The 55,931-nt window shown below is 66.0% G+C and carries 55 protein-coding genes (1 of these 55 running past the window's edge); 24 read left to right on the top strand and 31 right to left on the bottom strand.

The window, feature by feature from the left end; all coding sequences use genetic code 11:
• The 5 genes from JSE7799_RS17165 to JSE7799_RS17145 all read left to right on the top strand — a co-directional run.
• Positions 1–910 carry the 3' portion of an amidase gene (locus JSE7799_RS17165; protein WP_055664691.1) on the top strand. The gene continues 416 nt to the left of window position 1, outside the view, so the window shows 910 of its 1,326 coding nt (coding positions 417–1,326); its start codon lies beyond the left edge, outside the window; its stop codon occupies positions 908–910.
• A gap of 123 nt (positions 911–1,033) precedes the next feature.
• On the top strand, positions 1,034–2,218 hold the full coding sequence (locus JSE7799_RS17160) for an aminotransferase class I/II-fold pyridoxal phosphate-dependent enzyme (protein ID WP_055664690.1): 1,185 nt from the start codon (positions 1,034–1,036) through the stop codon (positions 2,216–2,218).
• A gap of 11 nt (positions 2,219–2,229) precedes the next feature.
• The gene (locus tag JSE7799_RS17155; protein ID WP_055664689.1) at positions 2,230–4,971 is read left to right on the top strand and encodes a DNA translocase FtsK; all 2,742 of its coding nucleotides are present in this window, start codon (positions 2,230–2,232) and stop codon (positions 4,969–4,971) included.
• Positions 4,972–5,097: 126 nt separating this feature from the next.
• The gene (locus tag JSE7799_RS17150; RefSeq protein ID WP_055664688.1) at positions 5,098–5,697 is read left to right on the top strand and encodes a LolA family protein; all 600 of its coding nucleotides are present in this window, start codon (positions 5,098–5,100) and stop codon (positions 5,695–5,697) included.
• Positions 5,698–5,792: 95 nt separating this feature from the next.
• A complete protein-coding gene (locus JSE7799_RS17145) occupies positions 5,793–6,464 on the top strand; it encodes an FkbM family methyltransferase (RefSeq protein WP_055664687.1) in 672 nt (223 codons plus the stop codon).
• A gap of 57 nt (positions 6,465–6,521) precedes the next feature.
• Here the strand turns inward: JSE7799_RS17145 and JSE7799_RS17140 are convergent, their stop codons facing one another.
• On the bottom strand, positions 6,522–8,549 hold the full coding sequence (locus tag JSE7799_RS17140) for an NADPH-dependent 2,4-dienoyl-CoA reductase (protein ID WP_055664686.1): 2,028 nt from the start codon (positions 8,547–8,549) through the stop codon (positions 6,522–6,524).
• A gap of 207 nt (positions 8,550–8,756) precedes the next feature.
• Here JSE7799_RS17140 and ggt point away from each other — a divergent pair, with 207 nt between their 5' ends.
• Positions 8,757–10,496 carry a gamma-glutamyltransferase gene (ggt, locus tag JSE7799_RS17135; protein WP_055664685.1) on the top strand — a complete coding sequence of 580 codons (1,740 nt, stop codon included), beginning with the start codon at positions 8,757–8,759 and terminating at the stop codon, positions 10,494–10,496.
• Between the two features lie 94 nt (positions 10,497–10,590).
• On the opposite strand, the gene JSE7799_RS17130 is transcribed toward ggt, so the two are convergent.
• The 4 genes from JSE7799_RS17130 to katG form a co-directional block, all read right to left on the bottom strand.
• Positions 10,591–11,328, bottom strand: a complete 738-nt coding sequence (locus JSE7799_RS17130) for a Crp/Fnr family transcriptional regulator (RefSeq protein ID WP_222101802.1) — start codon at positions 11,326–11,328, stop codon at positions 10,591–10,593.
• A gap of 202 nt (positions 11,329–11,530) precedes the next feature.
• Positions 11,531–13,726, bottom strand: coding sequence for a TRAP transporter permease (locus tag JSE7799_RS17125; protein WP_055664745.1), 2,196 nt, complete (start codon positions 13,724–13,726; stop codon positions 11,531–11,533).
• Positions 13,727–13,924: 198 nt separating this feature from the next.
• Entirely contained in the window at positions 13,925–14,911 is a 987-nt protein-coding gene (locus tag JSE7799_RS17120; protein ID WP_055664684.1) for a TAXI family TRAP transporter solute-binding subunit, read from the bottom strand.
• Positions 14,912–15,329: 418 nt separating this feature from the next.
• Positions 15,330–17,540: a catalase/peroxidase HPI gene (gene katG / locus JSE7799_RS17115; RefSeq protein WP_055664683.1), complete on the bottom strand. Its 2,211-nt coding sequence runs from the start codon at positions 17,538–17,540 to the stop codon at positions 15,330–15,332.
• Positions 17,541–17,639: 99 nt separating this feature from the next.
• On the opposite strand from katG, the gene JSE7799_RS17110 reads away from it, so the two are divergent.
• The 6 genes from JSE7799_RS17110 (at position 17,640) to JSE7799_RS17085 (ending at position 23,070) form a co-directional block, all read left to right on the top strand.
• The gene (locus JSE7799_RS17110; RefSeq protein ID WP_055664682.1) at positions 17,640–18,581 is read left to right on the top strand and encodes a hydrogen peroxide-inducible genes activator; all 942 of its coding nucleotides are present in this window, start codon (positions 17,640–17,642) and stop codon (positions 18,579–18,581) included.
• 41 nt (positions 18,582–18,622) lie between these two features.
• A complete protein-coding gene (locus tag JSE7799_RS17105; protein WP_055664681.1) occupies positions 18,623–19,486 on the top strand; it encodes a dihydrodipicolinate synthase family protein in 864 nt (287 codons plus the stop codon).
• A complete protein-coding gene (locus JSE7799_RS17100; RefSeq protein WP_055664680.1) occupies positions 19,479–20,141 on the top strand; it encodes a GntR family transcriptional regulator in 663 nt (220 codons plus the stop codon). The genes JSE7799_RS17105 and JSE7799_RS17100 overlap by 8 nt, the downstream gene beginning before the upstream one ends.
• Before the next feature lie 91 nt (positions 20,142–20,232).
• On the top strand, positions 20,233–21,225 hold the full coding sequence (dctP, locus tag JSE7799_RS17095; protein ID WP_055664679.1) for a TRAP transporter substrate-binding protein DctP: 993 nt from the start codon (positions 20,233–20,235) through the stop codon (positions 21,223–21,225).
• Positions 21,226–21,268: 43 nt separating this feature from the next.
• Complete coding sequence (locus tag JSE7799_RS17090; RefSeq protein ID WP_245624926.1) at positions 21,269–21,778, top strand: TRAP transporter small permease; 510 nt, start codon at positions 21,269–21,271, stop codon at positions 21,776–21,778.
• Positions 21,775–23,070 (top strand): TRAP transporter large permease, encoded by a 1,296-nt coding sequence (locus tag JSE7799_RS17085; RefSeq protein ID WP_055664744.1) that lies wholly within the window; start codon positions 21,775–21,777, stop codon positions 23,068–23,070. Before JSE7799_RS17090 ends, JSE7799_RS17085 begins: the two co-directional genes overlap by 4 nt.
• On the opposite strand, the gene JSE7799_RS17080 is transcribed toward JSE7799_RS17085, so the two are convergent.
• Positions 23,058–23,666: a nicotinate-nucleotide adenylyltransferase gene (locus JSE7799_RS17080; RefSeq protein ID WP_055664677.1), complete on the bottom strand. Its 609-nt coding sequence runs from the start codon at positions 23,664–23,666 to the stop codon at positions 23,058–23,060. The two genes, JSE7799_RS17085 and JSE7799_RS17080, sit on opposite strands and share 13 nt — an antisense overlap.
• Before the next feature lie 113 nt (positions 23,667–23,779).
• Here JSE7799_RS17080 and ettA point away from each other — a divergent pair, with 113 nt between their 5' ends.
• The gene (gene ettA / locus JSE7799_RS17075; protein ID WP_055664676.1) at positions 23,780–25,435 is read left to right on the top strand and encodes an energy-dependent translational throttle protein EttA; all 1,656 of its coding nucleotides are present in this window, start codon (positions 23,780–23,782) and stop codon (positions 25,433–25,435) included.
• On the opposite strand, the gene JSE7799_RS17070 is transcribed toward ettA, so the two are convergent.
• The 5 genes from JSE7799_RS17070 to fliF are packed head-to-tail and all read right to left on the bottom strand — an operon-like array spanning position 25,425 to position 29,653.
• Positions 25,425–26,321, bottom strand: a complete 897-nt coding sequence (locus tag JSE7799_RS17070; RefSeq protein ID WP_055664675.1) for a hypothetical protein — start codon at positions 26,319–26,321, stop codon at positions 25,425–25,427. The genes ettA and JSE7799_RS17070 overlap by 11 nt on opposite strands.
• Positions 26,322–26,333: 12 nt before the next feature.
• Positions 26,334–27,050, bottom strand: coding sequence for a flagellar type III secretion system pore protein FliP (gene fliP, locus JSE7799_RS17065; protein WP_370736665.1), 717 nt, complete (start codon positions 27,048–27,050; stop codon positions 26,334–26,336).
• Positions 27,047–27,322 carry a FliM/FliN family flagellar motor switch protein gene (locus tag JSE7799_RS17060; RefSeq protein WP_055664674.1) on the bottom strand — a complete coding sequence of 92 codons (276 nt, stop codon included), beginning with the start codon at positions 27,320–27,322 and terminating at the stop codon, positions 27,047–27,049. The genes fliP and JSE7799_RS17060 overlap by 4 nt, the downstream gene beginning before the upstream one ends.
• Entirely contained in the window at positions 27,315–28,004 is a 690-nt protein-coding gene (locus tag JSE7799_RS17055) for a FliH/SctL family protein (RefSeq protein ID WP_055664673.1), read from the bottom strand. The genes JSE7799_RS17060 and JSE7799_RS17055 overlap by 8 nt, the downstream gene beginning before the upstream one ends.
• Entirely contained in the window at positions 28,001–29,653 is a 1,653-nt protein-coding gene (gene fliF / locus JSE7799_RS17050) for a flagellar basal-body MS-ring/collar protein FliF (protein WP_055664672.1), read from the bottom strand. Before fliF ends, JSE7799_RS17055 begins: the two co-directional genes overlap by 4 nt.
• A gap of 123 nt (positions 29,654–29,776) precedes the next feature.
• Here fliF and JSE7799_RS17045 point away from each other — a divergent pair, with 123 nt between their 5' ends.
• The 9 genes from JSE7799_RS17045 to JSE7799_RS17005 are packed head-to-tail and all read left to right on the top strand — an operon-like array spanning position 29,777 to position 38,187.
• A complete protein-coding gene (locus JSE7799_RS17045) occupies positions 29,777–30,283 on the top strand; it encodes a flagellar basal body-associated FliL family protein (RefSeq protein ID WP_055664671.1) in 507 nt (168 codons plus the stop codon).
• A gap of 55 nt (positions 30,284–30,338) precedes the next feature.
• Entirely contained in the window at positions 30,339–30,674 is a 336-nt protein-coding gene (locus JSE7799_RS17040) for a hypothetical protein (protein ID WP_144431777.1), read from the top strand.
• The gene (locus tag JSE7799_RS17035) at positions 30,671–31,246 is read left to right on the top strand and encodes a MotE family protein (RefSeq protein ID WP_055664669.1); all 576 of its coding nucleotides are present in this window, start codon (positions 30,671–30,673) and stop codon (positions 31,244–31,246) included. Before JSE7799_RS17040 ends, JSE7799_RS17035 begins: the two co-directional genes overlap by 4 nt.
• A 4-nt stretch (positions 31,247–31,250) precedes the next feature.
• Positions 31,251–32,114, top strand: a complete 864-nt coding sequence (gene motA, locus JSE7799_RS17030) for a flagellar motor stator protein MotA (RefSeq protein WP_055664668.1) — start codon at positions 31,251–31,253, stop codon at positions 32,112–32,114.
• A 2-nt stretch (positions 32,115–32,116) separates the two neighbouring features.
• Complete coding sequence (locus JSE7799_RS17025) at positions 32,117–33,904, top strand: hypothetical protein (RefSeq protein ID WP_222101801.1); 1,788 nt, start codon at positions 32,117–32,119, stop codon at positions 33,902–33,904.
• Between the two features lie 59 nt (positions 33,905–33,963).
• Positions 33,964–36,024, top strand: a complete 2,061-nt coding sequence (locus JSE7799_RS17020) for a flagellar biosynthesis protein FlhA (protein ID WP_055664666.1) — start codon at positions 33,964–33,966, stop codon at positions 36,022–36,024.
• The gene (locus JSE7799_RS17015) at positions 36,021–36,773 is read left to right on the top strand and encodes a flagellar biosynthetic protein FliR (RefSeq protein WP_055664665.1); all 753 of its coding nucleotides are present in this window, start codon (positions 36,021–36,023) and stop codon (positions 36,771–36,773) included. Before JSE7799_RS17020 ends, JSE7799_RS17015 begins: the two co-directional genes overlap by 4 nt.
• Positions 36,770–37,840 (top strand): EscU/YscU/HrcU family type III secretion system export apparatus switch protein, encoded by a 1,071-nt coding sequence (locus JSE7799_RS17010; protein ID WP_055664664.1) that lies wholly within the window; start codon positions 36,770–36,772, stop codon positions 37,838–37,840. Before JSE7799_RS17015 ends, JSE7799_RS17010 begins: the two co-directional genes overlap by 4 nt.
• Positions 37,837–38,187: a hypothetical protein gene (locus JSE7799_RS17005; RefSeq protein ID WP_055664663.1), complete on the top strand. Its 351-nt coding sequence runs from the start codon at positions 37,837–37,839 to the stop codon at positions 38,185–38,187. Before JSE7799_RS17010 ends, JSE7799_RS17005 begins: the two co-directional genes overlap by 4 nt.
• On the opposite strand, the gene JSE7799_RS17000 is transcribed toward JSE7799_RS17005, so the two are convergent.
• The 9 genes from JSE7799_RS17000 to JSE7799_RS16960 are packed head-to-tail and all read right to left on the bottom strand — an operon-like array spanning position 38,184 to position 42,642.
• Positions 38,184–38,648: a hypothetical protein gene (locus JSE7799_RS17000; protein WP_055664662.1), complete on the bottom strand. Its 465-nt coding sequence runs from the start codon at positions 38,646–38,648 to the stop codon at positions 38,184–38,186. The genes JSE7799_RS17005 and JSE7799_RS17000 overlap by 4 nt on opposite strands.
• Position 38,649: 1 nt before the next feature.
• On the bottom strand, positions 38,650–39,381 hold the full coding sequence (gene flgH, locus JSE7799_RS16995; protein WP_055664661.1) for a flagellar basal body L-ring protein FlgH: 732 nt from the start codon (positions 39,379–39,381) through the stop codon (positions 38,650–38,652).
• Between the two features lie 11 nt (positions 39,382–39,392).
• Positions 39,393–39,812 carry a flagellar basal body P-ring formation chaperone FlgA gene (flgA, locus tag JSE7799_RS16990; protein WP_055664660.1) on the bottom strand — a complete coding sequence of 140 codons (420 nt, stop codon included), beginning with the start codon at positions 39,810–39,812 and terminating at the stop codon, positions 39,393–39,395.
• Complete coding sequence (gene flgG / locus JSE7799_RS16985) at positions 39,809–40,594, bottom strand: flagellar basal-body rod protein FlgG (RefSeq protein ID WP_055664659.1); 786 nt, start codon at positions 40,592–40,594, stop codon at positions 39,809–39,811. Before flgG ends, flgA begins: the two co-directional genes overlap by 4 nt.
• A 13-nt stretch (positions 40,595–40,607) precedes the next feature.
• Positions 40,608–41,321 carry a flagellar hook-basal body complex protein gene (locus JSE7799_RS16980; protein ID WP_055664658.1) on the bottom strand — a complete coding sequence of 238 codons (714 nt, stop codon included), beginning with the start codon at positions 41,319–41,321 and terminating at the stop codon, positions 40,608–40,610.
• Positions 41,322–41,324: 3 nt separating this feature from the next.
• Positions 41,325–41,591: a flagellar biosynthetic protein FliQ gene (locus JSE7799_RS16975; protein ID WP_055664657.1), complete on the bottom strand. Its 267-nt coding sequence runs from the start codon at positions 41,589–41,591 to the stop codon at positions 41,325–41,327.
• Between the two features lie 5 nt (positions 41,592–41,596).
• Entirely contained in the window at positions 41,597–41,854 is a 258-nt protein-coding gene (gene fliE / locus JSE7799_RS16970; protein ID WP_055664656.1) for a flagellar hook-basal body complex protein FliE, read from the bottom strand.
• A gap of 33 nt (positions 41,855–41,887) precedes the next feature.
• Positions 41,888–42,280, bottom strand: a complete 393-nt coding sequence (gene flgC / locus JSE7799_RS16965; RefSeq protein WP_055664655.1) for a flagellar basal body rod protein FlgC — start codon at positions 42,278–42,280, stop codon at positions 41,888–41,890.
• Positions 42,281–42,282: 2 nt separating this feature from the next.
• Positions 42,283–42,642, bottom strand: coding sequence for a flagellar basal body protein (locus JSE7799_RS16960; RefSeq protein WP_245624929.1), 360 nt, complete (start codon positions 42,640–42,642; stop codon positions 42,283–42,285).
• A gap of 92 nt (positions 42,643–42,734) precedes the next feature.
• Here JSE7799_RS16960 and JSE7799_RS16955 point away from each other — a divergent pair, with 92 nt between their 5' ends.
• Entirely contained in the window at positions 42,735–44,072 is a 1,338-nt protein-coding gene (locus JSE7799_RS16955; protein WP_055664653.1) for a FliI/YscN family ATPase, read from the top strand.
• 16 nt (positions 44,073–44,088) lie between these two features.
• On the opposite strand, the gene JSE7799_RS16950 is transcribed toward JSE7799_RS16955, so the two are convergent.
• The 5 genes from JSE7799_RS16950 to JSE7799_RS16930 form a co-directional block, all read right to left on the bottom strand.
• Entirely contained in the window at positions 44,089–44,874 is a 786-nt protein-coding gene (locus JSE7799_RS16950) for a DUF1217 domain-containing protein (RefSeq protein ID WP_055664652.1), read from the bottom strand.
• Positions 44,871–45,275: a flagellar biosynthesis repressor FlbT gene (locus tag JSE7799_RS16945; RefSeq protein WP_055664651.1), complete on the bottom strand. Its 405-nt coding sequence runs from the start codon at positions 45,273–45,275 to the stop codon at positions 44,871–44,873. The genes JSE7799_RS16950 and JSE7799_RS16945 overlap by 4 nt, the downstream gene beginning before the upstream one ends.
• 1 nt (position 45,276) lies before the next feature.
• Positions 45,277–45,648, bottom strand: coding sequence for a flagellar biosynthesis regulator FlaF (gene flaF, locus JSE7799_RS16940; protein WP_083480661.1), 372 nt, complete (start codon positions 45,646–45,648; stop codon positions 45,277–45,279).
• Between the two features lie 125 nt (positions 45,649–45,773).
• Positions 45,774–46,613 carry a flagellin N-terminal helical domain-containing protein gene (locus JSE7799_RS16935; protein ID WP_055664650.1) on the bottom strand — a complete coding sequence of 280 codons (840 nt, stop codon included), beginning with the start codon at positions 46,611–46,613 and terminating at the stop codon, positions 45,774–45,776.
• Positions 46,614–46,843: 230 nt separating this feature from the next.
• Complete coding sequence (locus JSE7799_RS16930; RefSeq protein WP_055664649.1) at positions 46,844–47,308, bottom strand: Lrp/AsnC ligand binding domain-containing protein; 465 nt, start codon at positions 47,306–47,308, stop codon at positions 46,844–46,846.
• 135 nt (positions 47,309–47,443) lie between these two features.
• Here JSE7799_RS16930 and JSE7799_RS16925 point away from each other — a divergent pair, with 135 nt between their 5' ends.
• Entirely contained in the window at positions 47,444–50,386 is a 2,943-nt protein-coding gene (locus tag JSE7799_RS16925) for an L-glutamate gamma-semialdehyde dehydrogenase (RefSeq protein WP_055664648.1), read from the top strand.
• Positions 50,387–50,392: 6 nt separating this feature from the next.
• On the opposite strand, the gene JSE7799_RS16920 is transcribed toward JSE7799_RS16925, so the two are convergent.
• The 6 genes from JSE7799_RS16920 to JSE7799_RS16895 form a co-directional block, all read right to left on the bottom strand.
• Positions 50,393–51,388, bottom strand: a complete 996-nt coding sequence (locus JSE7799_RS16920) for an ABC transporter ATP-binding protein (RefSeq protein WP_055664647.1) — start codon at positions 51,386–51,388, stop codon at positions 50,393–50,395.
• Positions 51,385–52,389: an ABC transporter ATP-binding protein gene (locus tag JSE7799_RS16915; protein WP_055664646.1), complete on the bottom strand. Its 1,005-nt coding sequence runs from the start codon at positions 52,387–52,389 to the stop codon at positions 51,385–51,387. The genes JSE7799_RS16920 and JSE7799_RS16915 overlap by 4 nt, the downstream gene beginning before the upstream one ends.
• Positions 52,390–52,391: 2 nt before the next feature.
• Entirely contained in the window at positions 52,392–53,381 is a 990-nt protein-coding gene (locus JSE7799_RS16910; RefSeq protein WP_055664645.1) for an ABC transporter permease, read from the bottom strand.
• A complete protein-coding gene (locus JSE7799_RS16905; protein WP_055664644.1) occupies positions 53,378–53,833 on the bottom strand; it encodes a GFA family protein in 456 nt (151 codons plus the stop codon). Before JSE7799_RS16905 ends, JSE7799_RS16910 begins: the two co-directional genes overlap by 4 nt.
• On the bottom strand, positions 53,830–54,807 hold the full coding sequence (locus tag JSE7799_RS16900) for an ABC transporter permease (RefSeq protein ID WP_055664643.1): 978 nt from the start codon (positions 54,805–54,807) through the stop codon (positions 53,830–53,832). Before JSE7799_RS16900 ends, JSE7799_RS16905 begins: the two co-directional genes overlap by 4 nt.
• Before the next feature lie 537 nt (positions 54,808–55,344).
• Positions 55,345–55,931 (bottom strand): transposase (locus tag JSE7799_RS16895; protein WP_144431776.1); only part of this gene is annotated, 587 nt, incomplete at its 5' end.

Below are 55,931 nucleotides of genomic sequence, written 5' to 3'. Positions count from 1 at the left end.
CGCCACGCCGCCGAACCGGCACGACCGCGCCCTCGTCCCCGGCGGCTCCTCCTCCGGGGCGGCGGCCTCGCTGGCCTTCGGGCTGGCCCCGCTGGCGATCGGCTCCGACACGGGCGGATCGGTGCGCACCCCGGCGGCGTGGAACAACCTCGTGGGGCTCAAGACGTCGTGGGGCCGCGTGTCGATGCGCGGCTGCGTGCCCCTGGCCGAGAGCATGGACACGGTCGGCCCGCTCTGCCGCAACGTCGAGGACGCCGCGCTGGGCCTCGCGCTGCTGGAGGGGGGGCGTCCGACCGACCTCACCGGCGCCACGCTGAAGGGCCGCCGCTTCCTCGTGCTGGCCGATTACACCGAAAGCAGCCGCGACGCCCCGCGCGCCGCCTTCGAGGACGCCGTCGCGCGCCTCGAGGAGGCCGGTGCGGTCATCGCGCGTGGCGAGGTGCCGGCGGTCAAGACGGCGATGGACCTGACGCCCTGTCTGTTCTCGCCCGAGGCCTATGCGATCTGGCGCGACCGGATCGAGGCCGCGCCGGATCTGATGTTCGACCGCATCCTGCAACGCTTCCGCACCGGGCGGGACATGGACGCGGCCGACGTGCTGGCCGCTTACCGCACCCGCGCGGCCGCCGAGCGGGAATATCTGCGCGACACCGCCGGCTACGACGCGATCCTGCTGCCCACGGTCGCCAGCACCGCTCCCGACCGGCAGCGTCTGATCGAGGACGACGAGTATTACGTCACCGAGAACCTGCTGGCGCTGCGCAATACGCGGGTGGGCAACGTGCTGGGCCTGTGCGGGCTGACGCTGCCGACGGAGACGGCGATGTGCGGGCTGATGGCCCTGGCTCCGCCCATGGCCGAGGAACGGCTCCTGCGCCTCGGCGCGGCGATGGAGACGGCGCTGGCCTGATCCCGCACCCGGCCCGAAAGCCACACCCCGGCGGCCGCGCCGGATTTTCGTTGGACCCTTCAACCCCGGCCCTGCTATCGTAGCGAAAACGGGGCCGACAGAGCACCCGCACGAGGCATGAGCATGAATTCCCCAAAGCGGTTCTCCGAACTGCCCGAATACGCATTTCCGCGCCTGCGGACCCTGATCGGCGACCGCGCGCCGGGCAGCGACACCCCGATTCAGATGACCATCGGCGATCCGCGCCATCTTCCGCCCGCCTTCGTGGGCGAGGTGATCGCGCGCCATCAGGCCGCCTTCATGTCCTATCCGCCCAATGACGGCGCGCCGGAGCTTCTCTCCGCCTGCGCCGGATGGCTGAAGCGGCGCTACGACTACGACGCCGATCCCGACCGGCACATCCTTGCGCTCAACGGCACGCGGGAGGGGCTGTACAACACTTCGATGGCGCTTTGCCCGGAGACCAAGAACGGCAAGCGCCCCGTCATCCTGACGCCGAACCCGTTCTATCAGGTCTATGCCGTCGCCTCGCTCAGCGTGGGGGCAGAGCCGGTCTACGTGAACGCCACCGCCGAAACGGGACATCTGCCGGATTTCGGCGCGCTGGACGCGGAATTGCTCGACCGGACGGCGATTGTCTACATCTGCTCCCCCGCCAATCCGCAGGGGTCGGTGGCCTCGCTGGACTACTGGTCGGACCTGCTGCGCCTGGCCGAGCGGCACGATTTCAAGATCTTCGCCGACGAGTGCTACGCCGAAATCTATCGCGGCAGCCCGCCCACCGGCATCCTCGAGGCCGTGCGCGCCACGGGTGCCGATCCGGACCGCGTCGTGGCGTTTCACTCCCTGTCGAAGCGGTCGAACCTCGCCGGATTGCGGTCGGGTTTCGCGGTTTCGGGTCCGGGCAATATCGCGCGGATGAAGCAGCTTCGCGCCTATGCCGGCGCGCCCCTCCCCCTGCCCCTGCAGATGGCCGCCGCCGCCGTCTGGGATGACGAGGATCACGTCCGGGTCAACCGCGCCCTCTACGCCGAGAAATTCGCGGCCGCCGCGCGAATCCTCGGCCCCGAGCACATCCCCGAGGCAGGATTCTTCCTGTGGCTGCCCACGCCCGACGGGATAGACGGCGAAGCGGCGACGCTGAAGCTGTGGACCGAGACGGGCGTCAAGGTCCTGCCCGGTGCCTATCTGGCGCGTGACACGAAAGCCGGAAATCCCGGTGCCCAACATATCCGCGCCGCCCTCGTGGGGCCTCTCGACGAGACGATCGAGGGGCTGACCCGCCTGCGCGACGGATTGCAAACGTAAGAGGAGCCCCGATGGCCTATCAGGTGCGGCAACGCGATCCCCTTCTCGACAGCAACCTGCAGATCAGCCTCGCCCGCCGCGGACGTGAGGGGCTGGGCGTGCTGATGGTGATCCTGGGTCTGCTCATGGCGGCGATGCTCCTGAGCTACAGCCCCGAGGATCCGAACTGGCTGGCGGCGACCGACCGCGCGCCGCGCAACTGGCTGGGCATGTTCGGCGCGTCGTTGGCCGCGCCGCTCTATCTCGTGCTGGGTTACGGTGCGCTGGGCTTCGCGGCGGGGCTGATCGCGTGGGGCGTGCGGTTCGCGGGGCACCTGGGCTCGGAGAGGGCGCTGCCGCGCATCCTCTTCGTGCCGGCCTGGATGCTCCTGGTGTCGCTCTATGCCGCCTCGCTCGTGCCCGGACCGGATTGGACCCACGATTTCGGGCTGGGCGGGCTGTTCGGCGATACGGCGCTCGGGGCGCTTCTGTCGGTGCTGCCGATCACGGCGAGCATCGGGCTCAAGATCCTGTCCATCCTGATCGCGGTGGCTGCCCTCGTCTGCGGCGGCTGGGTGCTCGGCTTCACGCGCGAGGATGCGGTGAATGCGGGTGTCTATTTCCTCGAAGGGTTGGGCCATGCCATGCACGGCGTCCGCCTTCTGACCGGAACGGCCGCGCGGGGGACCGTTCGCGGCACCGCCGCCGGCGCGAGCGCGTGGCGCGAACGGCGGGCGGCACGGGCCGCGGCGCGCGAGGCGGCGCTTTACGGAGACGACGACAGAAGCGACGAGGCGCCGCGCCGCTCGTTCCTGTCCTGGCTGCCCAATCTCGGCGGTGCCGGTGCCGCCGCTGACGGCGACGACAGGGACGATTTCGACCATGACGACGAGGCGCCGGCCGGGGACCGCATCCAGGCCCGCATCGCCAACGCCGTGCGCACCCGCATGCGCCGCGCCGATGACGCAGAGGCCCCGGACGCCACGGCGCCGGAGGCACGCACGGAGCCTGTCCTGACCGCCGCCGCGCGGACGGAGGCGCCGCGCCCCGCGCAAGCCCAGATCGAAGCCTTCGACCTCGACGCCGATCCGCTGATCGAGACCGAGGAGGCCGAGGCACCGGCCGAACAGGCGCGCCCCGAAGCCGCCGGCGCGCCAGCCCCTCGCAGGGTCGTGCAGGCCCCCGTCCGTCCCGCGACCCCGTCGGCCCAGGCCCGCGCCGAGGCGCAATCCGGTGCGCGCGGCCGCGACGACGAGACCGGCTACGAGATGCCGCCGATCAACCTTCTCGCCGATCCGGGAACCGTCGAGCGCCACCACCTCTCCGAGGAGGCGCTGGAGGAGAATGCGCGCACGCTCGAGGCGGTTCTCGACGATTACGGCGTCAAGGGCGAGATCGTCTCCGTACGCCCCGGCCCCGTCGTGACCATGTACGAGCTGGAGCCCGCGCCCGGCCTCAAGGCGTCGCGGGTGATCGGGCTGGCCGATGACATCGCGCGGTCGATGTCGGCGCTCTCGGCCCGCGTCTCGACCGTGCCGGGCCGCTCCGTCATCGGGATCGAACTGCCCAACGAGCGGCGCGAGAAGGTCGTCCTTCGCGAGATCCTGTCGGCCGGCGATTTCGGCGACGACAGCCATGCCCTCCCGCTCGCGCTGGGCAAGGATATCAGCGGCGCGCCGATCATCGCCAACCTTGCCAAGATGCCGCACCTGCTGATCGCGGGGACGACCGGCTCGGGCAAGTCGGTGGCGATCAACACGATGATCCTCAGCCTCCTCTACAAGCTTCGCCCCGACGAATGCCGGATGATCATGATCGACCCGAAGATGCTGGAACTCAGCGTCTATGACGGCATTCCGCATCTTCTGTCGCCCGTCGTCACCGATCCGAAGAAGGCGGTCGTGGCCCTGAAATGGGTCGTGGGCGAGATGGAGGACCGCTACCGCAAGATGTCGAAGATGGGCGTACGCAACATCGACGGCTACAATGCCCGCGTCGCCGAGACGCTGGCGCGCGGAGAGATGTTCTCCCGCACGGTCCAGACCGGCTTCGACGACGAAACCGGCGAACCCGTCTTCGAGACCGAGGAGACGCTGCCGGAAAAGATGCCCTATATCGTCGTCATCGTCGACGAGATGGCCGACCTGATGATGGTCGCGGGCAAGGAGATCGAGGCCTGCATCCAGCGTCTCGCGCAGATGGCGCGCGCCTCGGGCATCCACCTCGTGATGGCCACGCAGCGCCCGTCGGTCGACGTCATCACCGGCACGATCAAGGCCAACTTCCCCACGCGGATCAGCTTCCACGTCACCTCCAAGATCGACAGCCGGACGATCCTGGGCGAGATGGGCGCCGAGCAGCTTCTGGGCATGGGCGACATGCTCTACATGGCCGGCGGCTCCCGGATCACGCGCGTCCACGGCCCGTTCTGCTCCGACGAGGAGGTCGAGGAGATCGTCAACCACCTCAAGAGCTTCGGCCCGCCGGATTACGCGTCGAGCGTTCTCGACGGTCCCGACGGCGAGGCGGCCGGCGATATCGACGCGGTCTTGGGCCTCGGCGGCAATACCGGCGGCGAGGACGCGCTCTACGATCAGGCGGTGGCCATCGTCGCCAACGACCGCAAATGCTCCACCTCCTACATCCAGCGCAAGCTCGGCATCGGCTACAACAAGGCCGCCCGTCTCGTGGAGCAGATGGAGGAGAACGGCGTCGTCACCGCCGCGAACCATGTCGGCAAGCGCGATATCCTGCTGCCCGATCCGAACGGCTGATCGGGCGGCGCAGCGCCTGACGGGCGCGTGACATCGCATAACCCGGGAAATCCGGGCGAGAGGGGCCTATATGCCCCTCGAACCGGTCGCCGCACGCGGCCCTCCCGAACGGAAAGACTCAAGGACATGCGCCTCGCCACCCTCGCCGCCCTCGCCCTCGCCGTCACCACCCTGCCCGCCACGGCGCAGATTTCGGTGGGCCAGATCTCGAACTATCTCAACTCCTTCCGCACCTCGCAGGCGGAGTTCACGCAGATCAATTCCGACGGCTCGATCTCGACAGGAGACCTCGCCATCCGGCGGCCGGGCCGCGCGCGGTTCGATTACGACGCGCCCAATAACGGCCTCGTCATCGCCGGCGGCAGTCAGGTCGCTGTCTTCGATCCCGTCTCCAACACTCCGCCGGAGCAATATCCCCTGAGTCAGACGCCGCTCAGCCTGATCCTCGCCGACAACGTCAACCTCGGGCGGTCCGGCATGGTCGTCGCGCATGGCGGCGACAACACGCAGACGGCGATCACGCTTCAGGATCCGGCGAACCCGCAATACGGCAATATCGAACTGATCTTCACGCCCGACCCGGTGACGCTGCGCCAATGGGTGATCACCGACGATACCGGGGCGCAGACGACCGTGGTGCTGGGCGACATGCGCACGGATGTCGGCCTCGGCGCGGGCCTGTTCAACATTCCGCAGGAAATGCGCGCGCGCGGCCTGAGCGAGTGATCGGGGCCGGGCGCGCCCCGGCTCACCGCAGGAACGCGTCCGGCCGCGCGGCAAGCGGGCCGGGCGCCGCCTGACCGAGGCCGGAGGGAGAGGACGTGCCCGACTTCACCATCCACGGCGTCCACCTGACCGTGCCGGACCGGATCCTGCGGCCACGGATCGCGGCGCGGCTTGCCGCCGGCGCCTACGAGCAGTTCGAGGCGGCGGCGGCGGCGCGCTGCATCACGTCCGGCGCGCGTGTGTTGGAGCTTGGGGCCGGCATCGGCTTCGTCTCCTGCATCTGCGCACGCGGCGCGGGGGCGGAGAACCTCGTCTCGGTCGAGGCCAACCCGCACATGCGCGACGTGATCCGCGCCAACCTTGACGCGAACGGCCATCAGGCGGCGACGCTGCTGCACGGGGCGGTCGGGGCGGCGGGTGCGGCCGAGACGGTCACATTCCGCTGCGCGCCCGCCTTCTGGGCCTCCGCCATCGCCGACGGATCGGGACGCGGCGAGGAGGTTGCGGTGCCGGTGCTGCGGCTTGCGGACCTGTTCGCGGCCTACCGCCCGAACGTCGTCGTGATGGACATCGAGGGCGGCGAGGCGGCGCTGTTCGACGCGCCGTGGCCCGATCACGTGGAGGCCGTGCTGATGGAGTTGCACCCCGAGGCCTATCCCGCGGCCATGATCGGGCGCATCTTCGACTGCCTGCTGCGCAGCGGCCTCGTCTACGCGCCCGACCTGTCGCGCAGTGCGGTGGTGGGGTTCCGGCGGGTCCGGGAATGACCCGGCACGCCAATTACCCATGGGTAATTGCCGCAAGACAATGATTCTCCTGAAGTTTTACAAGGCGGCAGCCAGCCGCGTCCCTTGGTCGATGGCCCGCTTCGCGTCCAGTTCGGCGGCCACATCCGCGCCGCCGATCACGTGCACGGCCACCCCCCGCGCCTCCAGCGCATCAGCCAGACGGCGCTCCGGCTCCTGCCCGGCGCAAAGCACGATCGTATCGGCGGGGATCACCTCCGGATTCTCCCGCGCCTCGCCATAGCTGACCAGCAGCCCGTCATCGGTGACGCGCTCGTAGTTCACGCCGCCCACCATCTTCACGTTCTTCATGCGCAGCGTTGCGCGATGGATCCAGCCGGTGGTCTTGCCGAGACGTCGGCCCGGCGCTTCGGCCTTGCGCTGCAAAAGCGTGACCTGCCGCGCGGGCGCTTCGGGACGCGGACCTTCGGGGGCCAGACCGCCGCGCTGCGCCTCGGGATCGGTGACGCCCCAGTCGCGCAACCATTCGGGCAGGTTGACAGTCGCGGAATGGCCGTCATGGACCAGATGGTCGGACACGTCGAATCCGATTCCCCCCGCGCCCACCACGACGACCCGTGCGCCGACCTTTGCCGTGCCGCGCAGGACGTCGATATAGCTGACGACCTTCGGGTCGTCCTGCCCCGGAATGTGCGGATCGCGCGGGCTGACGCCGGTGGCGACGATCACCGCGTCATAGGCCGACAGGTCGTCGGCCGTAACCTCGGCGTTCAGCCGGACCGTCACGTCCCGGACCTCCAGCATGGTCTCGAACCAATCCACGAAGCCGCGGAATTCCTCCTTGCCGGGGATGACCTTGGCGAGGTTCAACTGCCCGCCCACCTGCGCGGCCCGGTCGAACAGCGTTACGCGGTGCCCCCGCTCCGCCGCGGTCAGCGCCGCCGAAAGACCCGCCGGCCCCGCGCCGATCACGGCGACGGATTTCGGCGCATCGGTCTGCGCGACCACGATCTCCGTCTCGTGGCAGGCGCGCGGATTGACGAGGCATGTGCTGATCTTGCCGGCGAATGTGTGGTCGAGACAGGCCTGGTTGCAGGCGATGCAGGGCGCGATCTCGCGCGCACGCCCCGCCGCCGCCTTCGCCACGAAATGCGGATCGGCAAGAAACGGGCGCGCCATCGACACGAGATCGGCGCAGCCGTCGGCCAGGACCGCTTCGGCCACATCGGGCATGTTGATCCGGTTCGACGTCACCAGCGGGATCGAGACCTTCCCCATCAGCTTCTTCGTGACCCAGGAGAAGGCCGCGCGGGGCACCGAGGTGGCGATGGTCGGAATCCGCGCCTCGTGCCAGCCGATGCCGGTATTGATGATGGTGGCGCCCGCCGCCTCGACGGCTTGGGCAAGATCCACGACCTCCTCGTGCGTGGATCCGTTCGGGATCAGGTCGATCATCGACAGGCGGTAGATGAGGATGAAATCCGGGCCCACAGCCTCGCGGCAGCGGCGCACGATCTCGACCGGCAGGCGCATCCGGTTGGCATAGGACCCGCCCCATTCGTCGTCGCGGTGGTTGGTATGGGTGACGAGGAACTGGTTGAGGAGGTAGCCCTCCGACCCCATGATCTCGACGCCGTCATATCCGGCTTCGCGCGCGCGGCGGGCGGCGGTGACGAAGTCGGCGATCTGCTTTTCGATCCCCTCGGCATCGAGCGCCTTGGGCGGAAACGGCGAGATCGGCGATTTGACGGCCGACGGCGCCACGCATTCCGGCCCGTAGGCATAGCGCCCGGCATGGAGGATTTGCATCGCGATCAGCGCGCCTTCGGCATGGACCCGTTCGGTGACGATCCGGTGGTTGGCGATGTCCTGATCGGTGAAGAGGCCCGCCGCGCCGGGGAACACGCCGCCCTCGCGGTTCGGGGCCATGCCGCCCGTGACCATCAGCGCCACACCCCCCCGCGCGCGTTCGGCATAGAACTCCGCCACGCGGTTCCAGTCCTTCGTCTCTTCAAGATTGGTGTGCATCGATCCCATGATGACGCGATTCTTCAGCGCCACATGTCCCAGGTCGAGCGGGGCGAGGAGGTGGGGGTAGTCGGACATGGCGTGCGTCTCCGGTCGGTGTCGGCGCAAAGGTCGGGCATCGGCGGCCCGCGCACAAGGCGGGCGTGCCGTTCCGTCACGTCCCCCGCAACCCCGGATCGTGCGGTGCGGTGTGCCGCCGAGACGGCGGGGCGTGACGATCCGGGGTTGCTTCGGCCAGCAAACGGCGCATCCTTCCCCCACGGCACCATGATGAGGAGAACGACGATGCGGACGGCTCTAGCCCTGATGATGCTCACCAGTCCCGCTTTCGCGCAGCAGGCCGCGGATGCCGTCGCGCCCGAAGCGGCAACCGGCCTCTCCCCCGAGGTTGCCGCCCCCGTGGAGGCGCAGGACTGGATGGTCGCCGCCGCCAACCCATTGGCCGCGGAGGCCGGTGCCGAGGTGCTGCGCGCTGGCGGATCCGCCGCCGATGCGATGGTCGCAGTGCAGACGGTTCTGGGCCTCGTCGAGCCGCAATCGAGCGGGTTGGGCGGGGGGGCATTCCTCGTCTGGTACGATGCGGAGACGGGTGAGCTTACGACGCTCGACGGGCGGGAGACGGCACCCGCGGCGGCGACGCCCACGCTGTTCCTGACCGAGGACGGCGAGACGATGGGCTTCTTCGACGCCGTGGTCGGCGGTCTGTCGGTGGGCACGCCGGGCACCCCCATGCTGATGGAGGAGGCGCATCGCCGCTGGGGCCGGGCGAACTGGCCGGACCTCTTCGACGCGGCGATCGGGCATGCCGAGGACGGATTCGCCGTTTCGCCGCGCCTTGCCACGCTCGTCGCCGAGGATGCGGAGCGGCTGTCCTCCGATGCGGCCACGGCGGATTACTTCCTGCCTGACGGAGAGCCGATCGCGGAGGGGTCGACCCTGCGCAACCCGGCCTATGCCGAGACGCTGCGCGCCTTGGCGGAGAGGGGCACCGACGCCTTCTACGAGGGCGAGATCGCCGAGGGTATCGTGGCCGCCGTGCGTGGTGCGGCGCAGCCCGGCCTTCTGTCGCTGGGCGATCTTGCCGCCTATGAGGTGATCGAGCGGCCGGCCGTCTGCGCGCCCTATCGCGGCCACGACGTCTGCGGCATGGGGCCGCCCTCGTCGGGCGGGCTGACCGTGGGCCAGATCCTCGCCATGATCGAGCCCTACGAGATCGGCGAAATGGGTCCCGACTCGCCCGAGGCGTGGCGGCTGATCGGCGACGCCTCGCGCCTCGCCTTCGCGGATCGGGGCCGCTACATGGCCGACAGCGACTTCGTGCCGGTGCCGAACCTGCTCGATGCGCAGTACCTGGACCTGCGCGCGGACCTTCTGGCGGGCGACGATGCGCTGCCCGAGGTTTCGGCCGGCTCACCCCCTTGGGAACATGCGATGCTGGACCTGCCGGACTGGGGCGACGGCTGGACGCCGTCGATGCCGTCCACCTCCCACATCTCGATCGTGGATGCCGAGGGGAATGCCCTGTCGATGACGACGACTATCGAGAACGGCTTCGGCAGCCGCGTTCTCGCGCCCGGTGGCTTCCTGCTGAACAACGAACTGACGGATTTCAGCTTTTCCACGCATGAAGACGACCGTCCCGTCGCCAACCGGGTCGAACCGCGCAAGCGGCCCCGCTCCTCGATGGCGCCGACGATCGTGATGCGCGACGACGCGCCGGTGATGGTGGTCGGATCGCCCGGAGGCAGCCGGATCATCGGCTACGTGGCCAAGACCATCATCGCACATCTGGATTGGGGCATGGACGTGCAGCAGGCGGTCGCGCTGCCGCATCTGGTCAACCGGTTCGGGACCTATGACCTTGAGGCCGGAACCGCGGCGGAGGCGCTGGCAGAGCCGCTGACGGAGATGGGCTACGAGGTGAACCTGCGCGACCTCACCTCGGGGCTGCATGCCATCGCGGTCGGCGAAACCCTGACGGGCGGGGCCGACCCCCGGCGCGAGGGCGTGGCGATCGGCGAGTGAGCTTGGGGCGGCGTGCCTGCGCCGCCCGACAATCCGGCGTCGCGGCTGCTGCAGGTTGAGCGGCCGCGTCGTCTGGGCGCCGACCGGTCGGCGATCAGGTGTCGGGAAACCAGCTTGTGTCCATGTCGGCGTAGCGATCGCAGAAATCGGTGAGCCGTTCGAGCTTGGACGCATCGCGCAGGGTGATGTGACCTTCCGAGCGGACGATCTCGCCCTCATCCTCCATCTGGATCATCGTGCGGCTGACATAGACGTTGGTGATCCCAAGGTAGTCGGCGATCTGTTGCTGCGTCAGCGGCAGCCGGAACCGGTCGGTCACCGCCGGATCGGTCATGCGCAGCCGGGCGCGGAAGTCGAGCAGCATGTGCGCGATCCGTTCCCGTGCGCTCATCCGGCCCATGGCGCGCAGGAGATCGATGAACACCACCTGATCGCGCAACGCGATCGATAGCATCAACGCCGACAGGCGGGGGGATTCGCGCAGGATCACGCTGAGCGCGGATTTCGGGAACGGGCAGAGCGTCACGTCATCGACGCAACGAAGCGTCGTCGTCGCGTTGCGAAAGGCGATGTCGGGAAACCCGATTACGTCTCCGGGATGATGAACCGTTACGATCTGGCGTCGCCCGTCGGGCATGTTGGTGAAACTGAACGCCCAGCCCGCCTTCAGAACGAAGAGATCTCCGTTCCGGTCGCCCGCGCGATGCACGTCCGAGCCGCGCGGGCAAGGACGTTCCTCCTCCTCGAGCGTGGCGAGCCGCTCGAGATCCCGCTCGGACAGGGGCGCGTAGCGCGACAGCTTTTCGACGAGACAGCTTTTGGTTTCGGCCATGATCATTCCCCTTGCAGGCCGGACCGTTCGCAGACCGGAGCCAAGCCCTCCATACCATCTTTAGCCGAAAACCGAAGGCATTGATCCTCCCGAGGTTGAGCGGATTGTATCGGCTCCCTCGAACGCGCCGAACGGAAGCCGGCACTGCGCAACGATGTCGGAGTCCACCGGCCCCGGTCAGACCGGGACCGGGTGCGCCACCTCAACTCTCGGCGGTGCGGGTGGCGGTCATTCGTCCCAGCAGGAACAGCACGAGCGCGCCGCCGATGCCGATCGCGTCCGAGATCAGCCCGCCCTCGATCATGAACAGCGCCACCACGATCAGCGCCCCCCGGATCACCGGGTTCGCACGTCCGCCGACCCACCAGCCCTGCACGCCCGAAGACAGGAGGAACACACCGAAGGTCGCCGTGAGGCCCGCGCGGATCACCTCGAACCAGGTGCCGTCCATCAGGATGGCGGAGTTGTAGAAGAACATGAACGGCACGATGAAGGCCGAGATGCCGATCTTGAACGAAGCCATGGAGGTCGCCATCGGGTTCGCGCCGGAAATGCCCGCCGCCGCATAACTCGCCAGCGCCACGGGCGGCGTGATCGCCGAGACGACGGCGAAGTAGAACACGAAGAAGTGCGCCGTCAGGATCGGGATGCCCAGTTGCACAAGGCCCGGCGCCACGACCGAGGCGGCGACGGCATAGGCGGCCGTGGTCGGCATCCCCATGCCCAGCAGGATCGCGATGCACATGGCGAAGAACAGCGCCAGAAGCTGGTTCGCCTCGGCGATGTTGAGCAGAACCGAGGAGAACCGCGCACCCACTCCGGTCAGGGAGATCACGCCGACGATGATGCCCGCACAGGCGCAGACGGCGATGATCTGGATCGACATCGTTCCGGCCAATTCGAACGCCCGCGAAATCGACTTCGGCCCCATCCGGTAGGGGGTGAGCCAACTGACCACCGCGGCGGCGGCCGTCGCGAGCGTGCCCGCCCGGATTACCGAATAGCCCATGAACAGAGCCACGATGAGGATGAGGATCGGCAGGAACAGGAATACGCGGCGGATCATGTCGCGGAACTTGGGCAGCTCGTCCTCGCGCATGCCGCGCATGCCGAGTTTCGCGGCCTCGAAATCGACCATGAAGTAGATCGACACGAAATAGAGGATCGACGGGATGATCGCCGCGATGGCGATGTCGGTATAGGGGATGCCGGTGATCTCGGCCATGATGAAGGCGCCCGCGCCCATGATCGGCGGCATGATCTGTCCGCCGGTGGAGGCGGCGGCCTCGACCGCGCCGGAGGTCGTCGACCTGTAGCCGACCTTCTTCATCAGCGGGATGGTCAGCGACCCTGTCGCCACGACGTTGCCCGCCGAGGTGCCGTTGATCATGCCCATCAGGCCGCTCGCGAAGATCGCCACCTTGGCCGGTCCGCCGCGCGCGCGCCCGGCGGCGGCGAAGGCGAAGTTGACGAAGTAGTCGCCGACCTTCGATGCCTGCAGGAAGGCCGCGAAGATGATGAAGAGGATGATGTAGGTGGAGCTGACGGCGACGGTCGGGCCGAGGATGCCGGCATCGGTATAGACCTGGCTGAAGAACCGCTCCCACGCGATATCCGGCGCGTTCAGGAAACCGGGCAGCATGTCACCCACGAAGACGTAGATCAGAAACACACCCGCGATGATGATGAGCGCGAGGCCCGCCACGCGGCGCGTCAGTTCCATGATCAGCGCGGTGCCGGCAACGGCGGCCAGTGAGATGCCGATCGGGGCGAACGGCGTGCCGGTCGAGTTCCGCATCAGCGTGCTGTAGATGGTGATGAGGTAGATCGCGACCGCGATGCCGCAGACCGACAGGACCACGTCCACCGGGGCGATGGTGCCGCGCATGCGCGGCCGCGCCCATCCCAGCAGGATCCCGCCCGCCGTCGCCACAAGGAGCGGGACGCCGTAATGCCAGATCTCGGCGGTGCGGATCGCCTCGTCGATGCCGTTCCACATCACCCCGCTCGCGATTTCGCCCGCGAAGCCCAGGGCCGTCCAGCAGGCATAGAGCGCCGGAAGGAGGAACACCCAGGACACAAGGTCGAGCGGATGGCGGCCGCCGCCGTCCTCGTCGGGAAAGGCGCGTGCGGAATAGAGCGTGAAGCCGAGGATCAGCGCGCCCGCGATATGCACGATGCGGAAGTTCCAGGTCTCCATCGGGAAGACCGGCAGGAACGGGATCGATACGCCCGTCCAGGACGAGATCGACCAGCCGTTGAGCGCGGCGAGGTGAAACAGCGCGTAGAACCCCGACATGCCCGCGATGATCAACCATGTCGTCCCGTCGAAGAGACGCCGGTTTCCTTCGACCGGTTCATCGTCGACGCCTTGGGCGACGAGGGGGCCGTCGGTCATGCCGTCGCTGCGATCGTCCCGGCGGCGGGCTTCGAGATCGTCGGCATCGGGCTTGGGGTCTTCGGGCGCCATGGCGGTGTCCTCTGGTGACGGCCGCTCCGTCGCGACGGGGGCCGGTGTCTGAACGTCCCTCAGGCGTCGTTGCGCCCCGAATGCGTCCGGGGCCGCGAAATGGCGGCCCCGGCGCGGATCATTCGATCAGTTTCCGTGGATCTGATCTTCGGGAATGTCGGCTCCGGCATTCTCGATGAACCACTGCGCGGCGCCCGGGTGCCAGGGCAGGACGCCGTTGTTCTTGTCCCAGTTCTCCGGAACCGTCGAGGTGGCGGCGCGGTGGATGTTCACCATCCGCTCGTGGTCGGACATCACCGTGTCGACCACCGCGTTCACGAAGGAGGCGGGCAGGTCGCAATTGGCGATGGCGAAGTTCCACATCGACACGGACCGCGCCGGCTCCTCCAGCGTGGTGTAGGTCGAGGCCGGGATCTCGAACTCGGACACGGGGAAGGCTTCGGTGATCTTCTGCTGCTCTTCCTCGGTGAACTCGATGATGTTCACGTCTGTCTGCACCTCGAGCTGGCTGACCGCGGGGACCGGCACGCCGGCGGCGAACGCGATCACGTCGAGCAGGCCGTCCTGAAGCTGGCCACCCAGATCGGACCAGCCGCCGTTGCGGCGCTCATACTCGACGCCAAGCTCGTCCATCATCCGCGGGAAGTAGGTGTCGGAGGTGGAGCCGGCGGGGCCGAAGCCGATCCGCGCGCCTTCGGGGATGTCGGAGATCGACTCGATGCCCGACGAGGCCAGCGCGGTCACGCTGAACGGCGTCTGGTACATCGGGAACATCGCACAGGCATTGGTCATTTCGAGACCCGGCGCGATCGGATTCTCGCCCGCGATCGACTCGCGCGCCGGACCCATCGTCGTCATGCCGAAGGCGGCGTCACCGGTATGGACCAGTGCCATGTTCTGCATCGGGCCGCCGGTGACTTCGCCGCCGCCGGTCAGGCCCAGCTCGTCGGCCACGAGATTGGCCCAGCCGGAGCCGTAGGAAAAATAGGTGCCGCCCTGGCTGGCCGTGCCGACGGTAAAGCTCTCGGGCCAGCCTTCGCGGTCGAGATGCGCCTCGGCGAAGGCTGCGGTCGATGCGAGTGCGGTCGCGGCGAAGATCGCTGCTGTCTTCATTGGTTCAATCCTCCACTGATGTCGCCGCGGCCCTTGCCGGACCGTCGACGTCGCCCGCGAAGCAGCCCCCGAGGCGGGAACGTGACGATCGCGGATCGGACCGGGCATAGCAGGCGGACCCGATGGATGCCAGAAGATCCGAATCGGGCGCATGGGCCCGGTTGCTGCAGATCCTTGATATCACTGCGGTACCGCTAACACGATACGGGCCGCAGGACGGCGCGCCCTCTTCGTGCCTCGGGATGCGGCCGGGGGGGGGGAGGAGCCGTGTTCACCGCGAAGTGGCGGACATCAGATCGCTCCTGCGTCGTGCAGCAGCGCCATTGGGCATTACAGAAAAGGCCGCGCCTTATCAGGACGCGGCCTTTCATGCATAACGAGATGCTACCGGGCGGGGTGCGTCCCCCCGCCCGCCGGATCAGCGCAGATCGAAGCGGTCGAGCTCCATCACCTTGACCCATGCCGCCACGAAGTCGCGCACGAACTTCTCGCCCGCATCGGCCTGGGCATAGACCTCCGACTGGGCCCGAAGCTGCGAGTTCGAGCCGAAGACGAGATCGCACCGCGTGCCGGTCCAGCGCGGCGTGCCGCTCTTGCGGTCGCGGCCCTCGAAGAGGGTGCCGTCCTCGTCCGTCGCCTTCCACTCGGTCGCCATGTCGAGCAGGTTGACGAAGAAGTCGTTCGTCAGAACGCCCGGACGATCGGTCAGCACACCGTGCTTCGTGCCCGCGTAATTCGCGCCGAGCGCCCGCAATCCGCCGATCAGCACCGTCATCTCGGGCGCGGTGAGCGTCAGGAGCTGGGCCCGGTCGACCAGCATCTCTTCGGCGGAGATGCTGAGCTGCTTGGGCTGGTAGTTGCGGAAGCCGTCGAGGACGGGCTCCAGCGGCTCGAAGCTCTCGGCGTCGGTCAACTCCTGCGTCGTGTCGCCGCGGCCGGGGGTGAACGGCACCTCGATGTCGTGACCGGCCTCGCGGGCGGCCTTCTCGACCGCCGCCGAACCGGCCAGCACGATCATGTCGGCCATCGAGACCTCGCCGTCGAACTCGGTGCGCACACCTTCCAGCACGGACAGGACATGCGCCAGCTTCTGCGGCTCGTTCACCTCCCAGTCCTTCTGCGGCGCGAGACGGATGCGCGCGCCGTTGGCGCCGCCCCGACGGTCCGAGCCGCGGAAGGTCGAGGCCGCAGCCCAGGCGACCGAGACCAGATCGGCCACGGACAGGTCGGTGGCCAGTACCGCGTCCTTGAGCGTCGCCACCTCGTCCGGGGTCAGGTCCGGGTTGCCGTTGGCGGGGATCGGATCCTGCCAGATCAGATCCTCGTCCGGCACCTCGTCGCCGAGATAACGAACCTTCGGCCCCATGTCGCGGTGGGTCAGCTTGAACCAGGCGCGCGCGAAGGCATCCGCGAACTTGTCGGGATTGGCGAGGAAGTCCTCGCAGATCGCCCGGTAGGCCGGGTCCGTCTTGAGCGCGAGATCGGCGGTCGTCATCATCGGCGCATGGCGCACGCCCTCACGGTGGGCATCCGGCACGGCGTCGGCCATCGCCCCGTTCGCAGGCTTCCACTGCCACGCCCCGGCGGGGGATTTCGTCAGCTCCCATTCGTTGCCCAGCAGGATCTCGAGATAGGACATGTCCCAAGTGATCGGCGTGGGCGTCCACGCCCCCTCGATCCCCGACGTGGTGGTGTGCTCGGAATGGCCGCTGTCGAATGCGTTCTTCCAGCCGAAGCCCATATCCTCCATGCGACCGCCCTCGGGCTCCGCACCGATATTGGAGACATCGCACGCGCCGTGGCACTTGCCGAAGGTGTGACCGCCAGCGGTCAGCGCGACGGTCTCCTCGTCGCCCATCGCCATCTTGGCGAAGGTATCGCGGATATCCTCGGCGGATTTCGCCGGGTCCGGCTCGCCGTTGCGGCCTTCGGGATTGACGTAGATCAGGCCCATCTGCACGGCGGCAAGCGGGTTCTCGAGGAAGCGGCCCTCGCCCTCATGGGCCATGTAGCGCTTGTCCTTGTTGTCGAGCCACTCGTCTTCCATGCCCCAATAGACGTCTTCCTCGGGCTCGTAGATGTCCTCGCGCCCGCCGCCGAAGCCGAAGGTCTTGAGGCCCATCGTCTCGAGCGCGACATTGCCGGTCAGGATGAACAGGTCAGCCCAGGACAGGGCGTTGCCGTATTTCTGCTTGATCGGCCACAGCAGGCGGCGCGCCTTGTCGAGGTTGCCGTTATCGGGCCAGGAATTCAGCGGGGCGAACCGCTGCGAGCCGGAGGTCGAGCCGCCGCGGCCGTCGCCGGTGCGGTAGGTGCCGGCCGAGTGCCACGCCATGCGCACGAAGAACGGGCCGTAATGGCCGTAATCGGCGGGCCACCAGTCCTGACTGTCGGTCATCAGGTCGGCGAGGTCTTTCTTGACCGCCGGCAGGTCGAGACCGCGGAACGCCTCGGTATAGTTGAACCCTTCGTCCATCGGGCTCGTCTCGGGCAGGTTCTGGTGCAGGATCTTGAGGTTGAGCTGGTTCGGCCACCAGTCGCGGTTGCTGCGGCCGCGGCCCGTGGTGTGGAAGGTGGCATTGTGGATGACGGGACACTTGCCGCCGGTCTGGTTCTCGGATCCGTCCATGACGTATCTCCCTCGGGTTGGAATTTCTTGAGGCCCACTTAACAGCCCGGCGCCATACATATAAGTTGTATTTCTTAATCCCACCGATAACCTGTTCCTATGGCCGATCCGACCCTGAAACAGATGCGCTATTTCGAGGCGCTCGCCCGTTACGGTCATTTCGGCCGGGCGGCCGAAGCCTCCGCAATTTCGCAGCCCGCCCTGTCGGTCCAGATCCGCGAACTGGAGAACACCCTGGGCGCCGCTTTGTTCGAGCGCGGCGCGCGTGGCGCCCGGCTGACGGCCTTCGGGCGGCAGGTCGCCGAACGTGTGCGCGCCATCCTGCGCGCCGTGGACGAGCTGGGCGAACTGGGCCGGATCTCCCAAGGCGGCTTTTCGGGCTCCTTCCGGCTGGGCGTGATCCCGACCGTGGCGCCGTATCTGCTGCCGTCGCTGGTCGCCACGCTGTCGCGGACGCATCCCGAACTCGATCTCGTGATGCGCGAGACGATCACGCCCCGCCTGATCGACGGGTTGCAAGACGGCTCACTCGACGCGGCCCTCGTGGCCTTGCCGATCTCGGACCCGTCGCTGACGACGGCTGAACTTTTCGACGAGCCGTTCCTCTTGGTCCGGCCCGAACGTGACGCCGACGCGCCGACGCCCGCGCCGGATGCGCTGGACCGGATGCGGCTTCTTCTTCTGGAGGAAGGGCACTGCTTTCGCGATCAGGCCTTGGCCGTCTGCGCGACCACGGCCACGGGCACGCGCCACGGGCTCGACGGATCGTCCCTTTCGACGCTGGTGCAGATGGTGGGCGCGGGGCTTGGCATCACGCTGATCCCCGAAATGGCGGTGCCGGTCGAGACGCGTTCCGCTCCGGTTGCGGCGACGCGGTTTCCCGATCCGCAACCGTCGCGCCGCATCGGTCTCGTGTGGCGGCGCAGCTCGCCGCTGGCCGCCTCGCTCGAGGGGCTGGCGGAGACGCTTCGCGCGGCCGCGGCGGCGGGATGGCGGGAGGCCGCGACCGCAAGCCGTGCGGGGAACTCGACAGAGCGCTGACCCTCCGCCTAACATGTCAGCGGCAACAGGGTGGATTCCGCATGACGACGTTCGGCATATCCGTGGCGCTTCTGACGCCTTTCGACGCGACCGGCGACGTCGACGGATCCCGACTGGCCAGCCATGCCGCCCGGCTGATGCAGAGGGGCGCCAATGGCGTGACCCTGTTCGGCACGACCGGAGAAGGCGCGTCGGTCGGCCTGTCGGAGCGTCCCGCGGTCCTGTCGGCCTTTCGCGCCGCCGCCATCGACCCGAAGCGCGTGACGATGGGCCTCTGCGCGACCTCGGTGGCCGACACACTGGCCCAGGCGCATCAGGCGCACGAGGCGGGGATCCGGTCCTTCCTGCTGACCCCGCCCTTTTACTTCGAACCCGATGCGGAGGGGCTCTACGACTGGCATGCGGCGGTGCTTGCGCAGGTGCCCGAGGGGTCGCGCGCGATCCTCTACCACATTCCGCAGGTGACGAACGTGCCGCTGCCGCTGCCGCTCATCGCCCGCCTGCGGGCGGCGTTCGGCGACCGGGTGCGGGGCGTGAAGGACAGTTCGGGCGACCCGGCGAATGCCCGCGCGCTCCTGCAGATGCGCGGCGGGCTTGAGATCCTGATCGGGGACGAGCGGCGGCTGCACGAGGCGGCCCGCCTCGGCTGCGCCGGCGCGATCAGCGGCATGGCCAACCTCCACCCCGCCCGCATGTCGCGTATCCTGCGGGAGGCGCGCGAGGATGCCGCCCTGTCCGCGGATGTCGGCGAGATCGTCGCCCGCCCGGTCGTCCCCGCGCTCAAGGCCGCCCTGTCGGCGACCGATCCCGCCTGGGCCCGCATCCGCCCGCCCCTCGCGCCCCTTCCCGAAGCCGAGGCCGAGGCCCTGCGCGCGGCGCTTGCGGTGGAACCGGCCAATGGTTGACACCGCCCTGCCCGAGACGCCGCTTCGCGCCCACGCCTATTCGAGCTTCACGAAACGCCTGCTCGCGCGCGAGATCGTGCCGGGGCAGATCATCTCGCAGCGGGAACTCGTGGACGTGACGGGGATGCCGCTCGGTGCGATCCGGGAGATGATCCCGCGGCTGGAGGCGGACGGGCTGATCCGGACGGTGCCGAAACGCGGGCTTCAGGTCGTCACCATCGACCTCGACCTGATCCGCGACGCGTTCCAGCTGCGCCGGCTGGTCGAGACGGAGGCATTCGCCCGCTACGCCGAGACCGCGTCCGAGGCCGAGATCGACCGCCACGAGGCCGCGCACCGCGCCATCCACGACGCCGCGCATGCCGGTGTGACGCCCGAACTTCTCGACCGGGCGCAGGTGCTCGACTGGGCGTTTCACGATCATGTGGTGGATGCGCTCGGCAACCGGATCCTGTCCGACATCCACCGCGTCAACGCGATCAAGATCCGGCTGATCCGCAATGCCGATACGCGCATGCTGCCCGATCTCGTGACCTCGGTGATCGACGAGCATCTCGCCGTCATCCGCGCGCTGCGGACGCGCGATCCGGGTGTCGCCGCCGGTGCCATCGGCGGCCATATCGAAAGCGCGCGCCGCCGCGCGCTCGGGGTGTGACGGCCGTGCCAGTCCGGGTTATGGCACTTGCACAAGACGAGACGGGGTCGGGAGGAGACGGCCCACAGAGACCAATCCAAGGGAGGAAACCATGATGAAATTCACACGCCGCACCGCGCTTGCCCTGTCGGCCGCGCTGCTCGCCGCGCCGGCTTTGGCGCAGGACAAGGTCACGCTGCGCATGTCCACGCCGGCCTCGGAATCGGACCAGCGGTCCACCGCTCTGGCCGAGGTCTTCGCGCCCGCGGTCGACGAATTCGCCACCTACGAGCCGCATTACAATGCGTCCCTCATCGCGCAGGGGTCCGAGCTGGAGGCCATCGCCACCGGCGATCTGGAGATGTCGATCGCCTCGGCGCAGGAACTCGCCACCTTCTTCCCTGAATTCAGCCTCTTCGCCACCGGCTACGTCCATCAGGACGCCGACCACCAGGTCGCCGTGTTCAACGATCCGCTGATGGATCCCTTCAAGCAGAAGGTGGAGGACGAGCTGGGCGTCAAGCTGCTGTCGGTCATGTATCTCGGCCGCCGCCACGTGAACCTGCGCCAGTCCCGCGACGAGCTGGACGTGCAGACACCGGAGGATCTCAATGGCGTGAACCTGCGGATGCCCGGCACGGATGCCTGGCAGTTTCTGGGCCGGGCGCTCGGCGCGAACCCGACGCCGCTGGCCTTCACCGAGGTCTATACCGCACTCCAGACCGGATCGGTCGACGGTCAGGACAACCCGCTGCCCACCGTGGTCGACGCGAAGTTCTATGAGGTGACCGACCAGATCGCGCTGACCTCGCATCTCGTCGATCTCAACTACATCGCCTTCTCCAAGGAGGTTTGGGACAGCCTGACGCCCGAGCAACAGGCCGTCGTTCAGGATGCCGCCGATGCCGCCGCCGAGAGCGGACGGCAGGCGCAGCTTGCCAAGGAGGAGGAGCTCGTGTCCTTCCTCACCGAGCAGGGGCTGGAGATTTATGAGCCCGACGTGGCCGCCTTCCGCAAGCACGTGCAGGCGCAGTACGAGGGCTCCGAATACGCCGAAGCCTGGCCCGAAGGTGTGCTGGAACAGATCAACGCTCTCGGCAAGTGATCCTGACGGGGGGCTGCCCCCCCATGACGCCATGCCGGTCCTGATGTTTCTCCGCCGCGCCGCCGAGGCCGTGGCCGCCGTGATGATGGCGGCCATGTTCGGCACGTTCCTGCTGCAGATCCTCGTGCGGTATACCGGGCGGCTGACATGGCTGGCCGAGGCGGTGCCCCTGCTCGATCCGGTCCGTTACGGCTGGACGCTGGAATTCTGCCTCGCGCTTTGGGTCTGGATCGTGTTCTGGGGCGGGGCCTTCGTCGTGCGCGAGGACGACCATGTGACCTTCGACATCCTGCGCGAAGCCGTGCCGCCGCGTCTGCGCCGCGCGTTCATCGTCGTGGGCAGCCTTTCGATCGCGGTCGGCCTGATCCTCGCGCTCGCGCCCACCTGGGACCGCTTCACGATCCTGCGTCTGAAGAAGACGGCGACCCTGTCGTCGCTCTTCGGCGACTGGATCCGGATGCGCGACGTCTACTCGATCTATGCGCTGTTCCTGATCGCCGTGCCGTGCCGCTATCTCTGGCGGGCATGGCAGGCGGCGCGGGGCCGGGCATGAGCGTCGAGTTCCTGCTGTGCATCGGCACGCTGCTGGCGCTGGCCGGGATCGGGACGCCGATCGCCTATGCCATCCTCGTGGCCTCTCTCGTCTATCTCGCCGCGGGCGGGCAGAGCATTGGCGTGGCGGGCAAGGTCCTGATGGACGGGCTCTACAACAGCTTCATCCTGCTTGCCGTGCCGCTGTTCATCGTCGCGGCCGGGGTCATGAACGCGGGGACGATCTCCGACCGCCTGCTCGCCTTCTGCGTGGCGCTGGTCGGGCGATTCCGGGGCGGTCTCGGGCATGTCAACGTCGTCGCCTCGCTGATCTTCTCGGGGATGTCGGGATCGGCCGTGGCCGATGCGGCGGGGATCGGAAAGATCATCATCGGCATGATGACCGGTTCCGGCCACTACCCGCGCGGCTATGCGGCGGCGATCACGGCGGCCTCGGCCACGATCGGGCCGATCATCCCGCCTTCGATCCCGATGGTGCTCTACGCGCTCGTCTCCAACAGCTCGATCGGGTTCCTGTTTCTCGGCGGCATCGTACCCGGCCTGGTGATGGGGGCGGTGCTGATGGCGATGAACTGGTTTCTGGCACGGCGCCGATTGTTCGCGCTGGAGCCGCCGGTTCCGCTGTCGGAATTGCCGCGCCACACGGCCCGCGCCTTTCCGGCCCTGCTGATGCCCGCGATCCTGCTGTGGGGTATCTATGGCGGCGTCACCACCCCAACCGAGGCGGCGGCCGTCGCGGCGGCCTATGCGCTGCTGCTCGCCGCGCTGTTCTATCGCGCGCTATCGCCGATGGCCCTCTACCGCATCCTGGTCGAGAGCGCGCGGTCCTCCGCGGCCGTGGGCCTCGTCATCGGCGGGGCGCTGATCCTCAACTACGTCGTCGCCTCCGAGAACATCCCCGCCGTGATGGCCGATGCGTTGGTCGGCCTCGACATTCACCCGCTCGTCTTCCTTCTCGGGATCAACGTGCTGCTCTTGCTGCTCGGGTGCGTACTGGATGCGACGACAATCATTCTCGTGGTCATCCCGCTGTTTCTGCCGACCTGCCGGGAACTGGGCATCGACCTCGTGCATTTCGGCGTGGTCGCGATCATCAACTGCATGATCGGATTGATCACGCCGCCCTACGGGATCCTGCTTTTCGTCATCAACGCGACGACGCGGATCCCGCTGGACGAGATCATCCGCGAGATCTGGCCCTTCCTCATCGTGCTGCTCGGCGCGCTGCTGACCCTGATCCTCGTTCCGGGGCTCGTCCTCGCCCTGCCGCGGGCCTTTGGCTACGAGGGCTGATCCCAGCCGCCCCCGGCGCGGATTTCGGACGAGGACGCGGCATTCATCGGAATGTTGAGATAAATCCAGGCCGGCGGCTTTCGGTATCCGATCCCACCGGCCGCCGATGCGGGCAGGCGGAAACGCCGATAGATCGCCGCCGCCGGTGCGGTGCGCGCGCGCAGACGCTGCCCCGGACGCGCCAGCACGGCGATCGGAACACGTGCGAAGATCTCGCGCCAGTCCTCCCACATGTGGAACTGCGCGAGATTGTCGGCCCCCATCAGCCAGACGAACCGCACACCGGGCCAGCGTTCCTGCATGACGGCAATGGTCCGTGCCGTGTGGCGCGTGCCGAGCCGCGCCTCCAGATCCGTCACATCGACCCTCGGATGCCGCATCACGGCCCGCGCATGCGCCATCCGGCGGGCCAGCGGGGCGGGGCCGCGCACCTTGAGGGGATTGCCCGGGCTCACCAGCCACCAGACGCGGTCGAGCCCGAGCCGCTTGAGCGCCTCGCGCGTGATGTGCACATGTCCGGCATGAGCCGGATCGAACGATCCGCCCAGAAGTCCCACGACCTGTCCCGGTCGCGCATATGGCAGGCCCGCGCGCATGGTCCCGTGCTTTCGCGCGCCATGCCTTTGCGGGCAAGGCCCGATTGCCCCCGCCCCCGCCGCGCGATAGACGGCCGCCGATACGACCCGCCCCCCACCGGAGGATCCCGACCATGGCGAGCTACCAGTACGTCTATCACATGGATGGCGTGTCCAAGACATATCCCGGCGGCAAGAAGGTGTTCGAGAACATCCGCCTGAGCTTCCTGCCGGGCGTGAAGATCGGCGTCGTCGGCGTGAACGGCACCGGCAAATCGACGCTGATGCGGATCATGGCGGGGCAGGACAAGGATTTCTCCGGCGAGGCGTGGGCCGCCGAGGGCGCCAAGGTCGGCTACCTCCCGCAGGAGCCGCATCTCGACGAGAGCCTGAGCGTGCGCGAAAACGTGATGCTGGGCGTCGCGGAGAAGAAGGCCAAGCTCGACCGCTTCAACGAGCTGGCGATGAACTATTCCGACGAGACCGCCGACGAGATGGCGCAGCTTCAGGACGAGATCGACAGCCAGGGCCTGTGGGATCTCGATGCGCAGATCGACATCGCGATGGAGGCGCTGCGCTGCCCGCCGGACGATGCCAACCCGGCCAACCTGTCGGGCGGCGAACGGCGCCGCGTGGCCTTGTGCAAGCTGCTGCTCGAGGCGCCGGACATGCTGCTGCTCGACGAGCCGACGAACCACCTCGACGCCGAGACGATCGCGTGGCTGCAACGACACCTGATCGACTACAAGGGCACGATCCTCATCGTGACCCACGACCGCTACTTCCTCGACGACATCACGGGCTGGATCCTCGAGCTCGACCGTGGGCGCGGCATTCCCTACGAGGGCAATTATTCGGCATGGCTGGAGCAGAAGGCCGTCCGCGTCGCCCGCGAGGCCAAGGAGGACAAGTCCCGCCAGAAGACGCTGGAGCGGGAGCTGGAATGGATCCGCGCCGGCGCCAAGGCCCGGCAGGCCAAGTCCAAGGCCCGCATCAACGCCTACGAGGAGATGGCGAACCAGTCCGAGCGCGAGCGTGTCGGCCGCGCCCAGATCGTCATCCCGAACGGTCCGCGTCTGGGCAGCAAGGTGATCGAGGTCGAGGGGCTGCGGAAAGCCTACGGAGACCGCCTGCTGGTGGAGGACCTCTCCTTCGCCCTGCCGCCCGGCGGAATCGTTGGCGTGATCGGGCCCAACGGCGCCGGCAAATCCACCCTGTTCCGCATGCTGACCGGCCAGGAACAGCCGGATGACGGGACGGTGGAATACGGCGATACGGTCAAGCTGTCCTATGTCGATCAGTCGCGCGACGACCTGAACGCCGACGAAACGGTCTGGGAGGCGATTTCGGGCGGCGCGGAACTCATCAAGCTGGGCGATGCCGAGGTGAATTCGCGGGCCTATTGCGGATCGTTCAACTTCAAGGGCGGTGACCAACAGAAGAAGGTGGGCCTGTTGTCGGGCGGTGAACGCAACCGGGTGCACATGGCCCGGCTGCTGAAGGAGGGCGGCAACGTCCTGCTGCTCGACGAGCCGACGAACGATCTCGACGTCGAGACGCTGCGCGCGCTGGAAGACGCCATCGCGGATTTCGCGGGTTGCGCGGTCGTGATCTCCCACGACCGCTTCTTCCTCGACCGGCTCTGCACGCATATCCTCGCCTTCGAGGGCGAGGCGCATGTCGAATGGTTCGAGGGCAACTTCGAGGCCTACGAGGAGGACAAGATGCGCCGCCTCGGCCCCGATGCGCTGGAGCCGACCCGGGTGAAGTACAAGAAATTCACGCGCTGATCGCCTCCGGCTCATCGAGATCCCGAAGGATGCGGTGAACCGCCCGGACCTGCCGGCCCTGCATCGTGCGCAGGGCCTGCGCCTGGTCCATCGAGGAGCGTCCCAGAAGCGCGACCGCGATCACGGCCGGATGTTCGCGCATCATGTGGTCCTGATCCACATTGGCGCGGATAAGGGCCCGCGTCCGCGCTTGTGCGGGTGTCAACCGACGCGGTGATCGCGCCGGCGCTGGCTTGGATGCCGGCGCCGGATCATGCGCGGCATCCGGGTGAAGCCGGGCCGATCCCGCCGCGTTTTCGGGCCGGTTGTGCGGCTCGCCTTTGGCCCGCACCTCCGCCGTGCCTCCGGCGGCACCGGCCGCAGCAGAACGCGCTTGGCCCTTGTCCGTGTCGCCACGCGGTGCCGCGGTCGAAGCGGCATCCTTCTCCGGCAGGAGCACGATTTCCGGCCGGGGCCGGTGTCGCGGATTGACGATCTCCAGTGCTTCACAAAGCACGTTGCGCGTCTCCGGATCGGATGAAAGCGCGGGCGCCGGACGTGAGAAAAGGCGCGGCACCTCCTGCGTCGCCTTATCCGCCGGCGCGACGGAGGAAGCCTCCTCGTCCTCCGGCTTCGCGCCGGTCATCTGCGGGGTCAGCAAAAGCGGCTCGAGCGCCGCACGAACCCGCTCGGTGGCTGCCGGTCGGCGCGATTCGACAGCCTGCACCAGATCGCGCGCCCAGGCACGCAGCCGCTCGGGCGGTATGTCGGACGCCCTCGTGCCGTCCGAGGAGTCTCCGAGCAGGGCGATCAGCGCACGTGCCTTTTCCGCATTCGTCACGTCTCTCCGAAGCGGCGGTTGTGCGCCGTGGCGCGCCTGATTTCCTGCGTGGTCCTGATAGGTCATGGGGGCACCTTTCTACAAATAGCTTCGCACAAGGGCGCCAGACACGAGCGTCCAGCCATCCACGACAACGAAGAAGGCAAGTTTGAACGGAAGCGACACGATGGCGGGGGGGACCATCATCATCCCCATCGACATCAGGACGGCGGCCGTCACCATGTCGATGATCAGGAACGGCATGAAGACGAGAAAACCGATCTGGAAGGCGCGGCTGATCTCGGACAGAAGAAACGACGGGATGAGAACCGAGAGATTCTCCGCTTCCGCCGCAGGCCGAAGATCCTGCAGATGCGCCAAGGTGTCGGGATCCACGCGCGCGGCCATGAACGCACGGAACGGCTCGATCGCCGCGGAAATCGCGGTGCCGGCCTCCATTTCGCCACGCGTGAGGGGGCCGATTCCGGCCTCCCATGCGGCCGTCGCGACGGGCTCCATCACAAAGTAGGTCAGGAACATCGCCAGGCTGATGATCAGCATGTTGGGCGGCGATGCCTGCAGACCCATTGCCTGCCGGAGGATCGACAGGACCGTCACGATGAACGGAAAGCAGGTCACCGTGATGGCGATGCCCGGAGCGAGGCTGAGGACCGTGAGAAGCGCGATGATCTGCACGGTTCGCAGCGTCAGGGAGTTTTCCCCGCCGAGATCGATCGCGATATCCTGCGCCATCGCCGCGCCCGGAAGCGCGACGAGGACCCCCAGAAGGAGCGCCGCCGCAAGCGGGTGTCTCACGCCCGGTCGTCCGTTTCCGCAACTTCGGTCAAGCGCACCGCGAGGCGTCCGGACGTATCGCCCTCGATCTCCTCGAGTTCGCCACGTGCGATGAGGCGGTCGCCTGCATAGAGCTCCACCGGGTCGGAAACGCTCCGGTCGAGTTGCAGGATCGCGTCGCGCTTCAGCGTGAGCAGTTCCGAGACCGTCGGATGCGCGCGCCCCACCGAGATCGTGATCTCGACAGGTACGCGGGACAGAGCGGAATTCGTGTCGGCGGAATTATCAGCCATTGATTGCCTCTTTCTGATGCATTTTCGGATCGGGATTCTCCAAATCCGGTATTTCGAATGTGTCGTCCGCTTCAGGCGCCCCCGATACCGAGTCGCCGGGGCGGAAATCGGCATCGGCACCGGTCGCCGATGCCAGGAAGGCATCCAGCGCGGAATCCAGGGCCCCGAGCGTCTCTTCGAGGTCGATCCGGCGTTCCTGGCCCGGCCAGCGGATCAGGGCCTGCGACATCGACAATGTGGGTTCGCCGACGACATCGACCTGAAGCTCTCCGAGATCGGTACGCTTCAGCAGGTTCCCGATTGCGGCCGTCTCTTCCGGAGCAACCCGAAGCGACAGGCGGTCGGCGGCACTCCGGGCCAGTTCCCGAAGCTCATCTACCAGAATGCCGACGAACGCCTTCTCTGCCGCATGCGGCAAAAGCTTGTCGAAAATCTCACGCAGCGCCGGCTCCAACGCGGCGATCGTCCCCCCCACAGCGTCGCGCCGTGCGGCGATCGCGTCATTCAGCCCCTTGGCAAGACTCTCCGAAATCCGGCTCTGCTCCGCCTCGATGCCTGCAAGCGCCTCATCGCGACCGGCGTTGTAGCCCTCGTCGAACCGGTCATCCGTCTTCACTTCCGGAACCGTCACTTGCGGTGTGACATCGTCCGCGCCGAAGTCCTCCAGAGAAAGCGCTCTCATCGAACTTCCTCCGGTGTGTCATCCATCCAGCCCCGGAGCACCTCAACGGTTTCCTCCCGGCGATCGGAGATCAGCTGGCGCAAGCGGTCCACAGGATCTTCGTGGTTGCCCCCTTGATCATCGGGCAGGTCCGGCAGGTCGGAGAGGTTGGACAAATCCGGCAGCGCGGAGAGGTCGGACAGATCCAGCCCGTTCTTGCTCGACCCATCGTTCGGCAGAGCGCCCGGCGCAGGAAGTTCGCGCGGCGCATCCAGTCCCGACCCCGCTTCGGCAGGCGGCTCGGCGGCCGGCGGCGGCAGTTGCGGCGCAAGGACATTCGCGAGGACGGGGCGGACGACGAAGGCGAGGATCCCGAGGCCGAGGAGCGCGAGAAGAAGCGCTGTCACCATCTGCACGATTTGCCCGCCGCTGAACCACGGAAGCGAAAGCCCTTGGCCGGTGGCAGGCGCTGCGGGCAGGTCGAACTCCATGCTCCGGACCGTAACTTCGTCGCCGCGGTCCGCCCGGAAGCCGACCGCCGCCTCGACCAGTTCGCGCAGCGTCTGAAGCTCCTCCGCGGAACGGGGTGTCCAGCTATCCGCTCCGTCGGCGCCGGCCGCACGCAGGCCATCGACCATGACGGCGACCGTGACGCGCTCGATTGCACCCGGAGCACGCTCGATCTCGCGCTGCGTGGCGGAGAAGTCGTAGTTCACCCGTTCGCGGGTTTCGGCTTGGTTGCTCTGCGATTCGCCCCCGCCTGCGGCATCGCCCTCCGGCAGATTGCTCGCGACGGTAACGCTCGAGTCGGTTCCGCGGTCGGAGGATGTCCGCTCCTCGGTGTCGGTGCTGACGACGACGCGGCTTTTGGGGTCGAGAAGCCGCTCCGTGATCTTCTCGCGGTCACGGCGGGTTTCCACGGCAAGTTCCACGACATAGCGCCCTTCTCCGACACGCGCGGCGAGGAGATTCTCGACCGAAGCGCGCATCTCGGCCATCCGGGAATTCCGGGCTTCGGCTTGGGTGTCGATCGCGGTGCCACCGACGACACGCCCGCTTGCCGAATCGATGACCGTGACATCCTCCGTCGAAAGATTGTGCACGGCTCCGGCAACAAGGGACTGAACGGCACGCGCCAGGGAGGTTCCGACGGCGCCCGACGTCATCTGCAACGTCACGGACGCTGTCGCCGAACGATCGCGCGAGAAGGGCGACGAATCGCCGGTCGCAAGATGCACGCGCGCCTGGCGAACCCCGGGGGACGACAGAATCGTCCGCGTCAGCTCGCCCTCCCGGGCGCGCCAATAGGCGGCGTCGAACATCTGCGAGGTCGTTCCGAAGCCGCTCAATCCATCGAGCAGCTCGTAGCCGGCGCCGTCCATCCGCGGCAGGCCTTCGCCTGCAAGTTGCATCCGGAGCGCGTCACGCACATCGTCCGGCACGTAGATGGCGCCGCCCACGACCTCGTAGGAAGTCCCGCGTGCATCGAGACTTGCGACGACCTCGGCTGCGGTCGCGGGTTCGAGATTCGCGAAGAGAAGCTCCATCCGAGGCGCCGTGGCGAGCCGGGTCAGGAACAGCACCGAAAGCATCGCGACCAGCGTCGCGACAGCCAGGACGGCAACTCGGCGCTTGTCCTGCGCCTTCCAAAATGCAGTCAGATTCTCCAACGTATGCCCTCTCGAAATCGGCCGGCCCGTTCTGGGCGTCGAGGGGGACAATTCCGTACTTCCGTTAACATTAAGTTAGTCCCCGTGGGTTAGCTCAATTCTCGAAACGACGAGGATGCCCAAATGGCCGAACCGGAAGCAGAGCAGGAAGAAACCGGACAGGATGAGCCGAAGAAGGGAAAGAAGCTTTGGCTACTCCTCACTCTTGCGCTGGCCTGTGCATTCGGAGGCGGCGGGTTTTATGCCATGCGATCGGGAATGCTCGATTCGATACTCCCTTCCGGGCATACCGCAGAAGCTCCGGTCCCTAATGCACATGTGGCAAAATCGGATCCGCCAACATTCTTGGAACTCGACCCGCTGATGATCTCGGTGGGAGATGCGAGCGGCATCAAGCAGCTGCGCTTCCGGGCTTTTCTTCAAACCGAGACCGCCGACCCGAAGATCGCCGCATTACAGCCGCGAATTCTTGATATCTTCGCGACTTATCTCCGCGCCATTCCGGTCGCAGAATTGGAGAACCCAACTGCGCTATTGCGGCTGCGGGCTCAACTCTTGCGGCGGGTCCAATTACTGACGGGGCCGGACACCGTGAATGACATTCTCATCATCGACTTCGTGATTACCTGACATGCAGATAATTTCACAAATCTCTGACGTTCTCTTGCTGTGCGGAACGCTTGGCATGGCGATCTGGTGCCGAATCCTTTCCCGCCGCCTTCATGCTCCAATCACGACCGACACACGAATCAACGAACGGATCGCCGCATTGGGTCAGAAGGTGGACGCTTTGTCCAAAGAGATGATCGAGGCGGGTCAGGAAGCGGACAGGGAGGCGGATCGCCTCGCCCGCGCCTCGTCGCGTGCCGACGACCGCATCGGGCGGATGGAAATCCTGTTGGCCAGCCTCGAGGACCTTGAGGCGGAGGCGGCCGATCGCCTCAGAGACGAAGAAACGAGCGGCCCGAGCCCGCTTCCGAGTTTCCGTGCCGCACGGAACCATGAGCTTGGAGCTGCATGATGAAAACCAAGCGGTTTGACTCGCTCCGCCGCGGAGGCTTCACGATCCTCGTATCGGTGCTGGTTCTGTCCGCGCTCACGCGGATCGTTTCAGCCAGTTTGGCCATTTCCGATGGCGCCGAGCCGCCAGACCGGGCTGATGTTGCCTTGCTCTGCCCTCCGTCGGATGAAATCTCTCAGCTTCTTCAGGACCTTGCTCAACGGGATGCCGGACTCACCGAACGGGAAGAAGCGGTGGCGATGCGTGAGCAGGACTTTACGGTCGCACGCCAAGAAATCGAAGCATCCCTCATTCGTCTGGCAGAAGCCGAGGCGCGACTCGAGGCCCGGATGCACCGATCCAAGACTGCTGCCGACGAAGATGTGTCCCGACTGGTCGAAGTCTATGAAGGAATGAAACCGAAAGATGCCGCCGCATTGTTCGAGACGATGGAGCCCGCTTTTGCAGCAGGCTTCGTCGCCCGAATGAACGCCGATACCGCCGCGAACATTCTCACCAACCTCACGCCGGAGACGGCATATGCGCTCAGCGTCCTAATGGCAGGGCGCAACGCCAACGCAGCTACGGAGTAGACAGATGCTTGGACTAGCGGGACTTGCCTGCGTCTTCGTGATGGTGTTCGGCGGCTATATGATGGCCGGCGGTAAACTCGACATCATAATGAAATCGCTTCCGTTCGAGATGACAATGATCGGTGGTGCGGCCGTCGGTGCGTTCCTGATCGGCAATAGCATGTCTGAGGTGAAGCATACGCTTAAAGACATCGCGCGTGTCTTTAAGGGGCCGCGATGGCTTCCTGATGACTATCGCGATTTGCTTTGTCTACTTTATGAACTTGTGCGGCTTGGACGTCAGAATGCCGTCGCGCTAGAGGAGCACATCGAGAATCCAGAAGAGTCCGAAATATTTCGGGAGTATCCAAAGATACTCTCCGACAAAGAAGCGACCGCGATGATCTGTGATACGCTTCGGGCAATCTCGATGAACTACGACGATCCCCACCAGGTTGAGGAAATTCTCGGACAGCGAATTGAAGAGAACCTTCATCATACGCTGCATCCGAGCCATGCACTTCAAGCGATGGCAGATGGTCTTCCGGCGCTCGGGATTGTTGCGGCTGTGCTGGGTGTGATCAAGACCATGGGGTCGATTGACCAACCTCCAGAGGTTCTTGGAAAGCTGATTGGCGGTGCGCTCGTCGGAACGTTTCTCGGGGTCTTTCTTGCCTACGGAGTTGTGGGGCCATTCGCGGTCCGGCTGAAGGCCCTTGGAGAACAGGACGCATATTTCTACGGATTGATCCAAGAGGTTCTTGTGGCAAACCTGCACAACCACGCCACGAACATCTGCATTGAGGTTGGGCGGCAATCGACGCCCACCCATATCCGTCCCAGCTTTGCAGAACTTGAGGACGCTCTGAAAGCTCGGCGTGCCGCATGAGGATGCTGCGAAAGATCTTTCTGCCACTGGTCCTCGCGGTCTTCGGAGCGCAGGTCCACGCGCAGTCTGTTCCGGTGCAATCTGGTGAGCATGAGACTTTCTCTCGGCTGGTTTTCCTCACGGAACTTGGCCAAGAATGGCAGATCGACCGCTCCGGCCGATCTGCATCCATCGAGTTTGCGCGCCCTCTTCCGCAGCTCGATCTTTCGAAGGTCTTTTATTTCATTCCGAAAGATCGCCTCACCTCATTAACGGCGACGGAAGCGGGACTGTCACTGTCCCTTTCCTGCGAATGCGGCATCAGTGTTTTCCAGTTACAGTCCGGACATATCGTAGTCGACATAACGGATGATGCCGATACTGCGTCATTGGCCCAATCGTCCGCCATACCGCTTGAAATGCCTCCGCTGAATATACCGCTGCTTGCATCAACCGCAGACCTTCTGGCGCGCCGAGGCGAGAGGACAAGCTCGACGAATGCCGCGGTTGTCGCAAATCCCGCTGAGCCGGGCCAGGGTCCGGTCTCAGCGTCTCCGGTCCAGATCAAAATGCACCCGTCGGGCTCCATCAGCCTCCTGCCGATAGCGAAGCCCTCCACGCCATTAAAGAGTTTGGCGTGTCCGTTCGAAAAACTGTCTCGCGAAGTTCTGCTAGCTGACCCTTCAGACGCCGTCACGAGCTTGCCGCAGCATCTTTCCGGCGTCCTCAACGGACGCGACGGGTTCGAGCGCGATGCTGCCCTTGAGCTTGCACTTTCCTATCTAAAGGCAGGATGGGGCGCCGAAGCGGGTTTCATGATCCGCTCAGCCGATCTGGAGGCGCCGATGCACCTCCAGATCGCCGATGCGCTGGATGAGCGAGCCACAGGGGCCCAAGGCTATGCCGATCCCGGCTGTGGTCCGGCAAGTGCGATAATTGCGCTTCTGGAAGGAAACCCGGAGGGCCGTTGGGATCGGGCCGACGAGCTTGCGGTCGTACAGCTTCTTGCCGACCTGCCGCAGGACCGATGGAATGACATTCGCGACCGTATTGCTGAAGCGCTTTCAAGCGTCGGAGCGTCGGACCTTCTGGTCGGACTTCGACAGGAGTCTTCCAGCGCTGGTGCGCCAGCGCCAACACCACCCGCCGCAGGTACTGATCTCTCTGCCGTTGAGTCGGTTCTCGACATGCTCGTTCATGCAAATGCCAGTTCGACACGACTTAGCACAGTTGAAATTGGAAACGCACTGGCCTTTTTGCCTTCGATTCCACCGAATGAGAAACGTGCGCAGATTAAGTCGGAATTGGCCCGCGCGTTACTCCGTGCCGAATATTTTCATGAGGCAATTGATTTGGTAGGGAGCGAGTCTGCCGAGGCCGAAGCGCTGCTGGGCCTTGCTCTGCAGGAGATGCCGATTGAAAAAACGATCGAATTCGCCGTGCGGCTGCGTCCATATCTTTCGTCCGGAAGCGAAGGTGCAAGACGAGTCGCCGACGTTCTTCGATCGTGGGGGTTTGAAGATGCGGCGGCACGCTTCGATGCGGTTAAATCGCCCGAAGAGGCAAGAAATAAGGCGGGCGGGTTCCGTGAAGCGAAGTCAGCCTCTCCGTGGCTCACACGAAACTTCCCTGAAATGGCACGAAGCGACAGCGAGACCGGACCCCGGACAGATCTAGCCCGCCTGATCGTCCTTCAGAACGAGGAAGCCACGACGAAGGGGGATCTGTCCTCTGCGCAGCAGGCGCTTGAACACAGCCGGGCTCTCTCTGAAGCAATTGCGGCGATCGCGGCGGCATCACCGGCACGATAACCCGCCGTTAACCGCAGTTGGCCTAAAGATCGGTCGATTGGATCTTGGGACGCGGCGCGATGAGAAGCATATTCCAACCGACGGCCCTTATGGCACTGGCCCTGATGGCCGTGATCCTGATGATGATCCTGCCGATGCCGGCATGGGTCCTCGATGTCGGGCTATCAGTCAGCTTCGGGCTCGCGATTCTGATCTTTACGACGGTTCTCTATATTGAACGTCCGCTCGACTTTTCTGCCTTTCCGACGATCCTTCTCGCGTCACTCATGCTGCGGCTATCGCTTAACGTATCCTCGACGAAGCTGATAATCGGTCAAGGCCACACCGGCACAGATGCCGCTGGCACTGTAATCGAGGGGTTCGCAAGCTTCGTTATGGGCGGCAGTATCGCGCTCGGTCTCGTCATTTTCGGTGTTCTGCTCATCGTGAATTTCATGGTGATCACAAAGGGCGCGACTCGGATGGCCGAAGTCGGCGCTCGATTCGCGCTCGATGGGATGCCTGGCAAGCAGCTGGCGATTGATAGCGACATGTCCGCAGGCGCAATCGACCATGAGGAAGCGAAGCGCCGGCGCGAACTTGAATTGTCGGAGACGACCTTCTTCGGATCGCTCGACGGAGCTTCGAAATTCGTCAAGGGCGATGCCGTAGCGGGCCTCCTCATCACGCTGCTGAATCTCGTCGTCGGCCTTAGCGTGGGCATGATCGCCCATAACATGCCGATTGGCGAAGCTGTGGAGACCTACGCCATCCTGACGGTGGGCGATGGTCTCGTCTCGCAGATTCCGGCTGTTATTATTTCAATCGCCTCGGGTCTGCTTCTGGCGCGCGGCGGTGGAAAAGGCGCCGTCGACATTGAGATCGTCGGCCAGATCGGGAAGCACCCGGCCGCCCTCGGAACGGTGGCGTTCATTATGCTCGTCTTTGCCATCGTGCCCGGCCTGCCGTTCCTGCCGTTCACGGTCGGGGCGCTGTTGCTTGCCGGAGCCGCATTGATGCGCCACCGCGCCACCGTTCAGGCGGCGGCCGAAGCAGAGCCGAAATTGGAAGCTCTCCCGACCGAGCGTGAAATCGGTGATATTCTCGCCCTGGACGACATCAAAGTCGAATTTGCGCTGGATCTGGTTGATTTAGCCCTCGACCCGGCGACGGGACTGGAGGGCCGTATAACGGGCCTGCGCAATCATATCGCCGAGAAATACGGGATCATCCTGCCGGAAATCCGTCTCACCGACGATCAGGGTCTTCCGTCCGGAACCTACGTGATCCGCATTCACGGAGTGGAGATGGCACGCGACCGGCTGGAACGCGATCACGTTCTCTTGCTCACGGGGACCGGTTCATCCGCAGAGATGCCCGGGCGAGAGGTGCGAGAGCCGGTTTATGGTGCACCCGCACGTTGGATCCTTGCCCGCGAGGCGGACGACTTGATCGGCGAGACCATCGTGACCCCGGGGGAGGTTCTGGCGACGCATCTTCTGGAGGTCATCAAGTCGAACTTCCCGCAACTTCTTGGCATGAAGGCGCTTCAGAGACTGCTCGATGCTTTCACCCGCGTCTCCACACCGGAACGTGCTGTCGCGAACCGCAGACTTCTCGACGAGATGATCCCCGGAAAGGTCCAGCCGGAGCTTCTCTTGTCTGTCCTCAAGCTTCTGCTTGCAGAGCGGGTCTCCGTTCGCAACCTGCCGGTCATCCTGGAGGCGATTGCGGAGAAGCGGGAGACGGGGTTTGGCCCGGAGGGGATTGCGGAGCATGTCCGCCATCGTTTGGCCGCGCAAATCACCGCAGATCTCAAACGACCGGATGGAACGCTTCCGCTCATTCAGCTAGCACCCGATTGGGAGAGCGCATTCGAGCAGCATCAGCTTGATGGTGCGAATGGCCAGAGCAACATCGCATTGCCGCCCGAACTGTTCCAGAAGCTTGCCGCCGGTCTTGCCGAAGGCATTGGCAAAGCGGCAAGGGAAGGCAATCACCCGGCAATTGTCACCTCCTCCCGGCGTCGGCGCTTCCTGCACGAGGTCATGGCCGCGCGCGGCCTTCCCAATCCGGTCATCGCCTATGAAGAGATCGGAACCCGCTCGACTCCGGCCATTCTCGGCTCCGTCTCCGCATGATCGAGGCGGGGCTTGCGCTGCATGACGCGATCGTGCCTCTGGTCGGAGCCCTCCTGCTGGTGTTCCTGCGCATCGGTGCGATGATGGCGTTCCTGCCTGGTTTGGGCGACAAGATGATCCCGGCCCGCGTGCGCCTGGTCGCCGCTTTTTCTCTAGCTGCGGCGGTCGCCCCGACCTTGGCGGCCCCGGAGGAGATCACCCCAAGCCTCATTGCCACCGAAACCGCAATCGGGCTCGCGTTCGGGGCGGTTCTGCGCTTCGTTGCGCTGGCGTTGACCATGGCCGGCATGATGGCCGCGCAATTGACCTCGCTTGCGCAGCTCTTCGGCACGGTCGAGCCGTCCTCCGCGATCGGCAATGTCCTGAACATCGCAGGACTTGCGCTTCTGATGGCGTCTGGCTTGCCGCTGATGGTGATAGACCTCCTGATCCGCAGCTACGACGTCCTGCCACTCGGCCTTGCGCCCGACGGCGGGGACATGGCGCGGTGGGGCATTGCCCGGGCTGCCGGCGCATTTGCCTTGGCGTTCGCATTGGCAGCGCCATTTGCGCTCCTTGCCCTCGTCTATAATCTCGCAATGGGCGTCCTGAACCGCGCAATGCCGCAATTGATGGTTGCGATGGTCGGCGCGCCGGCAATCACTTGGGCGAGCGCGCTCATCCTGTTCCTTGCTGCACCGCTTATGCTGACCGTATGGCGCGCGGCGATGATCGCGGCGCTCGGCGACCCGATCGGTGGTGGCCCATGAGTGAGGAGAGCGGCGCAGAACGCAGCCACGAACCTACACCGCAAAAGCTGCAGCAGGCCCGGGAAAAGGGCGATCTCGTCCGCTCACAGGATGTCGCGACATCGGCGGGCTATGCGGGAGTCCTGATCTGCCTGGTTCTTGTTGCACCTGGAGTGGCGCGCCGCCTGACCGACTTGGGCGGCGCTTTGATCCAGAACGCCGGCACGATAACGGGCCGGATGACGCGCGGCGATGGCGGCAAGGGTGCGGAAATTCTCTGGGAGGCCACCGCCGCCGCCACGCTCATGGTGGCAGCTCCGGCCGCACTCGTCGTTGCGGCGCTTCTGGCGCAGCGTGCCATCGTTTTCGCACCCACGAAGCTCTCGCCAAAGCTCTCCCGGGTTTCTGTCCTGGCGAATGCAAAGAACAAGTTCGGGCCGAGCGGCCTTTTCGAGTTTGCCAAATCAGCGACGAAAATGGGCATCTACGGCGCATTGCTCGTCGGGTTTCTCATGCGCCACTCCGACCGGATCATCTCCGCATCCGCCGTGGATCCGCGGGCGATACCGGCCCTGCTCCCCGAAATACTCTGGGAATTTGTTCTCGCCGTCGTACTTATTTCCGGCGCGATCGCCGCGGCGGATTACGCTTGGCAACAACATAGCCACATCGTCAAGAATCGCATGACGCGGCAGGAGGTCCTCGACGAAAGCAAACAGTCCGAGGGTGACCCCCACATGAAGCAGAAGCGCCGACAAAGGGCGCAGGAAATCGCCATGAATTCGATGCTTGCCGACGTTCCGGAGGCGACGGTCGTGGTTGTGAACCCGACCCATTACGCAGTGGCGCTGAAATGGTCGCCGATGGATCCCAGCCCACCTGTTTGTGTGGCCAAAGGGGTGGACCACGTTGCGATGCGAATCCGCGAAGTTGCCACGGATGCAGGCATCCCGCTTTACAGCGATCCACCGACGGCACGTGCGCTGCACGCCACGACCGAGATCGGCGACCCGATCGACCGCGCCCACTTCGCCGCCGTCGCCGCGGCGGTCCGGTTCGCGCGCGACCTGGCGGAGGCGAAAGCGTGAAAGACAACGAACTCGACGCTCTCTCGGAACTCGTTGCACTGAAAGAGCAGAAGACGGGCCACCGCCTCGCTCGGATTCAGGCGCTCATCGATCAACTCGAGGGCAAGGCGCAGGTCCTGCGCGATACGCCCGGAAACGCTGAGGATGATTTTGGCGCTGCGATCCTCCACGACAGGTGGCAGCGGTGGCGCGGCCAACAGCTTGCCGTGTTGAACGAGCAACTTGCGCGGCTGCATGCCGCCGCGCAGCCTGAGCGGGAGCGGCATGCACATAATGTCGCACGGCGAAATGTTGTTGAAAAACTTCGTGATCAGGCGCTTGCCGACAGGCGTGCCCGCCGGCCCTAGCGGCCTTGGCGGGACATCGCCATGATCAGAACACGCGCAGTCTCGTCACTCAGCCGTTGACGCACGACCTGGTTGAGCGTCGTGCGGAGCCGGTTGAGCATGAGTGAATCGGTAAAGTTTCCATCGAACCCGCCCTGACTCCCATGCCGGAAAAGTGCCTCGTTGATCGCGTCCCGCAGGACAGGTTCACGAAGCAGAATCGCCTCGGAACTTGTCTGCCCCGCTTCGACGCCAAGCATGAGCACCGCGTGGCTCCAAATCCGGCCATCCCGCAGGACCGGCACGACAAAACTGTTCTTCAGTTGAATAATGTTCCCTTCGCTCACTTCCTCTTTGGGCTCCGCGACGACGGGGGCTGCGTCATGGTCCTCGGCGGGGACGGCCGGGCGCGTGAGGAAGCCGCCATAAAGGCCGCCAGCGCCTGCGAGGACGACGATGACAAGGGCAATTAAAATCCGCATGTCAGAACGGCAGCAAGATGTCGGCGACCTGCTGACCGTATCGCGGCTGCTGCATGTCGGTGATCTGGCCGCGTCCGCCGTAGGAGATGCGCGCCGCTGCAATCTTGTCGTAGGTAATCTCGTTCTGCCGGGAAATATCCTCAGGCCGCACGTAGCCGGTCACCAGCAGCTCGCGCAGTTCAAAGTTGACCCGAACCTCCTGACGTCCCTCAATACGCAGCACGCCGTTCGGCTGAACACCGACGACCGTCGCGGCGACACGCAGCGTGAGGCGCTCTTTCCGCCTTACGCCACCCGATCCGGAGGATGCACTCTGCGAGGAGGTGGAGACGGCATTCTCTAGGCTCGATCCAGCCGGAAGGCCGGGCTGCAGGTTCTGCGGCAAACCGAACAGCTCCGGTAGCTGCAGGTTTTCGGAGCCTTTGCGCGACCGGTTTGTCGAATTGTCGATTTCTGCGCGATCATCGATCTCAACCACGACGGTAAGAATGTCCCCCCTCGTTTCCGCACGCCGATCGCCAAGCAGCGAACGCCGACCACCAGTCCAAAGCGATGCGGAGTTGATCTGATCGCCCCCCTCCAGAGCATCGAAGGCTGCCGGCGCATGCATCGCGCGATGCTCATCAGAACGCGAAATTGAACTCAGCTCCGGCGCTTGGCCAAGGTTAGCGATCCTTCCGCACGCAGTCAGGGCGAGCGCGGTGGTCAGAAGCAGGCAAAACGTGGATTTCATGAAGGCTCCGATCAGTTGACGACGACCGCGCCGGCCGCCGTGGCGATCCCGGTCACGGTGTTTCGAGAGGATAGATTCATCACGCGGACCGGTTCACCCTCGCCAGCGCGTTGGAGGGCCCGGCCCTCGAGCGTGATCGTCAAGCCGGCGCGCCGATAGACAAGGGGAACGACAGCATTGCGTGTGACGACCGTCGGAAGCCCCACATCGCGCGTTCGGATCGGGCGGCCGGGAAACAGGTTTACCCGTGCCTCGAGCCCGATCACGTCGCGAGGGTCGGCGAAGGCGTCGGCGGCGTCCTGATCGAGGAAGCCGAGATCGCCGGAATCGAGCGACATCCCCGCTCGCACCGGGTGAAGCACCGTCACCGTCTCCGCGGCCGAAGTCGAAGCCGTCCCGATCAGGGCCGCGAAGAGAAGCAGCCGGATCATCGGATCTGTGTCGTCGCCGACATCATCTGATCCGCCGCGGTGATGACCTTCGCGTTCATCTCATAGCCGCGTTGTGCTTCGATGAGATCGGTAATTTCACGGACCGAGTCGACCGAACTGTCCTCGAGGTAACCTTGCCGAAAGAAGCCCAGCCCGTCCTCACCGGCGAAGCCCACGAAGGGAGCCCCGGACGCTCCGGTTTCCGCATAGAGATTCGAGCCAAGCGCCTCGAGCCCTTTCTCGTTGGTAAAACCGACAAGCGTCAGTTGCCCCAGAAGCTCCGGCTCCACCCTGTCGGCGAAATCCGCATAGACCTCGCCCTCGGGGTTGATCGTGATGGACTGCGTGTCATCGGGAATCGTGATGTCCGGAACGACCGGGTGCCCGTCCGACGTCACCAGAAGACCGTCGCCCGTCCGCTTCAGCGCGCCGTCGCGGGTGTAGGCCGAGTTGCCGGACGGCAACGTGACTTCGATGTAACCGCGCCCCTGAATGGCGACATCGAGATCGCCGCCGCTCTGGCTGAGCGCGCCCTGCGCGACCTCCATCGTCACCGCCGTCGGCCGCACGCCAAGCCCGAGCTGGACACCCGCGGGCACGATCGCGCCGGTGGCGGAGTTGATCGCGCCGGCCCGCGTGACCTGCTGGTAATGCAGATCGGCGAACTCGGCCCGGCGGGCATTATAGCCGGTCGTGTTCATGTTCGCGAGGTTGTTGGAAATGACCTCCACCCGCGTCTGCTGTGCGGCCATTCCGGTCGCGGCGATACTTAGTGCACGCATGTCCTGCGTCTCCTCACCTGTCCATAAGACGGAGCATGGATTGCATCCGCTCGTGTTCTCGATCCATGAATCCCTGGCCCATCTCGTAAGCCCGCTGCACGCGAACCATCCGCGCGATCTCCGTCACGGGATCCACGTTGGACGCCTCCAGAAAGCCCTGAAGAACCCTAGGTTCCTCCACCGGTGCCACCTCGTCTGCGGCAAAGGCCGTACCGGCAACACGGGTCATCGCCCCAGGATCCAACGGCATGACGATACCCATCCGCGCGACGGGCTGACCGTTCGCCGAAACCGTCCCGTCGGGGGCTACGTTGATCGCCTCCGCGTCGATCGGAACGAAGAGCGGTGCGCCGCCCTCATCCAGAACGGTATGACCTTCGGGCGTCTGAAGCCCCCCGTCGGGGCCCGCCACAAACGCACCCGCACGAGTCAGATGGGGCTCGCCCGCGATCTCGATCTGGAAGAAGCCTTCACCCTCGATCGCGAGGTCGAACGTGCCTCCGGTCCGCTCCATTCCGCCTTGATTGAGGTTTGTGCTGTGGCCGTTTGCATGGGCAAAAGACACGGAAGGCGCACCGCGGGATCCCCCGACGACAAACTCGGAGAAGATCAGGCCTTCCGCACGATATCCGGTCGTATTCGCATTGGCGATGTTCTGGGCAATCGTGTCCATCTCGCGCAGCAGGCCGGTCTGCCGGCCGAGGGTGGGATAAACTCCATCGGTCATGGCTCAGAATCCCTGAATGATTGGAACGATCGTGTCGGTGAAGTAGCGGCCGAGCGTCAGGGTCATGAAGCTCATCGATGCCCAGAAGACGCCGAGAATCGCCGCCATCTTCGGGACGAAGGTCAGGGTCATCTCCTGCACCGATGTCAGCGCCTGAAAGAGGCCGATCGCCAAACCGACGATCAGGGCCACGCCCAGGATCGGTGCCGAGATGAGGACCGAGATCCACAACCCCTGCCGCAGCGTGTCAAAAAAGACGAGGTCGGCCATCGGGATCAGACCTGCATTCGCAGGATTTCCTGATAGGCCTCGACGACCCGGTCACGGACGGTGACGACGGTATCGACGGCGAGCTTGCTTTCCGCGATCGCCGTTACCAAAGCATGGGGATCGGCGCTCCCGGTGATGGCCTCCTGCGACTGCGTCTCCGCGTTGCGCAGCATGTCGGCAAAGCCAGCCATCGCCTCGACGGCCGAGTTCGATCGAGGCACGGGCGTTGAGCCCGCTCCAGCGAGAATTGGGTTGAGAACCATTCTGGTCTCCTGATTTTGAAGTGGATCTTTACGTTATCGCTTGAGCACGTCGAAAAGCTCCGCCGACATGCGCCGGACCTGCTCGAACATCTTCAGGTTCGCCTCGTAGCTGCGCTGCGCCTCGCGCGCGTCCGCCATTTCGGTGACGAGTTCCACGTTGGAACCGTCGTGATAACCCTGCGCATCGGCCATCGGATGCGATGGATCGTGAATTCGCGGAAGCTCGCCTTTCTTGAGTTGCACCGGGCTGGCTTCGATCGCGCCGCTGCGACGTCCGTCTTCGACCGTCTCGCGGAAGGTTATCGTCTTGCGCCGGTAACCAGGCGTGTCGGCGTTGGCGACATTCTCCGCAATGTGGCGCAGTCGCTGCCCCTGACCGCGCATGCCGGATGACAGGACGGAAAGCGCATTCGAGAATTCCGTCATCGCTACCTCCGACCGAGGCTTGCGCGCATCAGGTCGAGCGCGTTGCGATACACGGTAATGGCACGGTCGTGCCGGCGTGCGGCCTCGATACCGCGCAGGACCTGATCCTCCAGATCGACGCTGTTGCCGTTCGGATCGGCCGGCAGATCGCGCAGAACCGCCGCTTGAAGTTGCGTCGATCCTACTCCGAAATGTGCGGCATGCGTCCGCCGCAACGCAAATCCATCATCTGGGTCGAAGGCCGCAAGGTCCCGGGCCTTGAAGCCCGGTGTATCGGCATTGGCGACATTGGTGGCCAGCGTGGCCTGCCGCTGAGCCGCATGGCGCGCAGCGCCGGCGGCAAGGGACATGATCTCGGGCATCTGATTCACTGGCCAACTCCTTCGTCGTCCGTGCAACAAAGCCTTAAGGGTGATTCCTTTAGATTTCGTTTCGTCCGAGGGAGAGAAACGCCATGTCCGACACGACCACCGACCCGATCGAAACGCTGCGGCGACGGGTGGCCGGGATCCGGCGCGCCTATCAGGTTGGCCGCGTCATACGTCTCGATGCGCAGGGGTTTGCCGTCGAGGGCCTTTCCGATCACGCCTGCCTCGGGGACGAACTCGCCCACGAGGATCCAGACGGAGTCACCAGGCGGTCCGAGGTTACGCGCATCGAACGTGACATGCTTTGGGCGACCCCCTTCGGCGCGACCGACGGGCTTCGGATCGGTCTGGCGGTGCGTCCCGCGGGTCCTCCCTCGATCGCGCCGGACGACAGCTGGGTCGGGCGCGTCGTCGATCCGTTCGGAAATCCGCTCGACGGCCGCCCGCTTCACGCCGGCATGCCCCGCGCGCTCCGTGCGGAGCCACCCTCGCCAACCAACCGGCGGGGCATGGGACCGCGGATGACGACCGGCTTTGCCGTCCTCGATACGATGCTGCCGATCGTGGCAGGTCAGCGCGTCGGCCTCTTCGCCGGATCCGGCGTCGGTAAATCGACGCTTCTTGGCGCGTTGGCGCGGGGGATGGAGGCGGATATCTGTGTCTTGGCGCTCGTAGGCGAACGAGGGCGGGAGGTTTCCGACTTCGTCGCAAAGGTTTTGGGGCCCGAAGGGATGGCCCGGACAATCGTCGTTGCCGCAACCTCGGACGCGCCGGCGAACACACGCAGGCGTTGCGCCTTCGCCGCCCAGACGGTGGCGGAACATTTCCGCGACAAGAGTAAGCGAGTCCTCCTGCTTTGCGACAGCGTCACTCGCTTGGCCGAAGCACACCGGGAGGTTGCCGCCGCCGCCGGCGAGGAGGCCAGTCTTCGGGGCCATCCTCCAAGCCTGACGCCGCTTCTCGCTTCGCTTTGTGAGCGTGCCGGGCCGGGTACGGGCGCGCAGGGAGACATCACCGCAATCTACTCGGTTCTCGTCGCCGGATCGGACATGGAAGAACCCGTTGCCGATATCGTCCGCGGACAACTTGACGGGCACGTTGTCCTGTCGCGCGAAATCGCCGAAGCGGGTCGTTTTCCTGCCATCGACGTCCTGCGCTCGGTATCCCGCGCCCTCCCCGATGCGGCCACATCGGAGGAAAATCGCCTGATCGCCGAGATCCGGAAGACGCTTGGGGCGCTCGACCGTGCAGAGCTCATGGTCAGCTCCGGCCTCTACGAACGCGGGTCGAACCCCGAGATCGACCGGGCGATCGCATTGGTTCCGAAGATTGAAGGTCTGTTCACATCGACAGGCATGCCCCGCGTCTCCGACAGCTTCCGCCTCCTCGCCGGCGTCCTCGGAAACCCTTATTCAGGCACCTGACAGGACGCCCGCTGCGTCAGAATCCGCGCAGAAGTACCAGCGCCGGCGAGGTAACGGTACTTCCCGAACCGGCTTCGTCGAGCACGGTGAACCGGTCGATGAGACGAGACAGATTCTCCGGAGCGGCAATTTCGGACAGGTCACTCGTTCCCAATATGCGCTCGGACCGCTCCATGAAGGTCTCGATCTGACGGTCGATCGGCAAAGTGCCGAACGCCTTAGGCAGCCCGAGCGCTGTTTCCATCACCTTGCGCAGCGGTGCCGTACCCATGAGCGAAAACCACTTCGTCCGGTTGGAACTGTCCTCGGCGCCCAAGGCGGGAAGGTCCCGTTCCGCGTTCAGCGCCAAGCGCATGGTCTCGCTCGTCTGACCGATATCGGCTTCAAAGCGGCGGTCCGTATATCGCGCCGCAATCTTGTCGGCGAATCCCTCGAGCTTCGTGGAAGGTGTGTCGAAGTCACCGAACCCGAACGCGCGGGACAGATCGCGGTAGCGCTTGTCGGAGAGGCGGTTCGCAAGCGCGTCGTCCTCGACCGTGCCTTCCTCAAGCACCTTGCGGATGAAGAACTTGCTGCCGACATCAGCGCTCAGTCCAAACGCGTCCAACGTGACGGAGAGAAGGCGAAAATCGCCCACGAGTTGCTCCGCTGTCTCGATCTTCCCGATGTTCTCGCGGAAGTATTCGAGATTACGCTGGATCTGGGCACTGTCCGCGTGGGCGGCCCGCTGCGACTCGATCGTACGTTGGAGAAAGCGCCAACCGGTCAGGCCACCGGTCGGCACGAAGGGCTGGTATGTCATACCGACCCGACAGACAGGAGCTCCGCCTCCCTCCGGCGAAGGCGGCCGAGCTGCCGCAGCGCCTGATAGAACTGCCCTTCACGCAGATAGCCGGCCACCTCGTCGATGCAGGACCGGTCGGGACCGGCGACGAATGCCTCGCGCAGCGGGACGAGCGCGGCGAGTGTTTCAGGCACCCCCTCCTCGCAGGACCATTCGCCGATCAGCATCATCTGGACGGCGTGACACAGCCGGCCCACGGGCGTCTTCGCGCGCTCCGGGTCGATGGCGTCGCGCAGGCGCAGCAACTGGGTGTCGGGCGTCAGCAACCGCAGCCTCGCGCCGCGACCCACGTTTTCGATGACGGCACCGTTGACCACGATGCGGTCGCCGGCGGGGAACTTGAGCATCAATCCAGCCATGTCAGCGTCCCGCCGCCGAAAGACCCGCGGCCACGCGGCGGTTGATCTCGAAGAGCGGGGACGGATCGGCCGTGCCGCCGAACACCTGGCTCGTATGGCGATCGACGAAGCCCGCGAGGCTGATGAGGCTGGCGCGGAGCGCGTCAGGCAGCGCGTTGTCATCGGAGGCGCAGGCATAGGCCGCCGCCTGCCAGAGCCTGCGATTGTCGTGCAGTGCGGCATTTCGCGAGGCGATAGAGGCGTCATCATCGGCGAACACCGCCTCGAGCTTTCGCGTCACCTTGCCGAAAACCATCGCCTCGGCGCGGCCCGGCGATGTCAGGGAGGGGTCGATTGCGGCATAGGCTTCGGCCGCGTGTTGGGGGTAACCCATGGATCCGGTCTCTCAATTCTGGCGAGCTTCGCGCGACGCGCCTTTTGGCGGGCCGGCGATGGTCGGGCGCTTCGCGCCGTGTCCGAATGCCCGCCCCGAAACCTCCGGGGCGGGCGCGATCCGCGTCAGCGGAAGAGCGACAGGATCGATTGCGGCGCCTGGTTGGCGATGGACAGCGACTGGGTGGAGAGCTGCTGCTGCACCTGCAGGGCCTGAAGGCGGGCCGAGGCCTCCTCCATGTCGGCGTCGACCAGTGCGCCAATTCCCGACTTCATCGAATCGGCCAGCCTACCGACAAAGTCGCTCTGTCCCGAAAGTTGCTGCGCGGTTGAACCGAGCTTGGCGGCGCTTGCGATGGCTGTATCAAGGAAGCCCTCGATCTGTCCTAGCGCAGTTTCCGCATTGGCGACGCTATCGACTGTTGCTCGTGTCCCATTAACAATGCTAGTTTTCAGCATCTGAGAGTCAACTGAAATCGTCTTCGCATCGGGCGCGGCCACGCCCACTCGATCAAGAGAACTGAGCACCTGATATGATGTAGCGGCGCTATCAGTAGTATCAGCAAGAAGATTTATACCGTTAAACTGAGACGAATCAATAATGGCCTCGATCTGCTTCATTTTTGCCGCAATGTCTGTTTCGATCTTGTCGAAATCTGCACTGTCGTTCATGGCGCCCGCAGCCAGATCCTTCATTTCCCTAAGAATATCAGTGACCTGCTCGGCACCGGCGAGACCGACCGAAACCGTCGCCTCGGCCATGTTCAGTCCGTCCTGAATAACCTTGAACGAACTCTGGTCGGTTTCCATGGTCTTGGAAATTGCCCAGATGGCGGCATTGTCCTTGGCGGACGCGACCGATTTACCGGTCGAAATCTGCGATTGCGTTTCGCCGAGGCTCTTGTTGACGGATTGCAGCGTCTGGAGCGCGACCATCGCGCCGTTGTTGGTCAGAATGCTGGACATGTTTTTTCCTTTGAATGCGCCCGCTTCGCGGGCCTGTGACGACCGCCTTCGCGGCCAGAACGACATTCTGTCCTGTGCGGGCCGCCGCGGCGCGGTCGACCCATCCGCCATTCTCGGCGTACGGATCGTGGTAGAGATCCGCGCTTAAGCGGGTCTTAACGCGGCCCCTCCCGATGATTCGGATTCGCCACGCATTCGAACGACCGCGCGGCGCATGGCCGCATCACGGCCTAGCCGGGCAGGGCCCCGCCCGCCACGACCTCCTCCATGACGACGTAGGTCCGCGTCTCCCGCACACCCGGCAGGGTCGCCAGCGCATCCGCCAGGAACGCGCGGTACGCCGCCATATCCGCATGACGCGTCTTGAGCAGGTAATCGAAGCCGCCCGCGACCATGTGGCATTCGTCGATCCCGGCCACGTCGCGCACGGCGGCGGCGAAGGCGTCGAACACCTCGCCGTCGGTGCGGTCCAGCTTGACCTCGACGAAGGCAATCAGCCCCCGCCCGAGCGCCGCCCAGTCGAGGCGCAGCGTGAACCCCGCGATCACCCCCTCGCGCTGCAGGCGGCGCATCCGCTCCGCCGTGGCGTTCGGCGACAGGCCGATCCGCTCCGCCAAGGCCGTCACCGACAGCCGCGCATCGGCATGGAGAACCCGGATCAGCCGCAGATCCGTCCGGTCGATAATCGCGAACATGGTGAATTCTCCTGCCGGATGGCCATGCGACAGAGAATATGCGCAAATTTCCCATGGGCAATCGCCCGCTTTTGGTGAACGCATCGGCTCCGATCGTGCTACCATACATGGAAACCCTGTCCGGAGACGCTGTCCATGTCCCTCGATGCACCCTATGCCCCCGCCGACGAAACGCTGATCGATGGCCTGCTGCCGCAGGCGAAAACGTCGCCTGAGACGCGCGCCCGCGCCGAGCGCCTCGTGCAGGGGATCCGCAAGGCCCGGACCCGGATCGGCGGGCTCGAGGATTTCCTGCGCGATTACAACCTGTCCACCCGCGAGGGGCTGGCGCTCATGGCGATGGCCGAGGCGCTGCTGCGCGTGCCCGACGAGGCGACGCAGGATGCGCTCATCGCCGACAAGATCGGGGCGGGCGACTGGGCCGGGCATGAGCCGTCGGATGCGTGGCTCGTCTCCGCGGCGACCTGGGGCCTCGGCATGTCGAACCGCCTCCTGCGCCCCAGCGACACGGTGACGGGCGTCCTCGGCGGCCTCACGCGCCGCATCGGGGCTCCCACGGTCCGCACCGGCGTGCGTCAGGCGATGCGCTTCATGGGCCATCAGTTCGTTCTGGGCGAGACCATCGAAGGCGCCCTCAAGCGCGCGCGCGAAAACGAGAAACGCGGCGCCCGCCACAGCTACGACATGCTGGGCGAAGGCGCGCGCACGCAAGACGACGCCATCCGCTACGCCAAGGCCTATGCCGGCGCGATCGACGTGATCGGCCGGTCCGCGGGCAACCGCCCCCTGCCCGACCGACCCGGCATCTCGGTCAAGCTTTCGGCCCTCCACCCCCGCTACGAGCCGCGCAACCGCGACGCCGTGATCGCGGAACTGACCCCGGTCCTGCGCGACCTGATGGAACGGGCCAAGAGCTTCGACCTGAACTTCACCGTCGATGCCGAGGAGCAAGAGCGCCTCGACCTGTCGCTCGACGTGATCGAGGCGGCCTGCGCGGATGGCATCCTCGACGGATGGAACGGCTTCGGCCTCGCCATCCAGGCCTACGGCAAGCGCGCCCTGGCCGTCATCGACTGGATCGGCCGTCTCGCCCGGCGCGAGGGGCAGACCCTGATGGTGCGCCTGGTGAAGGGCGCCTATTGGGACACGGAGATCAAGCACGCTCAGGTCGAGGGGCAGGACGATTACCCCGTCTTCACCCGCAAGGCCGTCACGGACCTGAACTACCTCGCCTGCGCCGAGCGGATGCTGGCGCTGCGCCCGCATCTCTACCCGCAATTCGCCACCCACAACGCGCTGTCGATCGCGCGGATCATCGACATGGCGGGCGACGAAAAGGGCTACGAGTTCCAGCGCCTGCACGGCATGGGCGAGGCGCTTTATGCGGTGGTGGCCAAGGAGACGAACGTCCCCTGCCGCATCTACGCACCCGTCGGCGGCCACCGCGACCTGCTGGCCTATCTCGTGCGGCGACTCCTGGAAAACGGCGCATCGACCTCCTTCGTGGCGCAGGCGGGCGATGACGACGTGCCCGTCGCCGACGTGCTCGACTTGCCCACCGATCTGGCCAGCATGCCGCGCCATCCGAACATCCCCGCGCCCGCGGCGCTGTTCGATCCTCGCCCGAATTCGAAGGGCTTCACCTTCGGCGACCGCCCTGCCCTGTCGAAGCTCGCCCGTGCGATGCGCAACGCGCCCGAGGCGCCGACCCCCAAGGCGTTCACCAAGGCCGACGTGACCGCCGCGATGTCGCGCGCCGCTGCGGCGTTCCCCGCATGGCGCGACACGGCCCCCGCGATCCGCGCCGCCGCCTTGCGCCGCGCCGCCGACCTGCTGGAGCGGGATCGCGCCGCCCTGATGTCCACGCTCGCGCGGGAGGCGGGCAAGACGATCGACGACGGCATCGCCGAGGTCCGCGAGGCGGTCGACTTCCTGCGGTATTACGCCGACGAGGCCGAGACGCTCTGCGCGTCCCGCACGCTGCCCGGTCCGACCGGCGAATCGAATGTCTGGCGCGCCCGCGGGCGCGGCGTCTTCGTCACCGTGGCGCCCTGGAACTTCCCGCTGGCGATCTTCCTCGGCCAAACCGCTGCCGCCCTAGCCGCCGGCAACGCCGTCGTGGCCAAACCCGCGCCCCAGACGCCGCGCATCGCCGCACGCGCCGTGGCGCTGTTGCACGAGGCGGGCGTGCCGCAGGACGCGCTGATCCTCGCGCCGGGCGGCACCGAGGTCGGACAGGCCCTGACGGCGGATTCACATCTGGCGGGGGTCGCCTTTACCGGCTCGACGGCGACGGCGAAGGCAATCGCCCGCGCGCTGGCGGAGCGTGACGGAGCGATCCTGCCCCTGATCGCGGAGACGGGGGGCATCAACGCGATGATCGTCGATGCGACCGCCCTGCCCGAACAGGTGACGGGCGACGTGGTCCTGTCGGCCTTCCGCTCCGCCGGACAGCGCTGCTCGGCCAGCCGCATCCTCTACGTGCAGGAGGACGTGGCCGACCGGATGCTCGACATGATCGCCGGCGCCGCCGCGACGATGCGGCTGGGCGACCCGATGGATCCGGCCACCGATATCGGCCCGATCATCGACGACGAGGCGCTCGACCGCCTGAAGGCGCATGTCGCCGAGCACCGGCCCCGCTTCCAGGCCAAGGCGCCCGAAGGCCGCTTCATGCCGCCGACCATCATCGAACTGGGGCGCAACGAAAAGCTGACCAAGGAAGTGTTCGGCCCGGTCCTGCACGTGAAGCGCTGGCGCGCGAACGAGATCGACCGGGTGCTGGAGGAGATCGCCGCAACGGGCTATGGCCTGACCTTCGGCCTCCACAGCCGGATCGACGCGACGATCGCGCATGTGACGGCGCGGGTCGGCGCGGGCAACGTCTACGTCAACCGCAACCAGATCGGCGCCATCGTCGGCAGCCAGCCCTTCGGCGGGCGTGGCATGTCGGGCACCGGGCCGAAGGCCGGCGGTCCGCTTTACCTTCAGCGCTTCGTCGAGGAAGTCGTGGTTTCGACCGACACGACGGCCGCCGGGGGCAATGCCTCGCTCATTGCGATGGGGGAGTCGCGCTGAGGCCCCTCAGGCGGCCTTCAGCTCGATCTCCCCGGCATGGTGGCACGCGACGCGGCCCGCCCCGAACGGGGCGAGCGGCGGACGCTCGCGCCGGCAGATATCGGTGGCCAGCGGACAGCGCGGATGAAAGGCGCAGCCCGGCGGCGGATCGATCGGATCGGGGATCTCGCCCTCGGGCGGGACCACCTCGCGGCCGAACGCGTCGAGCCGGGGCGCCGCGTCGATCAGCATCGCCGTATAGGGATGGGCGGGCTTGGTAAAAAGCACCTCCGGCGCCGCCTCCTCCACCAGACAGCCCAGATAGAGCACCCCGATCGTGTCGGCCATGTGCCGCACCACGGTCAGATCGTGAGAGATGAACAGGTAGGTCAGCCCGTGCTCGTCCTTGAGGTCGGACATCAGGTTGAGAACCTGCGCCTGCACCGACACGTCCAGCGCCGAGGTCGGCTCGTCGCACACGATCAGGCGCGGCTCGGACGCCAAAGCACGGGCCACGCAGATACGCTGTCGCTGCCCGCCGGAAAACTGGTGCGGATACTTGCCCGCATCCTCGGCGGCGAGGCCCACCTGCTCCAGAAGCCGCTCGGCCAGACCCTTGGTGTCGCCCCCGCGCGCGACGACGGGCTCGGTGATGATGTCGCGCACCCGCCAGCGGGGGTTCAGCGAGGCGAAGGGATCCTGAAAGATCATCTGGATGTCGGAGCGGATGCCCTCGATCACCGACGGATCGCGCTCAGCGAAGAGGTCCACGCCTTCGATCTCCACATTGCCCTTCGACGGGCGCAGGAGACCCACGATCATCTTGCCGATCGTGGACTTGCCCGACCCGCTCTCGCCCACCAGCGCATAAGTCGTCCGCTCCGGGATGTCGAAGCTGACGTCGCTCACGGCGGTCAGGCGGCGCTTGGGCAGACGCTCGATCACCCGGTTGAGCCAGGGCTTCGAGACGTCGAAGACGCGGGTGAGATTGCGGATCGCGACGAGGGGATCACTGGGGCTCATGCGGCGTCCTCCCCGGCTTCGATGGGGAACCAGCAGGCGGCGCGGTAATCGGCCTTTCCCACGACCGGGCCGGGATCGTGGCGGCACTTGTCCTGCACGCGCGGACAGCGGGGATGGAAGGCGCAGCCGTCGGGCATCCGCGTCAGCCGCGGCATGGCGCCGGGGATCTGCCGCAATCGGGCCTGTCCCGCGCTGGCGGCCGGCGTCGACGCCATCAAACCGTCGGTATAGGGATGACGCGGCGATCCGACGATCTCCGCGACCGGCCCGATCTCGGCCAGCCGCCCGGCATACATGACGGCCACGCGGTCGGCGGTCTCGGCGATGACGCCCATGTCGTGCGTCACCAGCATCGCCGCCATTCCCCGCTCCCGGCAGAGGCGCTTGAGGAGCGCCGTAATCTGCGCCTGCACCGACACGTCGAGGGCGGTCGTCGGCTCGTCCGCGATCAGCAGCGTCGGCTCCGCACAGAGCGCCAGCGCGATGACGACACGCTGCCGCATGCCGCCGGAAAATTCGTGCGGATAGGCGCCGAGCCGATCCTTCGCGGCCGGAATGCCCACCTCGTCGAGGCCCCGGACCGCGCGCGTCCGCGCCGCATCGTCGGAGACGTCGAGATGGCGCGTGATCGTCTCGGTCAACTGCTCGCCCACGGTCAGAAGCGGGTTCAGCGACGTGAGCGGGTCCTGGAACACCATCCCGATTCGCTTGCCCCGGATGCGACGCATCTTCTGCAAAGGCAGGTTGTCGATCCGCTCCCCCTCCAGCAGCACCTCACCGCCCGCGATGCGCGCCGGCGGGTCGAGAAGGCCGATCACCGCATTGCCGGTCATCGACTTGCCCGCGCCGGATTCGCCCACCACGCCGAGGATCTCGCCGGCCTCGACATCCCACGACACCGCATCGACAGGACGCAGCACCCCGTGCCGGGTGGGGATCTCGACGGTGAGGTCGCGGAGGGAGAGAACGGGTGTGGCCGTCCGGCCGGTCGCATCGGTCATGGTCACCTCAGCCTCGGGTTGAGTGCGTCCCGCAGCCAGTCGCCGAGCAGGTTCACCGACAGCGCCAGCATCAGCAGCGTCACGGCCGGGAAGAACAGGATCCACCACTCACCGGAGAACAGGAAATCCTGCCCGATCCGGATGAGGGTGCCGAGCGACGGCTGCGTGGGCGGCGCGCCGACGCCGAGGAAACTCAGCGTCGCCTCCGCGATGATGGCCAGCGCCAGCGAGATCGTGGCAATCACGAGGACCGGCGACAGGACGTTGGGCAGGATGTGACGCAGCATGATGGCGGCGGGCGTGCGTCCGATGAGACGCGCGGCCTGAACGTATTCCTTGTTCCGCTCCACCAGCGTCGCGCCCCGAACGACGCGGGCGAACTGCACCCAATCCGACAGGCCGATGGCGAGGATCAGGACCCAGATCGCCATCTGGTCGCGGTATTCGATGGGGATGATCCCGCGCGCGATCCCGAAGATCAGAAGCGCCACGAGGATCGACGGAAAGGTCAGCTGCACGTCGGCCACGCGCATGATCACGCTGTCGGCCCAGCCCCCGGCATAGCCTGCCAGAAGCCCCAGAAGCACGCCCAGCACCAGCGCGAACAGCACCGCCATGAACCCTACGAAGAGCGAGACGCGCATGCCGTAGAGGATGGTCGAGAACACGCCCCGCCCCTGATCGTCCGTGCCCATCAGGAAGGTCTCGCCGGTGAAGGCGTTCGGCTCGCCCGGCGGAGTGAAGCCGTTCATCAGGTTCAGCGAGGACGGATCGAACGGATTGGTCGGGGCGATCCATGGCGCGAAGATCGCCGCCAGGACGAGGACCAGCGTGATGAGGGTCGCGACGATGGCGACCGGCGAGCTGCGGAAGGAATAGGCGACGTCGCTGTCCCACACGGCGCGCCAGCGCGACGGGCGGACGATCTCGGCCTCTTCCAGCCGGTCGGTCGGCTTGGGGCCTTGGCGGGTGGCGTCGGGCAGGTCGCTCATGCGCTCAGCCCCCGACGCTCGTGCCACGCGGCGAGGCTCTCTTCAGGATAGGCGTCGAAGGTCTCGTCCTCCGGCGCGACCTGCGGGACGGCCCAGTTGGCGCGGGAGGCCAGCATCATGTGCGTATGCGCGGGCGGCACCGGCAGGTCGGTGTCGATGGCGGAGGCATGGGGATGGATCAGCTCGGGCCAATCCGGCGCGAAGCCCCACAGCGCCGAGCCGCAGGTACGGCAGAAGGTCCGCTCCATCGCCTCGCTCGACCGGTAGGTGGAAATGTTGTCGCGCCCCTCGACCTCAAGGGTGTCGGCGCGCGCGCCGATATTGATGGCGAAGCCGCCCGCACCGGCCGTCTTGCGGCAGATGGAGCAATAGCACCGCTGATACGGCACCGGGTGCGGCGCCTCGACGGTGAAGCGCACCGCCCCGCAATGGCACGAACCATCCAGCTTCATGAATGCCTCCCCTCGACGCGCAGACGCGGATCGACCCAGACATAGAGGATGTCCACGAGCAGGTTGATGAGCACGAACATCACCGAGATCAACATCAGATAGGCGGCCATGACGGGGATGTCGACGAATTGCACCGCGTTGATGAACAGCAAGCCCACGCCCGGCCACTGGAACACCGTCTCGGTGATGATGGCGAACGCGATGATCGCGCCGAGTTGCAGGCCGGTGACGGTGATGACGGGAATCATCGTGTTCTTGAGGGCGTGGCGGAAATTCACCGCCCGCGCCGAAAGGCCCCGCGCCCGCGCGAATCGGATGTAATCCTGGCGCAGCACCTCCAGCATCTCGGACCGCACGAGCCGCATGATCAGTGTCATCTGGAACAGACCCAGCGTGATCGCGGGCAGGATCAAGGACTTGAGACCGGAGGTCGTCAGAAACCCGGTCGTCCACCAGCCGAGGTCCACCACTTCGCCGCGCCCGAAGGTCGGCAGCCACCGCAGCTGCACGCCAAACACGTAGATCAGCAGGATCCCGATGAGGAAGGTCGGCAGCGAGACCCCGATCAGCGAGGCCGACATGATGATGTTCGCCGCCCAACCGTCGCGCCGGATCGCGGTGAACACCCCCAGCGCGATCCCGAGCCCCAGCGCCAGAAGCCCCGAGACGAGCGCGAGCTCCAGCGTGGCGGGCGCGCGCTCGGCGAGAATTTCGGCCACGGGGCGGGACTGGCGGTAGGAGATGCCGAAATCGCCCTGCACCGCGCGCCCGAGGAAACTGGCATATTGCATGATGAACGGATCGTTCAGACCCAGCGCCTCGCGCAGACGCTCGACGTCCTGAACGGTGCGCTCCTGGCCCAGAAGCTGCTCGATCGGGTCGCCCACGAAGCGGAACATGGAAAAGGCCACGAGCCCGACCACCAGAAGGACGAGCACGGATTGCAGCACGCGGCGGATGATATAGGCAAGCATCCTGCGGGTTTCTCCCCTCGGCCTGCCGCGGTCAAGCACTCACGCGGCGTTTACCGTCGAGGTTGCACGACCATGTGCAGGATTCGCCCTATGCCGACGCGGAAAATCGCAGGCGTGCGGGCTGTGCGGCAAGATTCGCAACGGGCAGTCGAAGTCGCCCCCGCCGGACCTCAAATCGCCAGCGGCACCAGATCGGCGGTTCCCTCCGACATTCGCTGCGCACCAGAAGTTTCGTGGGACCGAGGGCGACCTGTTCTTCACCGTATCGCGTCGTCACCGCGAGACGGAATTTGCACCAGCACCCGCGCATTCGAACAGGCACCGAAGTCCTGCGCCCTGAAAGTCGTCGTTACACCCAGCGCCGTGGCGTTAACCCGCATAATTCATGAAGCTGCGGACTTGTGCTCCGTGGGATGGTTTCCCCGGTCTCGGTTTTCTTGCGCGCACCCGGTGTTTGCGTCCGGTTGGCAGGCCGGCCGGTGACTTGGGTCTTGGGCGATACGGGTTGATGTTTCGGGGTTTGTCGGGGCGCTTGCGTCAGGCTGTTTTCGGTGGGGCGAGGGCGTCGAAGAGAAGGAGGAGAAGTCCCTTTCGGGGACACGATGCCGGCAGGGTCACGATGATCCGGGTCTTCTTTTCGACGATGGTGGCGGCCAGTTTGACGAGATGCAGCCGCAGCGTGTCGAACTGGGCGCGGCGCCATGGTGGACGTTTTGGGCAAGCCGCGCGAAGCTTCCACCAGACCCAGTAGGCGCAGCCGTGCAGCATCAGGCGCATCTGGTTGGCGTTCGCCTTCGAGCATGATGTCCGGTCTGATGCGAGATGGGTTTTCCACGCCTTGATGTGGTTCTCGGCCTGGCCGCGGGCGGAATAGAGCTTCTCGTAAAGGTGCTTACCGCGGCCGCCCTCGAGGTTGGTGACGACGTAGCGGGTGTCCCGACCCATGGGGCCAACCTCGACGCGGGCGATGACGCGGCGGGGTTTCGACCACGAGCGGGCTGCGTAGGAGAAGGTTTTGAACCGGCGCAGCTTCTGACCCGGCGTCCGGACGTAGCGCGCCGCCGTCGATGCCTCCAATGCCGAGATGTTCTGCGCCAGACGGCCGTTCTTTGACAAACCAAAGA

It is taken from the genome of Jannaschia seosinensis (assembly GCF_001408515.1).
Classification (GTDB): domain Bacteria; phylum Pseudomonadota; class Alphaproteobacteria; order Rhodobacterales; family Rhodobacteraceae; genus Jannaschia; species Jannaschia seosinensis.
The sequence above is the reverse complement of the archived record's forward strand: the minus strand, read 5'-3'. Positions and strand labels throughout refer to the sequence as shown.

Excerpts from the sequence above, each read along its gene's own strand:
- JSE7799_RS16960 (WP_245624929.1), bottom strand. The coding sequence starts at position 42,642 with ATGCCCGAGATCATGTCCCTTGCCGCCGGCGCTGCGCGCCATGCGGCT.
- flaF (WP_083480661.1), bottom strand. The coding sequence starts at position 45,648 with ATGGGTTACCCCCAACACGCGGCCGAAGCCTATGCCGCAATCGACCCC.
- JSE7799_RS17155 (WP_055664689.1), top strand. The coding sequence starts at position 2,230 with ATGGCCTATCAGGTGCGGCAACGCGATCCCCTTCTCGACAGCAACCTG.
- JSE7799_RS17130 (WP_222101802.1), bottom strand. The coding sequence starts at position 11,328 with ATGGCCGAAACCAAAAGCTGTCTCGTCGAAAAGCTGTCGCGCTACGCG.
- katG (WP_055664683.1), bottom strand. The coding sequence starts at position 17,540 with ATGGACGGATCCGAGAACCAGACCGGCGGCAAGTGTCCCGTCATCCAC.
- JSE7799_RS17085 (WP_055664744.1), top strand. The coding sequence starts at position 21,775 with ATGAGCGTCGAGTTCCTGCTGTGCATCGGCACGCTGCTGGCGCTGGCC.
- JSE7799_RS17010 (WP_055664664.1), top strand. The coding sequence starts at position 36,770 with ATGAGTGAGGAGAGCGGCGCAGAACGCAGCCACGAACCTACACCGCAA.
- fliE (WP_055664656.1), bottom strand. The coding sequence starts at position 41,854 with ATGGTTCTCAACCCAATTCTCGCTGGAGCGGGCTCAACGCCCGTGCCT.
- JSE7799_RS17045 (WP_055664671.1), top strand. The coding sequence starts at position 29,777 with ATGGCCGAACCGGAAGCAGAGCAGGAAGAAACCGGACAGGATGAGCCG.
- JSE7799_RS17150 (WP_055664688.1), top strand. The coding sequence starts at position 5,098 with ATGCGCCTCGCCACCCTCGCCGCCCTCGCCCTCGCCGTCACCACCCTG.
- JSE7799_RS17080 (WP_055664677.1), bottom strand. The coding sequence starts at position 23,666 with ATGCGCGCGGGCCTGCCATATGCGCGACCGGGACAGGTCGTGGGACTT.
- JSE7799_RS17110 (WP_055664682.1), top strand. The coding sequence starts at position 17,640 with ATGGCCGATCCGACCCTGAAACAGATGCGCTATTTCGAGGCGCTCGCC.
- JSE7799_RS16935 (WP_055664650.1), bottom strand. The coding sequence starts at position 46,613 with ATGTCCAGCATTCTGACCAACAACGGCGCGATGGTCGCGCTCCAGACG.
- JSE7799_RS16955 (WP_055664653.1), top strand. The coding sequence starts at position 42,735 with ATGTCCGACACGACCACCGACCCGATCGAAACGCTGCGGCGACGGGTG.
- JSE7799_RS16980 (WP_055664658.1), bottom strand. The coding sequence starts at position 41,321 with ATGACCGATGGAGTTTATCCCACCCTCGGCCGGCAGACCGGCCTGCTG.
- JSE7799_RS16915 (WP_055664646.1), bottom strand. The coding sequence starts at position 52,389 with ATGACCGATGCGACCGGCCGGACGGCCACACCCGTTCTCTCCCTCCGC.
- JSE7799_RS17060 (WP_055664674.1), bottom strand. The coding sequence starts at position 27,322 with ATGGCTGATAATTCCGCCGACACGAATTCCGCTCTGTCCCGCGTACCT.
- dctP (WP_055664679.1), top strand. The coding sequence starts at position 20,233 with ATGATGAAATTCACACGCCGCACCGCGCTTGCCCTGTCGGCCGCGCTG.
- ggt (WP_055664685.1), top strand. The coding sequence starts at position 8,757 with ATGCGGACGGCTCTAGCCCTGATGATGCTCACCAGTCCCGCTTTCGCG.
- JSE7799_RS16930 (WP_055664649.1), bottom strand. The coding sequence starts at position 47,308 with ATGTTCGCGATTATCGACCGGACGGATCTGCGGCTGATCCGGGTTCTC.
- ettA (WP_055664676.1), top strand. The coding sequence starts at position 23,780 with ATGGCGAGCTACCAGTACGTCTATCACATGGATGGCGTGTCCAAGACA.
- JSE7799_RS16920 (WP_055664647.1), bottom strand. The coding sequence starts at position 51,388 with ATGAGCCCCAGTGATCCCCTCGTCGCGATCCGCAATCTCACCCGCGTC.
- JSE7799_RS16900 (WP_055664643.1), bottom strand. The coding sequence starts at position 54,807 with ATGCTTGCCTATATCATCCGCCGCGTGCTGCAATCCGTGCTCGTCCTT.
- flgG (WP_055664659.1), bottom strand. The coding sequence starts at position 40,594 with ATGCGTGCACTAAGTATCGCCGCGACCGGAATGGCCGCACAGCAGACG.
- JSE7799_RS16945 (WP_055664651.1), bottom strand. The coding sequence starts at position 45,275 with ATGGCTGGATTGATGCTCAAGTTCCCCGCCGGCGACCGCATCGTGGTC.
- JSE7799_RS17025 (WP_222101801.1), top strand. The coding sequence starts at position 32,117 with ATGCTGCGAAAGATCTTTCTGCCACTGGTCCTCGCGGTCTTCGGAGCG.
- JSE7799_RS17105 (WP_055664681.1), top strand. The coding sequence starts at position 18,623 with ATGACGACGTTCGGCATATCCGTGGCGCTTCTGACGCCTTTCGACGCG.
- JSE7799_RS17015 (WP_055664665.1), top strand. The coding sequence starts at position 36,021 with ATGATCGAGGCGGGGCTTGCGCTGCATGACGCGATCGTGCCTCTGGTC.
- motA (WP_055664668.1), top strand. The coding sequence starts at position 31,251 with ATGCTTGGACTAGCGGGACTTGCCTGCGTCTTCGTGATGGTGTTCGGC.
- JSE7799_RS16925 (WP_055664648.1), top strand. The coding sequence starts at position 47,444 with ATGTCCCTCGATGCACCCTATGCCCCCGCCGACGAAACGCTGATCGAT.
- JSE7799_RS17040 (WP_144431777.1), top strand. The coding sequence starts at position 30,339 with ATGGCGATCTGGTGCCGAATCCTTTCCCGCCGCCTTCATGCTCCAATC.
- JSE7799_RS17000 (WP_055664662.1), bottom strand. The coding sequence starts at position 38,648 with ATGCGGATTTTAATTGCCCTTGTCATCGTCGTCCTCGCAGGCGCTGGC.
- JSE7799_RS17035 (WP_055664669.1), top strand. The coding sequence starts at position 30,671 with ATGATGAAAACCAAGCGGTTTGACTCGCTCCGCCGCGGAGGCTTCACG.
- JSE7799_RS17055 (WP_055664673.1), bottom strand. The coding sequence starts at position 28,004 with ATGAGAGCGCTTTCTCTGGAGGACTTCGGCGCGGACGATGTCACACCG.
- JSE7799_RS17020 (WP_055664666.1), top strand. The coding sequence starts at position 33,964 with ATGAGAAGCATATTCCAACCGACGGCCCTTATGGCACTGGCCCTGATG.
- JSE7799_RS17120 (WP_055664684.1), bottom strand. The coding sequence starts at position 14,911 with ATGAAGACAGCAGCGATCTTCGCCGCGACCGCACTCGCATCGACCGCA.
- flgC (WP_055664655.1), bottom strand. The coding sequence starts at position 42,280 with ATGACGGAATTCTCGAATGCGCTTTCCGTCCTGTCATCCGGCATGCGC.
- flgA (WP_055664660.1), bottom strand. The coding sequence starts at position 39,812 with ATGATCCGGCTGCTTCTCTTCGCGGCCCTGATCGGGACGGCTTCGACT.
- flgH (WP_055664661.1), bottom strand. The coding sequence starts at position 39,381 with ATGAAATCCACGTTTTGCCTGCTTCTGACCACCGCGCTCGCCCTGACT.
- JSE7799_RS17070 (WP_055664675.1), bottom strand. The coding sequence starts at position 26,321 with ATGACCTATCAGGACCACGCAGGAAATCAGGCGCGCCACGGCGCACAA.
- JSE7799_RS17090 (WP_245624926.1), top strand. The coding sequence starts at position 21,269 with ATGTTTCTCCGCCGCGCCGCCGAGGCCGTGGCCGCCGTGATGATGGCG.
- JSE7799_RS16910 (WP_055664645.1), bottom strand. The coding sequence starts at position 53,381 with ATGAGCGACCTGCCCGACGCCACCCGCCAAGGCCCCAAGCCGACCGAC.
- JSE7799_RS17125 (WP_055664745.1), bottom strand. The coding sequence starts at position 13,726 with ATGACCGACGGCCCCCTCGTCGCCCAAGGCGTCGACGATGAACCGGTC.
- JSE7799_RS16950 (WP_055664652.1), bottom strand. The coding sequence starts at position 44,874 with ATGACATACCAGCCCTTCGTGCCGACCGGTGGCCTGACCGGTTGGCGC.
- JSE7799_RS17100 (WP_055664680.1), top strand. The coding sequence starts at position 19,479 with ATGGTTGACACCGCCCTGCCCGAGACGCCGCTTCGCGCCCACGCCTAT.
- JSE7799_RS17160 (WP_055664690.1), top strand. The coding sequence starts at position 1,034 with ATGAATTCCCCAAAGCGGTTCTCCGAACTGCCCGAATACGCATTTCCG.
- JSE7799_RS16905 (WP_055664644.1), bottom strand. The coding sequence starts at position 53,833 with ATGAAGCTGGATGGTTCGTGCCATTGCGGGGCGGTGCGCTTCACCGTC.
- JSE7799_RS16975 (WP_055664657.1), bottom strand. The coding sequence starts at position 41,591 with ATGGCCGACCTCGTCTTTTTTGACACGCTGCGGCAGGGGTTGTGGATC.
- JSE7799_RS17140 (WP_055664686.1), bottom strand. The coding sequence starts at position 8,549 with ATGTCCGACTACCCCCACCTCCTCGCCCCGCTCGACCTGGGACATGTG.